We start from the raw sequence: 57671 nt of genomic DNA on the forward strand, positions 1-57671 counted from the left end.
GCGGGCCGTTGCCGTTGCGGCTGGTGTCGACGACGAAGTGTTTTCCGCCCAGTCGGGACGACAGGTCGAGGCCGTAGCGCTTGACCGCGTCGTCCGGCTGGAAGTTGGAGACGTTCAGCGCGAAGCCGTCGGCCGCGTCGACGCCGGACCGCTTCAGCGGCTCGACCAGTTTCCAGGGTTCGCGGATCCAGGAGGGGTTGCCGGCGTCCAAGTACACCGTCGTACCGGGCTGTTGCTTCAGCCGCGTGATCGCCGCCGCCAGCAACCGCTCGCGCTCGCCGTGGTACTCACCCGGCGTACACCCGTCCACGATGTGCGCGACCGCGTCCGGCTCCAGGACCACCAGCGCCTTCGCGTCCCCGATCGCCGACGCGAACTTGCCGATCCACGCGAGGTAGGCGTCGCCGTCCGCCGCGCCGCCCGCCGAGTGCTGGCCGCAGTCGCGGTGGGGGATGTCGTACGCGACGAACAGCGCCGTACGGCTGTCGCGGGTCGCGGCCGTCGTCGCCGCGGTCACCGCCGGGCCGGGGTCGATCTCGCCCGCCGGCCACAGGGCCATGGGCTGGTCGGCGATCCTGCGCAGCAGCTCCGCGTCCGAGTCGCGGCCCTCGCGCTTCCACAGCTGGATCTGCCGGGCGGCGTTGCTGTCGGGGTCCACCCAGAAAGCCTGGGTGGCGGCCCGCTTCTTCCCAGGTGCCGCGACCGACGCCTCCTCGGTCGCGGGGGAGGAGGAGCAGGCGGCGGTGAGAGACAGGACGACGAAGGCGACGAGTGCGTGGGCTGGACGGGACATGCCGCTCCCTGCGAACGAAGATGGGGACCATCGTTGCATAACGCGTAAAAAGTGACGTACCAAGTCACATCGCCGCCCGGTCCGGGAACTTCGCTCAGGAAGCCGTTTCCGGACCGGTGCGTGAGACGCGGCTGACCGGAATGTGACCGGCGGGTAGGGTCTGGTGCCGTGCCGAAGCCCCTCAGTCTCCCCTTCGATCCCATCGCCCGCGCGGACGAGCTCTGGAAGCAGCGGTGGGGGAGCGTGCCGTCCATGGCCGCGATCACGTCGATCATGCGGGCCCAGCAGATCCTGCTGGCCGAGGTCGACGCGGTGGTGAAGCCGTACGGGTTGACGTTCGCGCGCTACGAGGCCCTCGTCCTGCTGAACTTCTCCAGAGCCGGCGAACTCCCCATGTCCAAGATCGGCGAACGCCTGATGGTCCACCCGACGTCGGTCACCAACACGGTCGACCGCCTGGTGAAGTCCGGCCTGGTCGCCAAACGCCCCAACCCCAACGACGGCCGCGGCACCCTCGCGTCCATCACGGACAAGGGCCGCGAGGTGGTGGAGTCCGCCACCCGCGACCTCATGACGATGGACTTCGGCCTCGGCGTCTACGACGCGGAGGAGTGCGCGGAGATCTTCGCGATGCTGAGACCGCTGCGGGTGGCGTCGGGGGACTTCGAGGAGGAGTAGGTTGCCCTGTGGGTCAGCACGCGCTTCTCTGCCGACGCGGAGGTGTACCGAGCGTGCTGACGCGCTACCGGGTGATGGCATCGTCTCCGCTGCTGCGGGGGTGTTCCGCGTGCCGACCCGCTACCGCGTGACGGCCTGCGTTGGTCCCCGCCGCTGCGGGGGTTGGTGGCCCGGTTAGGCTCGTTCGCATGAAAAAATCTGTGCTGGTCCGCTACCGCGTCATGGCCTACGTCACCGGCGTCCTGCTGGTCCTGCTGACCCTCGGTGTGATCGGCAAGTACCTGCTCGACATGAACGGCGCCGACGGTTTCACGTCGGTCGTCGGCATCGCGCACGGCTGGCTCTACATCGTCTACCTCGTCTTCGCCTTCGACCTCGGCTCCAAGGCGAAGTGGCCGGTCAAGAAGCAGCTGTGGGTCCTGCTCGCCGGCACCATCCCCACGGCGGCCTTCTTCGTCGAACGCAAGGTCAGCCACGAGCTGGAGTCCAGGCTGACCGAGGGGACGCCGGTCGCCGCGAAGGCGTGACCGTGCCGGCTACCCTCCCGCCGCCGCGGGCAGCCCGCCCAGCAGCAGGCGGGCGAAGCTCTGGACCCACGCCTCGTCCACCGGTTCCGCGCTGACGAGGGTGCGGTGGACGACCGCCCCGGCGACGACGTCGAAGATGAGGTCGGCCGTGTCCGTGGCCTGCCCGCCGTCCGGTTCGCGGGGGATCTCGCCGCGATCCTGGGCGCGGGCGCGGCCCTCCAGGACGAGGCGTTTCTGGCGGTCGACGATGGACCCGCGGATCCGGGCGCGCAGGGCCTCGTCCCGGGTGGATTCCGCGACGACGGCCATCAGCCCGCTCTTGGCCTCCGGCCGCGCCAGGATCGCCGCGAACTGGAGTACCACCCCTTCGATGTCCGCCGTGAGGCTGCCCCGGTCCGGCAGGCGGAGTTCGTCGAAGAGTTCGGCGACCGCGTCGACGACGAGTTCGTTCTTGCCGGTCCAGCGGCGGTAGAGGGTCGTCTTCGCGACGCCCGCGCGGGTGGCCACGTCCCCCAGCGTGAGTTTGGACCAGCCCAGTTCCACCAACGCCTCCCGCGTCGCGGCCAGGATCGCGGCGTCCGCGGTGGCGCTTCGAGGACGGCCCTGACGGCCCGGACGCGGGGCGGGGCTGCGGCTCTGCATCGGACGACCATAGCGGCCGTGCCCGAGCACCCGACCCCGCGCGCCGTTAATTCGGTGGAGCCCTGTGAACGGGTGCGGTGAAGATGGTGGAGTCGTGAGGGAGATCACCGGGAAGGACTCCCGCGAGGCACACGGCGCGCATTACGCTACGGGTCGTAGCGAAAGCTCGGCAGGGACCCGGCACAGCCCGCGACAGACGTACGCGAGCGGTGCGGGGACCGGAGGCCCGGACGGCACGCGGGGTGGGGACCCCGCGTCGTACGGCGGGCCGCTCGGGTTTTCGGACACGTACGGCGGTTTCGAGGCCGGTGGACGCGTGCCCGCGAACCCGTCGGGGCAAACGCGGCCCCGGCGTAACGAGGTTCACGGACCGCTTTTCGCACAGGCGCCGGATCGGGGGAGGATAGGCGTATGCAGCCACGGAACATGTCCATGAGCGGAGTCGTCGACCTCGCCGCGGTGAAGGCGGCCCAGGAGGCCAAGGCGAAGGCGGAGCAGACGCGCGCCGAAACGGCCCGCCAGGGCGGCGCGGGGGCGATCTCCCCGGCCGACCTCGTGATCGACGTCGACGAGGCCGGGTTCGAGAGCCAGGTCATCCAGCGGTCCGCCGAGGTCGCGGTCGTCATCGACTTCTGGGCCGAGTGGTGCCAGCCCTGCAAGCAGCTCAGCCCGGTCCTGGAGCGCCTCGCGGTCGAGTACGACGGCCGCATCCTGCTCGCCAAGATCGACGTCGACGCCAACCAGATGCTGATGCAGCAGTTCGGTATCCAGGGCATCCCGGCCGTCTTCGCCGTGGTGGCCGGCCAGGCGCTCCCGCTCTTCCAGGGCGCCGCCCCCGAGACCCAGATCCGCCAGACCCTGGACCAGCTGGTCCAGGTCGCCGAGGAGCGCTTCGGCATCACGGGCCTGACGGTCGACCCGGACGCGGAGCCCGGCGCGGCCCCCGAGGCGCCGGTCCAGGCCCCGGCGGGGCCGTACGACGCGCTGCTCGCCGCCGCCGTCGAGGCGCTGGACGCCGGGGACCTGGGCGGCGCGGTGCGGGCGTACCAGAACGTGCTGGCCGACTCCCCGGGCAACGAGGAGGCGAAACTCGGGCTCGCGCAGGCCGAGTTGCTCCAGCGTATCCAGGGCCTCGACCCGCAGGCCGTACGCCGGGACGCGGCCGAGAAGCCGGGCGACGCGGCGGCCCAACTCGCCGCCGCCGACCTGGATCTGGTGGGCGGTCATGTCGAGGACGCGTTCGGGCGGCTCATCGAGACGGTCCGGCGCACGGTCGGTGACGACCGGGACGCCGTACGGGTCCGGCTGCTCGAACTCTTCGAGGTGATCGGTCCCGACGACCCCCGGGTCGCGGGGGCGCGGCGTGCGCTGGCCCGCGCGCTGTTCTGACCAGTCGCTAAACCTGCCGGTACCGAGGTACCGGAGGGAAAGTTCGGTCGGCTGGACGCTTTTGCGGCCACGCTTTGCCAAATCTTGGTAAACGTGGCCGCTGTTACTTCCAGTAAGTCGAGGCCGTTGGTCTGCCGGATTCTGTCCCCCTGTCGCGTGATTTGTCCTGGGCAGGGATGTCGCGCTCGGTCGCCGGTCGAGACCTGTGGGTCGTCGGACGGTTATCCGGCCGTTACTAGCCAGTAACGAACCCCCTTGTGCGGGCGGCGAGAATGCACCACGATCGGCGACGCTCGGTCCATTCCCCGTTCCCCGGCAGCCGGTCGGGACACGGGCCTGATGGGTCCCCACCGGGCAGAGCCGACGACGACGTCGACGGTTCTTCAGGGCAGGGGGGTCTTCGCCCGCGGGTGGAGCCTGTCCGGCAAGGTTGCGCATGATGCGTGTCAGGCGCGACCGAGTGGTAGTCGCTCGGGGGTGATCGCCGGTGATCTCAGGCGCGGTTCGCGCTTTCGAGCACAGGCGCTCCCCTTCCCGAGGACGTAGCACTTCTCCCATCCCTGCCTGGCCGAGTCGCCGTTCCACGGGGCTCGCCGGAGCGGGATGTACGTCCGAGAAGGAGGAAATGATGGAGTCCCAGGTGCGTGGCGGGACCAGATGGAAGCGGTTCGCTGTGGTGATGGTGCCCAGCGTCGCCGCTGCGGCATGTGTGGGTGTCGGACTGGCGCAGGGTGCCCTCGCGGCGTCGTTCAGCGTGTCCGGCCAGGAGTTCAAGGTCAAGGCCGACCACCTGGAAGGCTGGGGCTTCGCTCAGTACGGTGGGATCGACTCCGGATACACCAACACAGAGGGCAAGGACAAGACTGTCCGCCCTGTCGCGATCTCGTCGTTCGACCGTGCCGAGATCACGAAGATGTGTCAGTCGGTCAAGACTGTCATCCCCCTCATAAACAAGACGATCTACCTGAGGCTGGATGCCGGTCCTGACGACAAGCACAAGGTCGAGGCCACCAACCTCTACATCGACGTCGCCCAGCTCAACGCCGATGCGACGTTCACGAACATCGACATCGGTGTGGCGGTCAAGGACAAGACCCGCGGTCCCGCCATCAGGCAAGGCGACAGTGTGCTGCCGGGAGGCTTCTCCCAGCAGGCGGAGAAGGCCGACCTGACCGGCGTCGAGCAGACGGCGTGGGCGACCACTGCCGGCACGTTCAAGCTCAGCGGTCTGTCGATGAAGCTCGGCACCGACCCCGACATGGAGTGCTTCTAGGAGCATTCCGGGGCGGCTGAGCCGTCCTGAGGGCGGGGGAGTCCAGGCTTCCCCGCCCTATGGTTCCCGGCCGCGCGCTGGGTTCCGCCACAGACTTGTTCCGGCTTCACCACGCCCTAGGGCCGAGCCGGTACGTACCTCCACCGGACCCAGGGAGCTGTTTTCCATGAGTGCCGAGACTTCGGTCCAGCGCGTCGGGACCTTCACCCGGCTGCGTCTGCGATTCCGCGCCTGGCGGGGCAGTCGGCCGTTCTGGGCGGGTCTGTTCACCCTGCTCGGCGGGGTACCGATCGCCTACTTCCCGTACGCGACGCTCAAGCTGGGCACCATGTCGATCGCCATGTCGACGACAGCCGGTGCCGGCTCGCTGATAATCGGGATCCTGCTGTTCACCCTCGGCCTCACGATGTGGTTCCAGCAGGCCACCCGCGTCTTCGCCGGGGTCGCCTCGATCCTGCTCGCGCTGGTGTCTCTGGTCGTCTCCAACATCGGCGGCTTCATCATGGGTTTCGTGCTCGCGCTGCTCGGCGGCGCGCTCGCGCTCTCGTGGATGCCGGGTCAGCCCGCCGAGCCCGTCTCGGACAGCGCGGAGCCGCGTTTCACGGGACCCACCGGGGGCGGCAGCACACCCGATTCCGGTTCGGACTTCCCCGTGTCCCCGCAGCCGCCGTACGACACGGCCGACGATGCGGCCGGCTCCGCGGACGGCGCGCGGGCCGAGGATCCCAAGGGAGTTCACCATGTCGGATGACGAGGCCCGCAGCGACATTCCTGCGGCCCTCAGAGCCGGGACGGGGCCGCGGCACGCGGCTCCCAGGAAGCCCTTGCTGACCAGGCTCCACGTGCCCGCGGGCAAGGCGATAGCCCTCGCGGCCATGCCGACGGCGGTGCTCATGGGGATGGGCTTCACGCCCACGCTGGCGCGTGCGGAGGACCACACTGCCGCGTCCAACAGCCAGCAGGCCGAGGAGTACAAGGAGTGCGTCGCGGCCCTGGAGGGGGACGACGCGTCCGCCTCGCCGTCGCCCACGCCGTCCGCCTCCGCTTCGGCCTCGCCGGGCGAAGACTCCGGCAAGGAGCCGAAGGACGACTCGGCGGGCAAGGGCGACTCCGCGTCGTCGGGTTCAGGTTCCGACGACAAGGGCGAGCCGAGACCCTCGCCGTCCGCTTCCGCTTCCGCTTCTGCGGGGGACGCCGCTTCCGGTAAGTCCTCGCCGTCTCCTTCACCGTCCGCCTCCGCGAGCTCCGGCAGCGAGAAGGCCGACGGGGGCGGGCTGCTGGAGTCCATCGGGGACACCATCGGCGACCTCTTCACGGGAGGGGCGAGTTCGGACGACGTGCCCGCCTCGCCGTCTCCTTCGCCGTCCGCGTCCGCTTCGACGAGTGGATCCTCCGAGACCGGTTCCGGTTCGGACTCCGCCGCCGGAAAGAAGTCCCCCGAAGCGTCGAACTCTCCGAAGGCTTCCTCCGACGAGCCGTCCGCCGGGGCCGGTGACGAGAAGGCCGCCGAGGACACGGAGAAGGCCGACGACTCCGCCTCGCCGAGCCCGTCGCCGAGCGCCAGTACGGACGCCGGCGACTGCAAGGCGTCCACGGACGCCGTCGTCGACGGCCGAGACAACAAGATCCTCCTGCCGGAGGACCCCTGGATCCTTGAGGCCAGCGGGCTGACGCTGGACGGCGCCGACTACCAGGGCGTCGTCGAGGTGACCACGTCCAGCGGTGCGAAGAAGAAGGTGCTCAAGTACGTCATCTCCAAGAGCACCAAGATCGTCGATCTGCACCAGATCGTGAAGGACAAGAACTCCGGCAAGACCTACCACGTCCGGAGCGCCAAGGGTAAGGAATCCACGATCACCGGCGGCGACACGATCATGTACACCGAGAGCATCTCCGGCAACCTCTTCGGCCTGCTCCCGGTCACCTTCAGCCCCAAGAGCCCGCCCCCGCTGAACATCCCCTGGATCTACTTCAGCAACGTCAAGGTCGTCCAGGCCGGCCAGTTCGGCGGGACCTTGACCATCCCCGGGATGTCGCAGTCGATCACCTGAGCCCCTCCGGGAGCCGCACACGAGTGATGGCCCGGTTCTCCTCGAATTCGCCGGGGGAGCCGGGCCATCACTCTTTGTCAAGCTCATGATCATTTTGTAGAGGGCTGTTCACCTTTTGGACGACGACTGAGGGCGCCCCCTGTCCAACAGGGAGCGCCCTCAGTGTCGTTCAGGCCGGACTCACTCCGTCGAGCCGCCCGCGATGTGGTGGACGCGGAGCATGTTCGTCGTGCCGGGGACGCCGGGAGGGGAGCCCGCCGTGATGATGACCGTGTCGCCGGGGGTGAAGCGGTTGATCTTGGCGATCTCCTGGTCGACCATCTCGACCATCTCGTCGGTGGAGTTGACGAAGGGGACCACGTGGGACTCCACGCCCCAGCTCAGCGTGAGCTGGTTGCGGGTGTTCTCGTCCGTGGTGAAGGCGATGATCGGCTGCTGGGCGCGGTAGCGGGACAGGCGGCGCGCTGTGTCTCCGGACTGCGTGAAGGCGACCAGGCCACGGCCACCGAGGAAGTCGGCGATCTCGCAGGCCGCACGGGCGATCGAACCGCCCTGCGTACGCGGCTTCTTGCCGGGGACGAGCGGCTGGAGACCCTTGGAGAGCAACTCCTGCTCGGCCGCCGTGACGATCTTCGACATCGTCTTGACGGTCTCGATCGGGTACGCGCCGACGGAGGACTCGGCGGACAGCATGACCGCGTCCGCCCCGTCGAGGATCGCGTTGGCGACGTCGGACGCCTCCGCGCGCGTCGGACGGGAGTTGGTGATCATCGACTCCATCATCTGGGTCGCCACGATCACCGGCTTGGCGTTGCGGCGGCACAGCTCGATGAGCCGCTTCTGCACCATCGGGACCTTTTCGAGCGGGTACTCGACGGCCAGGTCGCCGCGGGCCACCATGACGGCGTCGAACGCCATCACGACGTCCTCCATGTTCTCCACCGCCTGCGGCTTCTCCACCTTGGCGATGACGGGGACCCGGCGGCCCTCCTCGTCCATCACGCGGTGGACGTCGGCGACGTCCTTCGCGTCCCGGACGAAGGACAGCGCGACCATGTCGCAGCCCATGCGCAGCGCGAACCGCAGGTCCTCGATGTCCTTCTCGGACAGCGCGGGCACGTTCACCGCGGCGCCCGGCAGGTTGATGCCCTTGTGGTCGGAGATGACGCCGCCCTCGACGACGGTCGTGCGGACCCGGGGCCCGTCCACCGCGAGGACCCTCAGCTCGACGTTGCCGTCGTTGATGAGGATCTGGTCGCCCGGCGCCACGTCACCCGGCAGGCCCTTGTACGTCGTACCGCAGATCGTCTTGTCGCCCGGGACGTCCTCGGCGGTGATGGTGAACTCGTCACCGCGCACCAGCTCGACGGGGCCCTCGGCGAAGGTCTCCAGGCGGATCTTGGGGCCCTGGAGGTCGGCGAGGACGCCGATCGCCCGGCCGGCCTCCTTGGAGGCGGCGCGGACCCGGTCGTACCGGCCCTGGTGCTCGGCGTGGGAGCCGTGGCTGAAGTTGAAACGGGCCACGTTCATGCCGGCCTCGATCAGCGACACCAGCTGGTCGTGGGAGTCGACCGCGGGGCCGAGAGTACAGACGATTTTCGAACGGCGCATGAGTCGATCCTATCGGTTTGTTTCGCTACGGAATATTCCGTCTGGCGGAATGTACAAATGGGCGGGTTCGCGCTCAGTTGTCAGACGCCGGATTTCTCGAACCGGCCCCGACCAGTGCGTACGTCTGGCTCGCTATCTCCAGTTCCTCGTCCGTCGGCACGACGGCCACCGCCACCCGCGCGCCCTCCGGCGAGATCAGCCGCGCCGCACCGCTCCGTACGGCGTTGCGCGCCGGGTCCACCGCGAGGCCGAGCCCCTCCAGGCCCGCCAGCGCGGCGGACCGCACCTCCGCCGCGTTCTCTCCGACCCCGGCCGTGAACGCGACCGCGTCGACCTTTCCGAGCACCGCGTAATACGCCCCGATGTATTTCCTCAGCCGGTGGACGTAGATCTCGAAGGCGAGTTCCGCCGCCTTGTCGCCCTCGTCGACCCGCCGCCGGATCTCCCGCATGTCGTTGTCGCCGCAGAGCCCGACGAGCCCGCTCCTCTTGTTGAGGAGAGTGTCGATGTCGTCCGTGGACATTCCGCCAACCCGCGCCAAATGGAAGATGACGGCGGGGTCCAGGTCACCGGAACGCGTACCCATCACGAGCCCCTCCAAAGGCGTCAGCCCCATCGAGGTGTCCACGCACCGGCCGCCGCGCACGGCGGACGCCGACGCCCCGTTGCCCAGGTGCAGCACGATGACGTTCACCTCCTCGGGCGCCTTCCCCAGCAGCTCCGCCGTCGCCCGGGACACGTACGCGTGCGACGTGCCGTGGAAGCCGTACCGGCGGATGCGGTACTCGTCCGCCGTCGCCACGTCGATCGCGTACCGGGCCGCCGACTCCGGCATCGTCGTGTGGAACGCCGTGTCGAACACGGCGACCTGCGGGAGGTCGGGGCGCAGCGCCTGGGCCGTGCGGATGCCCGTCAGGTTCGCCGGGTTGTGCAGCGGGGCGACCGGGACGAGGCGCTCGATCTCCGCGAGGACGGCGTCGTCGATGACGGTCGGCTCCGTGAACGTCTGGCCGCCGTGCACCACCCGGTGGCCGATCGCCGCCAGCTCGGGGGAGTCGAGGCCCAGACCGTCCGCCGCCAGCTCCTCGGCGACGGACTTCAGCGCCGCCCCGTGGTCGGGGATCGGGCCCGTGCGCTCACGCGTGACGTCGCTCGTCAGGTCCGTGTGCTTCAGGCGGGACGTCTCCTCGCCGATCCGCTCGACCAGGCCCGTCGCGAGACGGCTGCCGTCGGCCATGTCGAGGAGCTGGTACTTGACCGACGAGGAGCCGGAGTTGAGGACGAGGACGCGGGTCGCGGTCACTGGGCTGCCTTCTCTGCGAGCGGGGTCTGGGCCTGGATGGCCGTGATGGCGACGGTGTTGACGATGTCCTGGACCAGCGCGCCCCGGGACAGGTCGTTGACCGGCTTGCGCAGCCCCTGGAGGACCGGCCCGACCGCGATCGCGCCGGCCGACCGCTGCACCGCCTTGTACGTGTTGTTCCCGGTGTTGAGGTCCGGGAAGATCAGCACCGTCGCCTGCCCCGCCACCTCCGAGCCGGGCAGCTTGGTCGCCGCGACCGACGGCTCCACCGCCGCGTCGTACTGGATCGGTCCCTCGATCTTCAGGTCCGGCCGGCGCGAGCGCACCAGCTCGGTCGCCGCGCGGACCTTGTCGACGTCCGCGCCCGAACCCGACGTACCCGTCGAGTACGACAGCATCGCGATCCGCGGCTCCACCCCGAACTGGCCCGCCGTCGCCGCCGCCTGGATCGCGATGTCCGCGAGCTGCTCCGCGTCCGGGTCGGGGTTGACCGCGCAGTCGCCGTACACCAGGACCTTGTCGGCGAGGCACATGAAGAACACCGACGACACGATCGACGCGTCGGGCTTGGTCTTGATGATCTCGAAGGACGGGCGGATCGTCGCCGCCGTGGAGTGGACCGAGCCGGAGACCATGCCGTCGGCCAGGCCCTCCTTCACCATCAGGGTGCCGAAGTAGTTGACGTCCGAGACGACGTCGTACGCCAGCTCGACCGTGACGCCCTTGTGTGCGCGCAGGGACGCGTACGTCTCGGCGAAGGCGTCGCGCAGCTCGCTCGACGCCGGGTCGATCAGCTGGGCGTCGCCGAGGTCGATGCCCAGGTCGGCGGCCTTCTTGCGGATCTGGTCGACCGGGCCGAGGAGCGTCAGGTCGCACACCGAGCGGCGCAGCAGGACCTCCGCCGCGTGCAGGACACGCGCCTCCGTGCCCTCCGGGAGGACGACACGGCGGCGGTCCGAGCGGGCCTGCTCCAGGAGCTTGTGCTCGAACATCATCGGCGTGACGCGGTCGCTGCTCGGAGCCGATACGCGGCTGAGCAGGTCGGCGGTGTCGACGTACCGCTCGAACAGGCCCAGCGCCGTCTCCGCCTTGCGCGGGGTCGCCGCGCCCAGCTTGCCCTCCAGGGAGAAGAGCTGCTCGGCGGTCGGGAAGCTGGTGCCCCGCACCGACAGGACCGGCGTACCCGGCGCGAGGCGCGCGGCCAGCGTGAGGATGTGCTCGTCCGGCACCTCGTCCAGCGTCAGCACCACCCCCGCGATCGGCGGGGTCCCGGCGCTGTGCGCGGCCAGCGCGCCGACGACCAGGTCCGCGCGGTCCCCCGGCGTCACCACCAGGCACCCCGGGGTCAGGGCGGCCAGGAAGTTCGGGAGCATCGCGCCGCCGAAGACGAAACCGAGCGCGTCCCGCGCGAGCCCCGAGTCGTCGCCGAGGAGGACCCGCGCGCCCAGCGCGTGCTGCACCTGGGAGACCGTCGGCGCAGAGAGGGCCGGCTCGTCCGGCAGGACGTGACACGGCACCGGGAGCCTGTTCGCGAGGCGGTCCGCTATCTCGTCCCGGTCCTCGCGGGCCACCCGGTTGACGACCATCGCCAGCACGTCGCAGCCCAGGCCGTCGTACGCGCGGAACGCGTTGTGGGTCTCCGCGCGCACCGACTCCGCGGTCTGCCGCCGGCCGCCGACCACCGGGATCACCGACGCCCCGAACTCGTTCGCCAGGCGGGCGTTCAGCGACAGCTCGTCCGGGAACTGGGTGTCCGCGTAGTCCGTGCCGAGGACCAGGACGACGTCGTACTCCCGCGCGACCTTGTGGAAGCGGTCGACCAGCGTCGACACCAGCTCGTCCGCGCCCCGCTCGGCCTGGAGCGTCGACGCCTCGTGGTAGTCCATGCCGTACACCGACGACGCGTCCTGCGCCAGGCGGTAGCGGGCGCGCAGGAGCTCGAAGAGGCGGTCCGGGCCGTCGTGGACCAGCGGGCGGAAGACGCCCACGCGGTCGACCTGGCGGGTCAGCAGCTCCATGACCCCCAACTCGACGACCTGGCGGCCGTCGCCGCGGTCGATCCCGGTCACGTACACGCTGCGCGTCACCCGTCGTCTCCGTTTCCTGTCGATCTCGTGTTGTTGATTCGTGCTGTTGTGAGGGGATCGTTCCGAGCGGCCCGATCGGTTCACGAAGAGTCACCCACACAGGTGAGCAGAACCCTCTTGACAATACCCTCGGGCCTGGATAAGGCGCCCGCCAGTCCCAGGAGGGACACAGCGGCATGAAAGAATCGAAGAAGGCTCACACACCCCGACAGCGAGCAGGAGACACAGCACGATGCGCATCGGAGTTCTCACAGCGGGCGGCGACTGCCCCGGCCTGAACGCAGTGATCCGGTCGGTCGTGCACCGGGCGATCGACAACTACGGCGACGAGGTCATCGGTTTCGAGGACGGCTACTCGGGCCTCCTCGACGGCCGCTACCGCGCCCTCGACCTGGAGTCCGTCAGCGGCATCCTCGCGCTCGGCGGCACCATCCTCGGCTCGTCCCGCCTGGAGCGCGACCGCCTGCGCGAGGCGTGCGAGAACGCCTCCGACATGATCCACGAGTTCGGCATCGACGCGCTCATCCCGATCGGCGGCGAAGGCACCCTCACGGCCGCGCGCATGCTCTCCGACGCCGGCCTGCCCGTCGTCGGCGTACCCAAAACCATCGACAACGACATCTCCGCCACCGACCGCACCTTCGGCTTCGACACGGCCGTCGGCGTCGCCACCGAGGCGATGGACCGGCTCAAGACCACCGCCGAGTCCCACCAGCGCGTCATGGTCGTCGAGGTCATGGGCCGGCACGCCGGGTGGATCGCCCTCGAATCCGGCATGGCCGCCGGCGCGCACGGCATCTGCCTGCCCGAGCGCCCCTTCGACCCCGCCGACCTCGTCAAGCTGGTCGAGGAACGCTTCGCGCGCGGCAAGAAGTTCGCCGTCATCTGCGTCGCCGAGGGCGCGCACCCCGCCGAGGGCTCCATGGACTACGGCAAGGGCGCGATCGACCAGTTCGGCCACGAGCGCTTCCAGGGCATCGGTACGGCGCTCGCGCGCGAGCTGGAGCGGCGGCTCGGCAAGGAGGCGCGGCCGGTGATCCTCGGCCACGTCCAGCGCGGGGGCACCCCCACCGCGTACGACCGCGTCCTCGCCACCCGCTTCGGCTGGCACGCCGTCGAGGCCGCCCACCGGGGGGAGTTCGGCCACATGACCGCTCTGCGCGGCACCGACGTCGTCATGGTCCCGCTCGCCGAGGCCGTCACCGAGCTGAAGCGCGTCCCCGTCGACCGGATGGACGAGGCCGAGTCGGTCTTCTAGGCGCCGCTTTCGGGCAGGCTTCCGTCATGGACGCTCTGTACGAAGCCGGCGGCACCCTCGACGAACACGCCCGCGCGCGCCTTCTGGCCCCCAACTTCTGGCATCTCGCCACGGTCGGACCCGATGGCGCGCCCCAAGTCTCGCCCATGTGGGCGGACTTGGTGGACGACCATGTGGTCGTCAACACGTCCATCGGACGGGTGAAGGAGCGCAACCTCCGCCGCAATCCGTGGGTTTCGCTGTCCCACCACGATCCGCGGAATCCGTACGACCGGGTCGAGATCCGGGGGCGGGTGGTGCGGTTCGTGGAGGGGGAGGAGGCGGAGCGGGGGATGGACCGGCTCACTCAGAAGTATCTGGGGGTGGAGCGGTATCCGTGGCTGATGGAGGGGGAGCGGCGGGTGGTGCTGGTGATCGAGCCGGTGCGGGTGCGGCATGTGGTGGGGGTGGAGCCGTTTTCGGTGGGGGTGCTGTGACCGTCGGCGGGGACCATCTCGACTTCGGCGGCGCCGAGTTCCACGGGATCGTCGTCGCCAAGGGCGAGGTCCACCAGCACGCCGTACTCCCCGAGGCTCTCGACGCACTCCCTGCGCGGACACCCGGATTCACCGGACGGGAAACCGAACTCGCCGCGCTCCTCGCCGTGTTGGAGCCGTCCTCCCGGATTCCGGCCGCCGCCGTGTCGGGACTCGGCGGAGCCGGGAAGACGGCGCTCGCCGTCGAGGCGGCCCACGAGGCCTGCGCGCGGGGGTGGTTCCCTGGCGGAGCGCTGTTCCTGGACCTGCACGGGTACGACGACGAATCCGTCTCCGGTGCCCTCGCCCTCGGCGCGTTGCTCCGGGCGATGGGAATCCGGCCTGAGGGCATCCCTGCGCGCGCCGAGGAACGCGCCTCCCTCTACCGCTCGTTGCTCGTCAGGCGCGGCAGGGAACGGGGTGCCGTGCTGGTGCTGGCCGACAATGCCTCCTCGCCGGACCAGGTACGGCCCTTGCTGCCGGGGGACGCCCGGCATCGGCTGCTCGTCACGTCCCGCACCGTGATTCCTCAACTCGGTGCCCGGCTCGTGGTGTTGGGGGAGCTGAGTGCCGAGGAGTCGCGCGTGCTGCTGGACCGGGTGCTGCGGGTCGCCGACCCTGGGGACGAGCGGGTCGAGGCTGAACCCCGACAGGCCGCGATTCTCGCGGAGTTGTGCGGGCGCCTGCCGTTGGCTCTGCAGATCGCGGCGGCCTTGCTGGCGGTTGAACGGGGGCTGTCGGTGGGGGAGTTTGTCGTCGAGTTCGGCGGGGTTCGGGACCGGCTCGAACGGTTCGACGACGGGGAACGGAGCGTTCGGGCCGCGTTCGATCTGTCGTACCGTCAACTGTCCTCGGAGCAGGCGCAGTTGCTGAGGTTGCTCGCGGTGGCTCCGGGGGCCGAGGTCGGGGATGAGGTGGTCGCGGTTCTGGCGGGGGCCACGGAACCGCCGGTCCGGGATCTGGGGATGCTGGCTCGGGCGCACCTTGTGGCGAGGGTGCGGGGGCGGTGGCGGTTGCACGATCTCGTGCGGGCGTACGGGGCGGGGATGGCGGGGGAGAGCGAAGAGGCCGCCCGGGTAAGGATGTTGGGGTATTACGGGGAGCGAGCCGAGGCGGCCGATGAGTGGTTGCGGTGGCTGCCCGGGAGGCCTGAGCCTGGAGGCTTCGGGAGTCAGGCCGAGGCGTTGGCCTGGCTGGATGCCGAGCGGGAGGGGCTCGTCGCCGCCACGGCGTGGGTCCGCCATGAGGACGCGGTCGCTCGGCTTGCCGCCGCTCTCCCCGGCTATCTGTCCTGGCGTCGTTGTTTCGAGGACGGGATCGCCGTGGGACGCGCCGAGTTGGCGGCGGTCCGGCGGCTGGGGGACCGCAGGCGCGAGGCGTTGGCCTGGAGTCATCTCGGCGGTGCGCTGCGACAGTTCGGCCGGATGGACGAGGCGATCGCGGCGCATGTCGAGGCGCGGGGGCTGTGCTCTCTGCTCGGTGACCGGGTTGGCGAGGCGTACGAGTGGGACTGGCTCGGACTCGCCCTGCGGGAGTCCGGGAGAGCGGAGGAGGCGGTCGAGGCGCACACCGTCGCGCGGGACATGTTCGGCGCGGTCGGCGACTCGCATCAGGCGGCGCACGCCGGGGACTGCCTTGGGCGTGCCCTGCGTGAAGTCGGGCGGCTGGAGGAGGCCATTGCCGCGCATCTGGGGGCACTTGAAGTGTTCGTCGAACTTGGTGACCGGCACCGGGAGGCGCGGTCCCGGGACAACCTCGGGCTGGCATTGCGGGATGCGGGGCGTGTGGGGGAAGCGGTGGAAGGGCACCGGCAGGCGGTGGGGATCTATGAGGAGTTGGGAGACTGGTTCTGCCTGGGGAGGTCGTTGCGGTATCTGGCGGAAGGGTGCGGGGAGTTGGGATGGGTGGAGGAGGCTCGGGGGTATGAGGAGCGGGCGGAGGAGGCGGAGGGTCGGGTGGGGGCGGGTGGGTAGGCGTGCGCTTGGAGGCAGGCGACGTGGGAGCGGCTGTACGGGCTCCTCGTCGAGGTCCGTACGGGGTGGGGCCCGTGTCTACGGGGTGCCGGTCTGTTTTCCGGTGACCGGGCCGTAGAAGGTGCCGTTGCTGAAGTCGATGTGGTCGCCGGAGTAGGCGGTGTTTTCGGGGCCCTCCTGGGTCGTACGCGGCTGGTGTTTGCGCAGGACCGCGATCGCCACCTTCGCCGCCTGTTCCGCCGCGCGTTCCTGGGAGCCCGAGGCGTCCGCCGCGTGCTTGTCCGGGTTCGCGAAGTCGCTGATGCCGCGGATCACCAGGGCGTCCAACTGGCCGCTCAGGTGGGCCGCGTGGGAGGCGCCGGAGCCCTCCATCTCGATGGCGTAGGCGTCGCTGTAGGAGCGGCGGATGCGGGCCGCGAAGTCGGAGCGCTGGTCCGCGAGGACCACGTCGCCGCAGGCTATCGGCTTGCGGTGGCCCCGTACGTCCGGGCGCAGGTCCCGCAGCGCCGAGCGGGCCGCCTGGATCAGGGCGTGGGAGCCGTGCCAGCTCTCCGGGCGTTCCAGGTGGCCCTCGGGGGTGAGTTTGCCGCCCTGGACGGCGTACACCTTCGTCCCCACGACCACGTCGCCGAGTTCCAGGTCGTCCTTCAGGCCGCCCGCCACGCCCACGAACAGGAGCGCCTCGGGGTGGAGTTCGTTGATGATCTGCTTCGCGAGGATCGCCGTCGTGAGGGCGCCCTCGCCGAGTTCCGCGACGGCGAGGGTCCAGTCGGTGCCCTCAAGTCGGCCTTGTTCCAGGCGAGTTCCATCGGGCAACGTGATTTCCGTCGGCTCCCCGAGGTACGGGTGCACGGCGTCGTACTCGGCGGGCAGGGCGGTGAGGATCACGGCTGTGTGCGGCACACCTTTAAGGTACTGCCAAGTCGCCGGGGGAAGAGGCAGGACGGACATGCCGGAACAAGACGTCAGCGCGGGGCAGTTGCTGCTCGCGGAGTACGAGAACATCAAGGACGAGCAGAAGGCCCGGATCGGGTTCCGGGACAATCTGCTGTACGTGACCCTGACCGTCGTCGCGGCGGTCATCGCCGCCGCCGCTCAGGCCAAGCGGGGGGAGATGCTGCTCGCGCTGCCGCCGGTGTGCGTGGTGCTGGGGTGGACGTACCTCGTCAACGACGAGAAGATCTCGGCGATCGGGCGGTATGTGCGGGAGGAGTTGGCGCCCCGGCTCTCCGAACTCGCGGTGCCCGGTGGGGGGTTCACCGCGTTCGGGTGGGAGGTCGCGCACCGGGGGGACACGCGGCGGAAGTCCCGTAAGCGGGTCCAACTGGCCGTGGATCTGCTGGCGTTCTGCGTCGTGCCGCTCGCCGCGCTGGTGGTGTTCTGGGTGGGGGCCGGTGGGCAGCCGATGCTGGTGGTGCTGTCGGGGGTGGAGGCGTTGACCGTGCTGGGGCTGGGGGCTCAGGTCGTGGCGTACGCGCGGTGACGAGGGGGCCTCACCGCCGGTCCCCCCGAACCCACCGGTAGACCAGCTCCGGCCGCCCCACCTGCCCGTACAGCGGCTGCCGCTCCGCCCTCCCCGCCTCCACCAGATGCTCCAGATACCGCCGAGCGGTGATCCGCGAGATCCCCACCGCCTCGGCCACCCCCGCCGCGGTCAGCCCCTCCCCGGCCTCCCGCACCGCCCCCGTGACCCGCTCCAGCGTCGGCCCGCTCAACCCCTTGGGCAACGCCGCAGGACTCGGCGCCCGCAGCGCGGCCAGCGCCCGGTCCACCTCGTCCTGGCCGCTGGCCTCACCGGCGGCGCCACGGAACTCCGCGTACCGCACCAGACGGTCCCGTAGCGTCGCGAAGGTAAACGGTTTCAGTACGTATTGCACGACCCCCAGCGACACCCCCTCCCGCACGACCGTCAGATCCCGGGCCGACGTCACCGCGATCACGTCCGCGTGGTACCCGGCCGCGCGCAACGACCGAGCGAGCTGCAAACCGTGGCCGTCCGGCAGGTGGAGGTCCAGCAGCAGCAGATCCACCGGCGTACGGTCGAGCTGCCTCCGCGCCTCCGCCCCCGTGTGCGCCTTCCCCACCGCGACGAACCCCGGCACCCGCCCCACGTACAGCACATGCGCGTCCGCCGCCACAGGGTCGTCCTCGACGACGAGGACACGGATCGGCTCCGCTCCCGTACTCATGCTCCGCCTCCAGAAACCGGCACGCGCAAGGGCAGGCGCGCCACGAACTCCGCGCCACCCCCCTCGGCGGCGGACACCGTCAGCGTCCCGTCATGGCGGTGTACGGCCTGTCGTACCAGAGCGAGGCCGAGTCCGCGCCCCCCGGGACCGGAGGGTTTCGTGGTGAAGCCGCGTTCGAAGACCTTCTCCGTGTCGCCGGGGGAGACGCCGGTGCCGGTGTCGGAGACCGACAGGACCAGTTCCGCGTCCGTTGTGTAAGCGGTTACGGAAACGCGCGCACCGACACTCCCCTGAGCCGCGTCCACCGCGTTGTCGATGAGGTTGCCGAGGATCGTGACGAGGTCGCGCGCGGACAGGGAGGCGGGCAGGACCCCGTCGTCGAGGCGGCTGGACTGCGAGACCTCCAACTCGACGCCCCGCTCGTTGGCCTGGGCGGTCTTGCCCAACAGCAGTGCGGCGAGGACGGGTTCGCTCACGGCGGCGACGACCTGGTCCGTCAGCGCCTGCGCCAACTCCAGTTCGGCGGTGGCGAATTCGACGGCCTCGTCGGCCCTGCCGAGTTCGATCAGCGACACCACCGTATGGAGCCGGTTCGCCGCCTCGTGCGCCTGTGAGCGCAGCGCCTGCGTGAAGCCGCGCTCGGAGTTCAACTCGCCCATGAGGGACTGGAGTTCGGTGACGTCGCGCAGCGTCACGACCGTACCGCGCCGCTCGCCGCCGGAGACCGGGGACGTGTTGACGACGAGGACCCGCTCGGCCGTGAGGTGGACCTCGTCGACGCGCGGCTCGGAGGCGAGGAGGGCGCCGGTCAGCGGTGCGGGCAGGCCGAGTTCGGCGACGGAGTCGCCCACGACGCCGGTGGGGCCGACGCCGAGCAGTTCGCGTGCGCCGTCGTTCATGAGGGCGACGCGGTACTGGCCGTCGAGCATGAGCAGCCCTTCGCGGACGGCGTGCAGGGCGGCCTGGTGATAGTCGTGCATGGCGCTCAGCTCGCCGGCGTTCATGCCGTGGGTGTGGCGGCGCAGGCGCGCGTTGATGACGTACGTACCGATGCCGCCCAGTGCGAGGGCGCCGCCGGCCACGCCGAGGAGGGCGGTGACCTGTTCCTGTACGCGCTTGCTGATGACCTCGATCTTGATGCCGGCGCTCACCAGGCCGATGATCTGATCGTCGGACCGCGAGCTCTCGGCGGAGTCGCTGGCCCAGATCGGCGTCACCGCCCGGACCGACTCCCCCAGCGTCCCCGTGTACTTCTCCGTGAACGACTGCCCCTTCAGCGCCCGCTCGATGTGCCCCAGGAACTTCTGCCCGATCTGCGTCCGGTCCGGGTGCGTCCACCGGATCCCCCGCGGGTTCATGATCGTGACGAAGTCGACCTCGGTGTCCTTCATGACCTTGAGCGCGTACGGCTGGAGCCGGGCCGAGGGATCCCCCGCCGTGATCGCCTCCCGCACCGACGGTGAATCGGCCACCGACCGCGCGACGGCCATCGCCTGCCGGCGCGCCGCGTCCTCCGCCTGCCGCTCGTCGCTGATGTAGCTGAACAGCGCGTACCCGGCCACGACCACCGCTATCAGCACCGCCTGCATACCGAAGAGCTGGCCTGCGAGGCTGCGGGGGCGGGGGACGCGGAGGTGCATGTGGCCAGTCTGCCTTCCGTCCGTGGCGTGAACTAAATGAACGGAAGGGTGACCGCCCTCACAGGGCGGGAGATAGTCACCGCATTCCCTTATCTCCCCGGGCCGTGAGCCGCACGCCGGTGTGATGCCGACGAAGACGTCAAGGAGGGCAGCCGTGGCCGCCAGCACCCCCGATACGGCACCTGCCGCTCCCGCTGTGAAGCGGGACCGCACCCACTATCTCTACATCGCCGTGATCGCGGCGGTGGCCCTCGGTATCGCCGTCGGTCTGATCGCCCCCGACTTCGCCGTCGAGCTGAAGCCGATCGGGACCGGATTCGTCAACCTGATCAAGATGATGATCTCGCCGATCATCTTCTGCACGATCGTGCTCGGCATCGGGTCCGTCCGCAAGGCCGCCAAGGTCGGCGCGGTCGGCGGGATCGCGCTCGGCTACTTCGTGGTCATGTCGTTCGCCGCGCTGGCCATCGGCCTGGTCGTCGGGAACATCCTGGAGCCCGGCAGCGGTCTGCACATCACCGAGGCGGTCCGGGAGTCCGGTCAGTCGCAGGTGGCCGCGGAGTCCAAGGACACCACCGAGTTCCTCCTCGGGATCATCCCCAAGACGATCGTCTCCGCGTTCACCGAGGGCGAGGTCCTCCAGACCCTGTTCGTCGCCCTTCTGTGCGGTTTCGCGCTCCAGGCGATGGGGAAGGCCGGTCAGCCGGTCCTGCGCGGTGTCGAGCACATCCAGCGCCTCGTCTTCCGCGTCCTCGCGATGATCATGTGGGCCGCCCCGGTCGGCGCGTTCGGCGCGATGGCCGCCGTCACCGGTTCGGCCGGCGTGGACGCGCTGAAGAGCCTCGCCGTCCTGATGGTCGGCTTCTACATCACCTGCTTCCTCTTCGTCTTCGTGGTCCTCGGTACGATCCTGAAGATCGTCACCGGCCTGAACATCTTCACCCTGTTCAAGTACCTGGGCCGCGAGTTCCTGCTGATCCTGTCCACCTCCTCCTCCGAGTCGGCGCTGCCGCGGCTCATCGCGAAGATGGAGCACCTGGGTGTCAGCAAGCCGGTCGTCGGCATCACCGTTCCGACCGGTTACTCCTTCAACCTCGACGGCACCATGATCTACATGACCATGGCGTCCCTGTTCATCGCCGACGCCATGGGTACGCCGATGGCCGTCAGCGAGCAGATCCCGCTGCTGCTCTTCCTGTTCGTCGCCTCCAAGGGCGCGGCGGGTGTCACCGGCGCCGGTCTCGCGACCCTCGCGGGCGGTCTCCAGTCCCACAAGCCGGCGCTGGTCGACGGCATGGGCCTGATCGTCGGCATCGACCGCTTCATGAGCGAGGCCCGCGCCCTCACGAACTTCGCGGGCAACGCCGTCGCCACGGTCCTGATCGGCACCTGGACCAAGGAGATCGACAAGGAGCGCGTCCAGCAGGTCCTCGCGGGCGAGCTTCCCTTCGACGAGAAGACGCTCCTCGACGAGCACGCCTCGGTCGTCCCGGACGACGACGAGACGGACGAGCAGCCGGCGTCCGGCGAGAAGGAACTCGCCAAGGCGTGAACGCCCGCTCCTGAGGCAGGGGCATGAACCCCGCCTCCGAGAACTCCGGGTGTCCGGCCCCGCCTGAACCGGGGCCGGACACCCGGTAGCTGGAACACAGAAACCCCGGACCACTCAGGTCCGGGGTTTCTGTATGCGGTTGCTGTCCCGTTACTGCGCCTGTGCGGCCTTCTGCCGGGTTCACCCGAGTGGAAGACGTAGAGCGACGGGCACCTCGACGCGGGCGAGGTCACGCAGGCCGCCGCCCGCGCGTCGCGTTCGTTCTCACGTCAAGTTCTCACCTCGTACCGCTACCGTGCCGCTCCGTAATCAATCGGAGCGTATGGAGGCACGGGGGATGAAGGTCGACTGGGACAGGCGGACGTGTGCGCGGAAGGGGCATGTGACGTATGCGCCTAGCGAGGGGCTGTTCGCGGAGCGGTTGCATGCGGTGACCGCGCTCGGGGACGCGTGGCGGTGTCTGCGGTGCGGGGACTTCGCGTTGGGGGAGCCGCAGGGGCGGGGGCCGGCGGTGGAGGCGCCGCTCGTGGCGCGGGGGAAGGTGCTGCGGGATCTGTTCATTCTGCGGTTTCTCGCCGTGGAGCGGGCCGTGCGGGGGGTGTTCATCGTGCTGGTCGCCGTCGCCGTGTGGAAGTTCAGCAACAGCCAGGACTCCGTGCGGCGGCTGTTCGACGAGTATCTCGACGTCTTCCGGCCCGTCTTCCGGCACTTCCACTACGACCTCGACCACTCCCCGGTCGTCGGCTCCGTCCAGAAGGTGTTCGGGTACAAGCACGGCACCCTCGTCCTCGTCGCCGTTCTTCTGCTCGTCTACGCGCTGATCGAACTCGTCGAGGCGGTCGGGCTCTGGTACGCGAAGCGGTGGGCGGAGTACCTGACGGTGGTGGCGACGGCCGCGTTCCTGCCGCTGGAGATCTATGAACTCACCGAGCGCGTCAGTGGGTTGAAGATCGCGACGCTGGTGCTGAACCTGCTGGCGGTGCTGTACATCGCCGTCGCGAAGAGGCTGTTCGGGCTGCGCGGCGGGCGCAAGGCGTTCGAGGAGGAGCGGCAGAGCGCGTCGCTGCTGGAGGTGGAGGAGTCGGCGGGGGTGGTGGCGTAGGAGGGGACCGCGTACGGCGCCGTGGGTCGTGTGATCGTGCGCGACAAACCCGGCGACGCGGGCGATCATCCCCGGAATACTGGTCGCCCGTGACTCCTCCGCCCCGTGAACGGGGTGGCTTCTCGCTATGCCGGTTGGGCGTTGCGACGGACCAGCCCGGCCCGTAGAACGTTCAGGGCGCCCACTGTGTCCGCGTGCGCGGTGTGGCCGCACGCCTGGCAGTGGAACTTCTCCTGTGTGGGCCGGTTCTCCTTGGCGGTGTGCCCGCATTCGGGGCACTGCCGTGAGGTGTTGCGGGGGTCCACGGCGATCACTTCCCGTCCGGCGCTTTCAGCCTTGGCGTGCAGGATCGTCAGGAACACCCCCCATCCGGCATCGTTGATCGACTTGTTGAGCCCGGCTTTTGCGGCGGCCCCGTTGGGCAGGAAGCTTCCCGGCTTGTCGGGGTCGGGTTTCGGCGCGGGGGCCCGGCTCATGTTGCGGATCTTGAGGTCTTCGTGCGCGATGAAGTCGTGTGCGCGGACCAGGCCGAGCGCGGTCTTGTGCGCGTGGTCGAGCCGCTGGCGGCGGACTTTGCCGTGTAGCTGGGCGACCTTCTCCACGGCGCGCTGATGGTTGGCAGTGCGGTCCTTCGGCTTGCGGCGGGGAAACCGGGACAGTGCCTGCTGCGCTGCTTCGAGTTTCGCGGCGGCTCTACGCCCGTGGCGCGGGTTGGGCACGAAGGCGCCGTTCGAGTCGGCGAGGAAGTTCGCCAGGCCCATGTCGATGCCAATCACACTGCCGGTCGTGGGCAGAGGCTCGGGCTGTTCCCGCTCGGCGGTCAGCACGACGAACCACTTACGTCCCTCACGTTTGACGCTGACGGTCTTGACTTTGCCGGCCATGGCGCGGTGCTGGTTGACCTTCACGTGGCCAACGCCCTGGAAACGAACGCGGGTCACGGGGTCGTGCGGGGTGGAGTCCCACCGGCAGCCGTCCCCGTCCTTGGGGAACTCCACCGTGTCGAACCAGCTCCCCCCGCGAAAGCGCGGATAGCCGGGCGTCTCGCCGGCCTTGATCCGGCGGAAGAACGCGGCGAACGCCTTGTCGAGACGCCGCAAGGTGGCCTGCTGGGAGGAGAACGACCAGCGGCCCTGACGCTCCGGGTCGAACGCCCGGATCTCCTTGAGCTGTGCGGACTGCATCCCGTACTTGATGCTCGTCTTCGAGCTGTGCCGGTAGGCGTCGCGGCGTTCCTGTAACGCCCCGTTGTAGAGCGAGCAGTGATCGGCCAGCATCGCGGTCAGCGCGGCGGCCTGGCCCACTGTGGGCCGCATGAGGAACTTGTACGCACGGATCATCCGGCCCACCCCCTTCCGGTCGAGTTCGCTTGATCATACTACGCTTGGTCTATGTCACCACGCTGGGAATCAGACCCCGATATCCGCCGGGGCCGTCACGTCATCTACCATCTCCACGCGCATCTGGTCTTCGTCACCAAATACCGGCGCGGTGTCTTCACCGACGACATGCTGACCCGCTGCGAAGAGGTCATGCGCGACGTATGCGCGGGCTTCGAGGCAGAGCTTCGGGAGTTCAACGGCGAGGCCGACCACGTACACCTGCTGGTGCACTACCCGCCGAAGGTCGCCCTGTCCAAGCTGGTCAACAGCTTGAAGGGCGTCAGCTCCCGCTACCTGCGGCAGGAGTACACGGACACGATGAACCAGGCGATCACTCACGGCCACCTGTGGGCCCCCTCGTACTTCGCCGGTTCCTGCGGCGGCGCGCCGATCCAGATCGTCAAGGACTACATCGAGAACCAGAAGCGACCCAACTGACCGTCACCACAGAAACGCAGAGAACTCCGGCGCTCCGCGCCTCCGGGCCAGGGATCGCATTCCCTCCCGGCGTAAACGCCGGGATTCCCTGCGAAGATCAAAGGATGGATGAGGTCGAAGTCGTCGTCGCCCATTCCGAGCGCGTGACGCTGCGCGTCGGCGACGTGTTCCTGAAGGTGGACGCCGATCCGGCGCGCATCGACGCCGAGGCCGAGGCGATGGCCCGGGCGCCGGTCCCGACCCCGGAGGTCCTGTGGCGCAAGCCGTCCGTGCTCGCGCTCGCGGCGCTTCCGGGGGCGACGCTCGGGCGCCTCGGCGGGCCGTCGACCGGCTCGCCGGCGGCGTGGGCCGCGGCGGGCGCAGCCATCCGCAAGCTGCACGACGCGCCGCTGCCGCCCCGGACGGGCCAGGCCGGCCGGAGCATCCCCGCGCTGACGGCGGAACTCGACGGCGAGTGCGAGCGGCTCGTGGCGGACGGCGTCCTGCCCGCGGACCTGGTCGCCCGCAACCGCCAGGTCGCCGAGGCCGCGCTGAGGCCGTGGACCGAGGCGTTCACGCACGGCGACCTCCAGATCGCGCACGTCTTCCTCGACGGCGACGAGGTCACGGGCATCATCGACTGGTCCGAGGCGGGCCGGGGCGATGCCCTGTACGACCTCGCTACCTTCACCCTCGGGCACGAGGAGCGCCTCGGCGACGTCCTCGCCGGTTACGGCGCCGACGTCGACCTCGACGTGATCCGCGCGTGGTGGTCGCTGCGGAGCCTGCTGGTGGTCCGCTGGCTGGCCGGGCACGGCTTCGACCCGTTCGCGCCGGGCTGCGAGGTCGACGTGCTGAGATCCCGGATGTGAGGCGGCCCGGCTGTCAGGAGTCGTGCGGGGCGAGGACGCAGAACTCGTGGCCGTCCGGGTCGGTCAGCACGACCCACGGGACGTCGTCGCCCTGGTCGATGCCGACGGGCTTCGCGCCGAGTTGCTTGAGGTGGGACACCGACTCCGCCTGGTGGCCGGGGGAGTCGGTGGCGAGGTCGAGGTGAAGCCGGTTCTTCACCGGCGTCCTGGCGTCCGGCACGGGGACGACGTCGATACCGACGAGGACCGGGTCCGGCCACCGGAGTCCGCCGGAGGGCCCGGCGTACGTGGTCACACCGGGGCTGTACGCACTCCACCCCAGCGCCTCCGCCCAGAACCGCCCGACCGCCGGGGCGTCGAGGGCCTTGACGGTCACGTGAACGGGTCGCAGAGCCATACGGACGATCCTAGGCGGGCCCTCTTCAACGCCCTTCTCCCAGCGCTTCGCCCCCCGCCCCTCAACCCCCTTGCCTTGACGCCCACGTCAACCTCTACGTTCGTGGACATGCGCATCGGCGAGCTGGCCGCCCGCACGGGCACCACGACACGGACACTCCGCTACTACGAGGCACGCGGGCTGCTCTTTGCGCGCCGCGACCCCCACGGCCACCGCGCCTACGACGAGAACGACGTACGCCTGCTCGAACAGATCCGCACGCTGCGGGACTTCGGGTTCGGGCTGGAGGAGACGCGGCCGTTCGTCGAGTGCCTGCGGGCGGGACACCCGGAGGGGGACGCGTGTCCGGCGTCGCTGGCCGTCTACCGGCGGAAGCTGGACGAACTCGACGGGCTCATCGAGGAGTTGACGGCGGTCCGGAAGAAGGTCGCCGGACAGCTCGCGCGCGCCGAGGAGGCGAAGAACGCGCTGGCCGCCGGAGAAAGGGATCCAGAATGCGAACTGGGAGGCACACCATGGTGACCGACGTGACGGACGGGAATTTCGAGGACGAGGTGATCCGGTCCGAGCTGCCGGTGCTGGTGGAGTTCACGGCCGGCTGGTGTCCGCCGTGCCACCAGATGAAACCGGTACTGAAGGCGCTGGCGGAGGAGGAGGGCGAGCGCCTCAAGGTCGTACAGCTCGACGTGGATTCCAACCCGCTGACGACGCAGGCGTACCGAGTCCTCTCCATGCCCACATTCATCGTCTTCCGGGACGGTGAACCGGTGAAGGCGATGGTCGGGGCACGGGCCAAGAGGAAGCTGCTCGCGGAGCTGGCGGAGGTCCTTCCGCTCAGGAACGCATAAAGACCGAACGCGGAAACCCCCGAGCGATTGCGCTCGGGGGTTTCCGCTGCGTATATTCAATGATTCGTGACTTCCTTCACGGAAATCACAGAAGAAGCTCGATGAGCACAGTATATCCGGCCGGGAGTGGAATTGTCAAACACCGACTTTCAAGACGGTGAAATGCGTGCGGAACAGGAATTCATCGACGAGATGTACGTACGGGTCGACGCCCTGCGCGGCGACACCGAGACCTCCGTCACGGCGGCCCTCGCCCAGGGCAACACCCCGATGCAGGCGAGGCTGGAGCGGGACATCCTGGTCGCCGAGCGCTCGGGCCTGCTCGCCGCGCTGAACGCGGTCGACGGCTCGCTGTGCTTCGGCCGGATCGACCTCTCCCGGGGCGACGTCCACCACATCGGCCGGATCGGGCTGCGCCTGGACGACGCCGAACGCACCCCCGTCCTCGTCGACTGGCGCGCCGACGTCGCCCGCCCCTTCTACCTCGCCACCGGCCACACCCCGATGGGCCTGCGCCGACGGCGGCACATCACCACCGACGGCCGTACGGTGACCGCGCTGCACGACGAGATCCTCGACCTCGGCGACCACGAGCGCACCGGCCACGAGGACCCGACCGGCGACGCCGTCCTCCTCGCGGCGCTCGGCGCGGCCCGCACCGGCCGCATGAACGACATCGTGCAGACCATCCAGGCCGAACAGGACGAGATCATCCGCGCCCCGCACAAGGGCGTCCTGGTCGTCGAGGGCGGCCCCGGCACCGGCAAGACCGCCGTCGCCCTGCACCGCGCGGCCTATCTCCTGTACGAGCACCGGGAGTTGCTCGCCAAGCGGGCCGTCCTCATCGTCGGCCCCAACCCCGCCTTCCTCGGCTACATCGGCGAGGTCCTGCCCGCCCTCGGCGAGACCGGCGTACTCCTCGCGACGGTCGGCGAGCTGTACCCCGGCGTGAGGGCGACGGCCACGGACACCCCCGAAGCGGCTGCGGTGAAGGGGAGTGCGGCCATGGCCGACGTCCTCGCCGCCGTCGTCCGCGACCGGCAGGCGCTCCCCGACCCGGTGATCGCCGTCGTCCACGACCGCGAAGTCCTCATGCTGGACGACGGGTTGGTGAAGGTCGCCCGCGAACGCACCCGCGCCGCACGGCTGCCGCACAACATGGCCCGCGAGCACTTCGAGGGCCACATCCTCAACACGCTGACCGAGATGTACGCCGAACGCGTCGGCACCGACCCGTACGACGGGAGCAGCCTCCTCGACGCCAGCGACGTCACGCAGATCCGCGACGAACTCGCCGAGAACCCCGAAGTCTGGTCCGCCATCGAGCGGTTGTGGCCCCTGCTCACCCCGCGCCGGGTCCTGGCCGACTTCCTCGCCGAACCCGACGCGTACGTCACCGACGAGGAGGCCGACGCCGTACGCCGCCCCGTCACCCGGGCGTGGTCGGTCGCGGACGTCCCCCTGCTCGACGAACTCGCCGAGCTCCTCGGCGTGGACGAACGCCGGGCGCGGCAGCTGGCCGAGAAGGAGCGGGCGGAGCAAGTCACGTACGCACAAGGCGTGCTGGACGTCTCGTACGCGTCCCGGACCTACGAGTTCGAGGACAAGGACGAGGAGGACTCCGAGGTGCTGTCGGCGCACGACATCATCGACGCCGAGCGGTTCGCCGAGCGGCAGGAGGAGGAGGACTTCCGCAGCGCCGCCGAGCGCGCGGCGGCCGACCGGACCTGGGCGTTCGGGCACATCATCGTCGACGAGGCGCAGGAACTCTCCCCGATGGCCTGGCGGTTGCTCATGCGGCGCAGCCCGACCCGGTCGATGACCCTGGTCGGCGACCCCGCGCAGACCGCCGAGGCGGCCGGCGTCGGCTCCTGGCAGGGCATCCTCGGACCGTACGTCGAGGACCGCTGGGAACACGCCCGGCTCGGCGTCAACTACCGTACGCCCGCCGAGATCATGGACGTCGCCGCAGCCGTCGTGCGCGCCGAACGCCCCGGCTTCGAACCGCCGAAGTCCGTACGGGCGACGGGAGTTCGGCCCTGGTCGTGGCGCGCGGACGACCTGCCGGCGGTGGTGGACAAGGCCGTTGCCGAACTCACCCCGGAAGAAGGCAGGCTGGCGGTGATCGCGCCGCGCGCCCTGCACCCGGCGATCGCCGCACGGCTCGACGGGGTGAGCGCCGGAGAGGAGCCCGGCCTCACCCGGACCGTCGTCCTGCTCGACCCCCGGCAGTCCAAGGGCCTCGAATTCGACTCCGTCCTCGTCGTCGAACCCGGCGCGTACGGCACGAGCGACCTGTACGTGGCCCTCACCCGGGCCACCCAACGGCTCGGCGTGGTCCATACCGAAGAGCTGTCGGGGGCGCTCGCGCAGACGCTCGCGCCGCGAAGGATCACGCCGGCGTAACAGTTCCTGCGAGCGTCACTGCGCGTGCATGGCCGGTGCGGTAAGCGTGTGCACTATGAACACCCCTGCGCACCCCACCCCACCGGCCGACCGCCCCACCCTCGACTCCCTGCCCGTCGAGCCGCTGCTCACCGCCGAGTTCGACGCCGACCCCGGCGCCGTCTACACCCGGCTGCGCGGCACGTACGGCTCCGTCGCGCCCGTCGGACTGATGGGGGTGCCGGTGTGGCTCGTCCTGGACTACCGGGACGTCCTGGAGGTGCTGCGCAACGAGAACCAGTGGCGGCGCGACGTCCGCTACTGGCGCGCCCGCGCGCACGGTGAACTCCCGCCGGACTGGCCCCTGTTGGCCGGGTACGAGGTGCGGCAGACCATGTTCGTGGACGACGAGGAGCATCAGACGGCCCGCCGTGTCCTGCACACCGCCCTCGGCCCCTTCCACAACGCGCGCAGCCCCGAGGGCTGGGAACTGCGCTCGGCGGTCGCCAAGTACGCCGACGAACTCGTCGCGACCCTCGCCGCCGAGTCCGGCCCCGCCGGGCACGTCGACCTCGGGGCGCAGTACACCCGGCCGCTGCTCCTCATGGTCACCACCAAGCTGTTCGGCTGCCCCGTCGACCTCGGCGACGAACTCGTCATGGACCTCTGGCGGATGCTCGACGGCGGACCCGACGCCGGGGTCGCCACCGCGCGGGCACTCGGCGCGTTCACCCGGCTCGCCGCGCACCGCAGGGCCCGGCCGGGGGACGATCTGACCTCCTATCTCCTGCTCGCCGACCCGGAGTTGAGCGACGAGCAGCTCGGGCGGGAGCTGTTCATGCACGCGGTGTACCTGAACGACATCACCGGGAACATGGTCCTCAACACGCTCCTTGAGGTGCTGCGCGGCAACGCGACCGTCCGACGGAGCCTGTCCGCCGGGCAGTTGGGGGAGACCGTGAACCGGGCGGCCCTCGCCAATCCGCCGGTCGCCAACATGTGCTTCCGGTTCGCGGCGCGGGACATGGGACTCGGGAGCTACCTGATCAGGGCCGGGGACGTGGTGTGTCCCTCGGCCGCCGCCGCGCACCAGGATCTGCTGGAGATCGGGGCCTCGCACATGGTGGGGTCGACCGTCTCCACCCGGGCGCACCTCGGGTGGGGGGCCGGGTCCCACCAATGCCCCACCGCCGCGCGGGAGTTGGGGATGCTGATCGTCACCACGGCCGTCGGCAAGCTCTTCGACCACTTCGCCACGGTCGAACTCGCCCTCCCGCACGACCAGTTGCCCTGGCGCTCGGGCGCGGTCGTGCGGGGGCTGCGGGTGCTGCCGGTGCGGTACGAGTTGGCGCCGGGGACGCTGCCTCGGCGGGTGGAGCCGGTACGGGAGGCCGGGGGCGAGGGGAAGGGGCTGCTGGGGGCGTTGCGGCGGATGATGTCCGGGGCGAAGAAGGAGGGGTAGGGGTAGGGGGAGGGGAGTTGGGGGCGCCGGCCCTTCAGAACCGGCCCTTCAGCACCGGCCCTTTATGCCGGGCGCAGCCAGATCGTCGCCAGCGGGGGCAGGGTCAGCGTGAGAGACGCCTCGCGGCCGTGCCACGGTGTCGACTCCGGCTTCAGGGCATCCGGATGCGTGATCCCGCTGCCGCCGTACAACACCGCGTCCGTGTTGAGGAGTTCGTGCCAGGCCGGGATCTCGCCGGGGACGCCCACGCGGTAGTCGTGGCGGACCGTGGGGGAGAGGTGGGTGATCGCGAGCAGCGGGGTGCCGTCGGCCGACCTGCGCAGGAACGCGAACACGTTGTCGTCCGCCGCGTCGCCGGCCAGCCACTCGAAGCCGTCCGGCGTCGTGTCGCGCTGCCAGAGCGAAGGGTGGGTACGGTACGCCGAGTTGAGGTCGCGGACCAGGTCCCGGACGCCCCGGTGGTCGGCCTCCGCGCCGTACGCGGGGTCCAGCAGCCACCAGTCCGGGCCGTGCGCCTCCGACCACTCCGCGCCCTGCGCGAACTCCTGGCCCATGAAAAGGAGTTGCTTGCCGGGGTGGGACCACATGAAGGCGAGGTAGGCACGGAGGTTCGCCCGCTGCTGCCACCAGTCGCCCGGCATCTTCGACACCAACGAGCCCTTGCCGTGCACGACTTCGTCGTGGGAGATCGGCAGCACGTAGTTCTCGCTGTACGCGTAGACCATCGAGAACGTCATCTCGCCGTGGTGGTAGGCGCGGTGGACCGGGTCGTGCGCCATGTAGCCCAGCGAGTCGTGCATCCAGCCCATGTTCCACTTCAGGCCGAAGCCGAGGCCCCCGGAGTCCGTCGCCCGGGTCACGCCGTCCCAGGCCGTGGACTCCTCGGCGACCGTCACGACACCCGGACAGCGCCGGTACACCGTCGCGTTCATCTCCTGGAGGAAGGCCACCGCGTCCAGGTTCTCCCGGCCGCCGTACGCGTTCGGCGACCACTGGCCCGGCTCGCGCGAATAGTCCAGGTACAGCATCGAGGCGACCGCGTCCACGCGCAGCCCGTCGATGTGGAACTCCTCGCACCAGTAGACGGCGTTCGCCACCAGGAAGTTGCGCACCTCGCGGCGCCCGTAGTCGAACTCCAGCGTCCCCCAGTCGGGATGCGCGGCGCGCTGCGGGTCCTCGTGCTCGTACAGGGTGCGTCCGTCGAACTCGGCCAACGCCCAGTCGTCGCGCGGGAAATGGGCGGGGACCCAGTCCATCAGGACGCCGATCCCGGCGCGGTGCAGGGCGTCCACGAGGTGCCGGAAGTCGTCCGGGGTGCCCAGCCGGGCGGTGGGGGCGTAGAAGCCGGTGACCTGGTAGCCCCAGGAGCCGCCGAAGGGGTGCTCGGCGACGGGCAGGAACTCCACATGGGTGAAGCCCAAGTCGTTGATGTAAGAGGGGAGTTGGTCAGCGAGTTGACGGTACGTCAGGCCCGGCCGCCAGGACGGGAGGTGGACCTCGTACACCGAGAACGGGGCCTCGTGGACCGGGGTTTCGGCGCGTTGGGCCATCCACTCCGTGTCGCCCCACGCGTAGTGCGAGGCCGTGACGACCGACGCCGTCTCCGGCGGGGTCTGCGTACGGCGGGCCATCGGGTCGGCGCGCAGGGTCTTCGAGCCGTCGGGGCGGGTGACCTCGAACTTGTACAGCTCGCCCTCGCCGATGCCGGGGACGAAGAGCTCCCAGACGCCGGTGGAGCCCAGCGAGCGCATCGGGAAGCCGGTGCCGTCCCAGAAGTTGAAGGTTCCGGCGATGCGGACGCCGCGCGCGTTCGGGGCCCACACCGCGAACCGGGTGCCGAGCACGCCGTCGTGCGTCGTGGGGTGCGCGCCGAGCGCCGTCCAGAGCTGCTCGTGGCGGCCCTCGCCGATCAGGTGCAGGTCGAGGTCGCCGAGGGTGGGCAGGAAGCGGTACGCGTCGTGGGTGTCGTGCGTGGTGCCGTCGTACTCGACCAGCAGGCGGTACGCGGTGGTCGCGGGGCTCGGCAGCAGCACCGAGAAGAAGCCGCTGCCGTCGTCCTCCAGGGGGTGGCGCAGGCCGTCCGCCGTCACGGCGGTGACCGCGCGGGCGTACGGGCGGAAGGCGCGCAGGGCCGTCTCGCCGGTGGGGGTGGGGTGCGGGCCCAGGACCGAGTGGGGGTCGTGGTGGGTGCCGGTGAGGAGACGGTCCTGGTCGGGGCGGGGGACGGCGGGATCGAAGAGGGGGGCGGGTACGGGGGTCGGCTGCGGGGGAGTCTCCGCGCTCCCGCGTGCCGGACGGCCGGACGCCGTCTTCTTCGGCGCCGGCTTTTTCGCAACCGCCTTCTTCGCGGCGGCAGCCGCCTTCTTCTTCGGGTTCGGCGCACCGGACGTCACGGGCGGGGCCTCCTGGGGAGTCGAGGTGGATCAGGTGAGTTCGTGCGCGGCGAGCCGCCGGATCGCGGAGAGGGGTACGGGGAGCCAGTCGGGCCGGTGCCGGGCCTCGTACACGACCTCGTAGATCGCCTTGTCGGTCTCGTACGCCCGCAGTAGTACGGGGTCGGTACGCGGGTCCACCCCCGTTACCTCCGCGTACCCCGAGCAGTACGCCGCCCGGCAGGCCGCCGCCCACTGCGGTACGGGGGGTTCCGCCGAGTGCGCGGCATAGTCGAACGACCGCAGCATCCCGGCGACGTCCCGGACCGCCGGCTGCGGCATCCGCCGCTCGGCGAGGGGACGAGAGGGCTCCCCCTCGAAGTCGATGAGCAGCCATGTCCCGGCGGGCGTCCGCAGACACTGCCCCAGGTGCAGGTCACCGTGTATCCGCTGGGCCACCCAGGTGTGCCCCTCGGCGGCCAGCTCCGCGAGCGCCCCGAACGCCGTCCGCAACCCCGTCTCGTACGGCCGCAGCGACGGCACCGCCCGCACGGCGGCCTCCAGCCGCGTGACCATCCCGGCGACGAGCGGCTCCAGTTGGGCGTGCCCGAGGGTGACGGTGGGCAGCGCGCGGGCGAGGGCCTGGTGGACCTCGGCGGTGGCACGCCCGAGGGCGCGGGCGTCTTCGACGAAGGGGACGGGACGGGACCTGTGGGGGACGGGTACGACGTCGGCGAGCGAACCGGCGTCCGCCTCGCCCCCGTCGTACCCCCCGCCGTCATACCCCCCTGCCTCGAACTCCCCCGGTTCCTTCCCCACCCCCTGCAACGCCAGCTCCCACCCGTCCACCGCACCGGCGACATACTTCTGAGCCACTCCGAGCAGCCACGCCTCTCCACCCACCTCGGCCCCGATCCATCCGACAGGGTCAGGCACCCGGTCGCAGCCCTCCCGGGTGAGGGCGAGGGGGAGTTCCAGGTCGGGGTTGACGCCGGGGAGGACCCGGCGCAGGAGTTTCAGGATGAACGTATCTCCATAGGTCACCGAGGAGTTGGACTGTTCGGCGGTGATCAGGCGGGGGACCAGGTCGGGCTGGATCTCGGTGCCGGGGGCGCGGGAGAAGCGCAGGGCGCCCACCCGGGCCTCCGAACGGATCGCTTCGAGGAGGACCTCGGCGGGCCAGGGGTCGTGGAGGGCGTCGTAGTACGTGCGGCCGTCGAGTTCGCCGATGCGGGCGCCCGCCAGGTGGGGCGGGAGGGTCTCGCGTCCGGCGATGAGGAGCTGGTAGCAGTCGCCGGGGTCCGCGCCCTGCTCGGCGTGGGTGAGGACGTGGTGGAGGGACAGCCGTCCCCCGGGCGGCAGGAGCTCTGTCACGGCAACCGGGGTGAAACCGGTTACCGGGAGCCCCTTCCCGGCGAACCACCGCTGCCGGGGCAGCCATTCGCGCAGCAGGGGGGCCAGCGACGTGAGCAGGTCGGGGCCGGGACGCAGAGCCGTGTCCGCCATGACGTCGTCCTTTCCCCGGGGACCTGAACGGGCCGTGAGGGGTAGGGGTTTAGTGATGCGTGCCCCGGGCGGGGCGGGGGAAACCGCCCCGCCCGGACCTTCTATGCCGGGTTCGCCCGCAGCCGGAACCAGTAGAAGCCGTGCCCCGCCAGGGTGAGCAGGTACGGGAGTTCACCGACCGCCGGGAAGCGGACCCCGCCGAACAGCTCCACCGGATGGCGTCCGTTGAAGCGGCTGAGGTCCAGCTCGGTGGGCTGGGCGAAGCGGGAGAAGTTGTGGACGCACAGGACGAGGTCGTCCTCGTACTCCCGCAGGAAGGCCAGCACCGCCGCGTTGCTGGACGGGAGTTCGGTGAACGAGCCCAGTCCGAACGCCGGGTTCTGCTTGCGGATCTCGATCATCCGGCGCGTCCAGTGCAGCAGCGACGACGGCGACGACATCGACGCCTCGACGTTGGTGACCTGGTAGCCGTAGACCGGGTCCATGATCGTGGGGAGGTAGAGCCGCCCCGGATCGCAGGACGAGAAACCGGCGTTGCGGTCCGGCGTCCACTGCATCGGCGTCCGCACCGCGTCCCGGTCGCCGAGCCAGATGTTGTCGCCCATGCCGATCTCGTCGCCGTAGTAGAGGATCGGCGAGCCGGGCAGGGACAGCAACAGGGCGGTGAACAGCTCGATCTGGTTGCGGTCGTTGTCGAGCAGCGGTGAAAGCCTGCGCCGGATACCGATGTTGGCGCGCATCCGCGGATCTTTCGCGTACTCCGCGTACATGTAGTCGCGTTCCTCGTCGGTGACCATCTCCAGCGTCAACTCGTCGTGGTTGCGCAGGAAGATGCCCCACTGGCAGTTCGACGGGATCGCCGGTGTCTTGGAGAGGATCTCGGAGACGGGGTAGCGCGACTCGCGCCGTACGGCCATGAAGATGCGCGGCATGACCGGGAAGTGGAACGCCATGTGGCACTCGTCGCCGCCGGAGGAGTAGTCGCCGAAGTAGTCGACGACGTCCTCCGGCCACTGGTTGGCCTCGGCGAGCAGGACCGTGTCCGGGTACTGCGCGTCGATCTCCTTGCGGACCCGCTTGAGGAACTCGTGGGTTGCAGGAAGGTTTTCGCAGTTCGTTCCTTCGGCCGCGTACAGATACGGCACGGCGTCGAGGCGGAAGCCGTCGATGCCGAGGTCCAGCCAGAACTTCAGCGCCGAGATCATCTCGTCCTGCACGGCCGGGTTCTCGTAGTTGAGGTCCGGCTGGTGGGAGAAGAACCGGTGGAAGAAGTACTGCTTGCGGACGGGGTCGAAGGTCCAGTTGGAGACCTCGGTGTCGACGAAGATGATCCGCGCCTCGTCGTACTGCTTGTCGTCGTCGGCCCACATGTAGTAGTCGCCGTACGGGCCTTCGGGGTCCTTGCGGGACTCCTGGAACCACGGGTGCTGGTCGCTCGTGTGGTTCATGACGAAGTCGATGACACAGCGCATCCCGCGCTGGTGGGCGGCGTCCACGAACTCCACGAAGTCGGCGAGGTCACCGAACTCCGGGAGCACCGACGTGTAGTCGGCGACGTCGTAACCGCCGTCCTTCAGCGGCGACTTGAAGAAGGGCGGCAGCCAGAGGCAGTCGACCCCCAGCCACTGGAGGTAGTCGAGTCTGGCCGTCAGACCCTTCAGGTCGCCGACGCCGTCGCCGTTGGAGTCCTGGAAGGAGCGCACCAGCACTTCGTAGAACACGGCGCGTTTGAACCACTCGGGGTCGCGGTCCTTGGCCGGGGTGTCCTCGAAGGTGTCCTGTACGGGCTCGTTGACCATCATCGTGTGGCTGACCCTCCGATCTGCGGGTGGGACGGTCGCAGGACCGTCAGCACGTGCGCGGGACGCGAACCCGGTTCCAGCCGCACGTAGTTGGCCCTGCCCCAGTCATAGGTCTCGCCGGTCAGCTCGTCGCGCACCGGCACCGACTCGTGCCAGTCCAGGCCGAGTTGCGGCATGTCCAACGAGACCGTGGCCTCCTGGGTGTGGTGGGGGTCGAGATTGACGATCGTCACGACCGTGTTCGACCCGGACGTCTTCGAGTAGGCGATCACCGCGTCCTTGTCCGCGTGATGGAAGTGCAGGTTCCTGAGCTGCCGCAGCGCCGGACTGGACCGGCGCACCTCGTTCAGGCGCGTGATCAGCGGCGCGATACCGGGCGCCGACGCCCAGTCCCTGGCCCGGAGCTGGTACTTCTCCGAGTCGTGGTACTCCTCGCTGCCCGCGCGCAGCGGCGTGTTCTCGCACAGTTCGTACCCGCTGTAGATCCCCCACGACGGCGACAGCGTCGCGGCCAGCACCGCGCGTACCTCGAACGCCGGACGGCCGCCGTGCTGGAGGTACTCGTGCAGGATGTCCGGGGTGTTCGCGAAGAAGTTCGGCCGCATCGAGGCGGCCGTCTCCTTGGACAACTCCGTGAGGTACTCGGTGAGTTCGTCCTTCGTGGTGCGCCAGGTGAAGTACGTGTACGACTGCTGGAAGCCGATCTCGCCGAGCGTGCGCATCATCGCGGGACGCGTGAACGCCTCCGCGAGGAAGACGACGTCCGGATCGGTGCGGCCGATCTCGCCGAGGACCCGCTCCCAGAACACGACCGGTTTCGTGTGCGGGTTGTCGACGCGGAAGATCCGGACGCCGACCGCCATCCAGTGCCGCAGCACCCGCAGCGTCTCCGCGACCAGCCCTTCCATGTCGGCGTCGAACGCGATGGGATAGATGTCCTGGTACTTCTTCGGCGGGTTCTCCGCGTACGCGATCGTCCCGTCCGGCCGGTGGTGGAACCACTCCGGGTGCTTGTGCACCCACGGATGGTCGGGCGAGCACTGCAACGCGAAGTCCAGCGCGACCTCAAGTCCCAGCTCACCGGCGCGACTCACGAACCACGCGAAGTCGTCGAGCGTCCCCAGCGCCGGGTGCACCGCGTCGTGGCCGCCCGCCGGGGAACCGATCGCCCACGGCACGCCGACGTCGTCCGCCGTGGGGGTGAGGGAGTTGTTGCGGCCCTTGCGGAACGTCGTCCCGATGGGGTGGATCGGCGGCAGATAGACGACGTCGAAGCCCATCGCGGCGATCTCCGGCAGCCGCCGGGCCGCCGTGCGGAACGTGCCGTGCGGTACTTCCGGCGTCCCCTCCGAACGCGGGAAGAACTCGTACCACGAACCGAACAGCGCGCGTTCCCGCTCCACCAGCAGCGGCAACTCCTCGGAGGAGGTGACCAGTTCACGCAGCGGGTGGGCGGCGAGCACCGCGTCGACCTCGGGGGTGAGGGCGGCGCGCAGGCGTTCGGCGGGGGGCAGGGAACCGTCGCGGAGTGCGGATACGGCGGCTGCGAGGACGCCGGACGCGACGGGGACCCGCTCGTACAGCCGCGCCCCCTCCTCCAGGACCAGTTCGGTGTCGATCCCCGCCGGGATCTTGATCCGCGCGTGGTGGCGCCAGGTCGAGACGGGGTCGCTCCACGCCTCCACGGCGTACGTCCACAGGCCGGGCGCGTCCGGGGTGACGTCCGCGCCCCACCGGTCGGTGCCGGGGGCGAGTTCACGCATGGGGGTCCAGGGGCCGGGGTTACCCCGGTAGTCCTTGAGTACGACATTGGCGGCGACGGCGTCGTGGCCCTCGCGGAAGACGGTGGCCGAGACCTCGAAGGTCTCGCCGGTGACCGCCTTGGCGGGCCTGAGGCCCCGCTGGACGACCGGGCGGACGTCCAGCACGGGTATCCGGCCGGTCACCGGGGTCACCGGGGCCGGTGGGGTCACCGGGGTCGATGGAGTCACCGGAGCCGCTTGCGGACCTGTTCGGGAACCGGAGGGTCGCTCCGGCGCGGGACGGGGTGTCGGGGGTGCCGACGGGCGTTGTGTGGCGGGCATGACCGCTCCTGTCCGCGTCAACGAGGGGTGGGCGCAGGGTGTGGGGAGGTGGGCCTGCGGGGGTGCTGCGAGTCGGATACCTGAGATGTAGCGGGGTAGTACCGCAGGAGCCTTCCCACAGTATTCGGGTGGGCAACCCGGCGCGCAGCTAACTACTCGCGCGTAGTCCCGTACCCGGGTATGCCGCCATTCGGGTGAACGGCGACCGTCGCGCTATTCCTTTGTCATGGAGCCGGAATCTGGAGGAGCTTGTCCGGCGAACCGGTCCCGCGACCGGAAACCTTCCCGTTCACGGCGTCCCGGACGAGTTCTCCGGCGACCTGGGCGGGCGTGGCTTTCGGGTGATCCGCCAGAAACAGCGCCGCCGCCCCCGCCGCGTGCGGCGCCGCCATCGACGTACCCGAGTACACCGCCCGCCCGGTGTCGTTCGCATTCGACGCGGACACGATCGACCCGCCCGGCGCGAACAGGTCCACGGACGAACCGTAGTTCGAGTAGCTCAGCCGCGCGTCCTGCCGGTCGGTCGCCCCGACCGTGACCGCCTCCCGCACCCGCCCCGGCGAGTACCCGTCCGCCGGCCGCCCCTCGTTCCCCGCCGCGACCGTGTACGTCACCCCGGCCCGGATCGAGGTGCGTACGGCGGCGTCGAGCGCCGCGTTGGCGGGGCCGCCCAGGCTGAGGTTGGCGACCGCGGGCTTTCGCGCGTGCCGGGTGACCCAGTCGATCCCGGCGACCGTCCGAGCGATGGTCCCGGCGCCGGAGTCGTCCAGGACCCGCACCGACACGACCCGCGCCTTTCGCGCGACGCCCAGCGTCGACCCGGCGACCGTCGCCGCGACGTGCGTGCCGTGCCCGTTGCCGTCCCCAGCGTACTGGTCGCCGCCGACGAAGTCCCAGCCGTAACTGCCCCGCCCCGCCAGCTCCTTGTGCGTGATCCGGACCCCGGTGTCGATGACGTACACCGTGACACCCGCCCCCTGGGAAGCGGGCGCGCGATACGCGCCGTCCAGCGGCAGCGACGGCTGGTCGACCCGGTCGAGCCCCCAGCTCGCCGGACCCGCCTCGACGTTCACCCGCGTGTCCTGGACGACCGACGCCACCCGGGGGTCGGCGGCCAGACGCCGGGCCGAGCGCGGATCGGCGTGCACGGCACAGCCGTTGAGGACGGTGCCGTAGGTGTGGGTCACCCTCGCGCCGTACGCGGCGGCCACCCGGCGGCCCTCCCGCGGGGGCGTCCCCGCTCTCAGCGTGACCAGATAACTGCCCTCCACCGCACCGGACTCACCGGCTCCGACGACGACCCCCTCGGGTACGGCGTGCGCGGCCGTCGAGAACAGCACGGCCAGGACGACCGCGACCAGACCCGAACTCCCCACCCGTGTCCACCCCATGGTTCCCCTCCCTGCCCGGCGGCCCGGTCGCCGCCCCGGGCGCACCCCTCCCCGGCACCCTCTCGTGCGCCGGGAGGAGTCACAAGGTGGCCTGCACGGAGGGAATCGGCCATATCGACCGGAGCCGGAGGAGCAAAGGGTTGCGGTGTTTTTCGGACGTGACCGCGGGGAGCCATTACCGTCGAAGGGACGACGAGACGCACATCGCGGTGTGTCCCCCCCTCTGCACGCGCGACGAGGTGGAAATTGAAGGCGATACGTCGGTTCACCGTCCGGCCCGTACTCCCCGAACCCTTGCGCCCCTTGACCGAGCTGGCCAGAAACCTCAGGTGGTCGTGGCACGAGGAGACCCGTGAACTGTTCCGGTCCGTCGACCCCGAACGCTGGGCCGCGACCGGCGACCCCGTCCGCCTCCTCGGCGGCGTCGGCACCGAGCGGCTCGCCGAACTGGCCGACGACCGGAGTTTCCTCAGGAGGCTCGACTCCGCCGCCGGGGACCTCGACGAGTATGTGAGCAGCGGGCGTTGGTACCAGGAACAGCGCGAGGCGGGCGAACTCCCGGCCGCCGTCGCCTACTTCTCGCCCGAGTTCGGCATCACCGCCGCCCTGCCGCAGTACTCCGGCGGGCTCGGCATCCTCGCCGGCGACCACCTCAAGACCGCCAGCGACCTCGGGGTCCCGATCGTCGGCGTCGGACTCCTGTACCGGCACGGCTACTTCAGGCAGACCCTGTCCCGGGACGGCTGGCAGCAGGAGCACTACCCCGTCCTCGACCCGCACGAACTCCCCCTCGCCCCCCTCCAGGAGACCGACGGCACCCCGGCCCACGTCAGCCTCGCCCTCCCCGGCGGACGCCGCCTGCTCGCCCGCGTCTGGGTGGCGCAGGTCGGCCGCGTACCGCTGCTGCTGCTCGACTCGGACGTCGAGGAGAACGACCCCGGCGAGCGCGGCGTCACCGACCGGCTGTACGGCGGCGGCAGTGAACACCGGCTGCTCCAGGAGATGTTGCTCGGCATCGGGGGCGTGCGTGCCGTGCGCGCCTACTGCCGGATCACCGGGCACCCGGCGCCCGAGGTGTTCCACACCAACGAGGGCCACGCCGGGTTCCTCGGCCTGGAGCGGATCGCCGAACTCCGCGCCGAGGGGCTGGACTTCGCGGCGGGGCTCGAAGCCGTCCGCGCGGGCACCGTGTTCACCACCCACACCCCGGTCCCCGCCGGCATCGACCGGTTCGACCGGGAGCTGGTCGCCCACCACTTCGGCACCGACGCCGAACTCCCCGCCATCGACGTACAGGACGTGCTGAGCCTCGGCATGGAGACGTACCCGGGCGGGGAGCCCAACCTCTTCAACATGGCCGTGATGGGGCTCAGGCTGGCCGGGCGCGCCAACGGGGTCTCGCTGCTGCACGGCAGTGTGAGCCGCGAGATGTTCTCGGGGCTGTGGCCCGGATTCGACGCGGACGAGGTGCCGATCACCTCCGTCACCAACGGAGTTCACGCGCCGACGTGGGTGGCGCCCGAAGTGCTGCGGATCGGGGACGTGTCCGGGGTGCCGGACGGTGAACTGTGGGCGCTGCGCCGGGAGTTGCGCGGCCAGTTGGTGACGGAGGTACGGGAGCGGCTGCGCGCGTCCTGGCGGCAGCGCGGCGCCGGGACCGCCGAACTCGGCTGGATCGACGGGGTGCTTGACCCCGACGTCCTGACCATCGGGTTCGCGCGGCGCGTCCCCTCGTACAAGCGCCTCACGCTGATGCTGCGCGACCGCGACCGGCTGATGGAACTCCTGCTGCACCCCGAGCGGCCCGTACAGATCGTCGTCGCCGGGAAGGCGCACCCCGCCGACGACGGAGGCAAGCGGCTGGTCCAGGAGCTGGTGCGGTTCGCCGACGATCCCCGGGTGCGCCACCGGATCGTGTTCCTGCCGGACTACGGCATGGCGATGGCCCGCAAGCTCTACCCCGGCTGCGACATCTGGCTCAACAACCCGCTGCGGCCCCTGGAGGCGTGCGGCACCAGCGGGATGAAGGCCGCGCTCAACGGCTGCCTCAACCTGTCGGTGCTGGACGGCTGGTGGGACGAATGGTTCCAGCCCGACTTCGGCTGGTCGATCCCCACGGCCGACGGGGACGCCATGGACACGGACCGGCGTGACGACATCGAGGCAGCCGCGCTGTACGACCTCCTGGAGCAGCGCATCGCCCCCCGCTTCTACGAGCGCGGACCCGCCGGACTCCCCGACCGCTGGACCGAGATGGTCCGCCAGACCCTGACCCGGCTCGGCCCGAAGGTGCTCGCCGACCGGATGGTCCGCGAGTACGTCGACCGCCTCTACACCCCGGCCGCGCTCGCCCACCGCGCGATGACCCCCGACCGCTCCCGCGAACTCGCCGACTGGAAGGGCCGGTTGCGCGCGGGCTGGCACCGGGTCGCCGTCGGCCACGTCGAGACGTCCACCACGACCTCCACCCCCGAACTCGGCTCCACCCTCGTGCTGCGCGTCCGCGTCCGGCTCGGCGACCTCGGCCCCGAGGACGTCCAGGTGCAGGCCCTCTCCGGCCGCGTCGACCCGGACGACCGCATCACGGACGCCACCCCCGTCGCCCTCAAGCCTGTCAACGGGCCGGACGGCGAAGGGGGCTGGACGTACGAGGGACCGCTCGCGCTGGACCGGACGGGGCCGTTCGGATACACGGTCCGTGTCCTGCCGTCGCACCGACTGCTGGCGTCGGACGCGGAGTTGGGGCTGGTGGCGGTGCCGTCGGAGGAACTGGTGGAAGGGGGCGGGGTGTTGATGCGGTGACCACCTACAGTTCTTCGGAGCCCGAACACAAGCCCTTCAGCACCTTCCCGCACCTGCGTGCGTACGCCAGCTGAAGTCCCCGGACCGCCGGACCCCCCGCCTTGGCGTACCACTTGGCCGCCCTGCTGAACGCCGTCACCGTCAGCCACACCGTCCCGTCCCCCGTGCGGTCCACGAGGAACGACTCCTCGCCGCACTCGGGATGGCCGGTGAGCGTGCCGTACGCCCACCCGGCGCGGCGCGGCTCCTCGACGGTCCACACGATCCGGCAGGGCGCCTTGATGACCCCGGCGAGGGAGACGGTGACGTCCACGTCGAGCGCGGCGCGTTCGGCGGAGGCGTTGACGCCGACGCCCATCGCGCGGTGCATCTCCCAGGTGAGCACCGCCTCCGAGGCCCGCCGGAACACCGCCTCGCCCTCGCCGAGCCGCGTGCGCTCCCGCAGGTGGTGGAAGCCGGGAGGGCAGAAGTGGGGATCGCGGGTCGCGCCCACGTGGTCGTACGAGAAAGGCCGTTCGGACATGGGCGCAAGAGTAGAGCGGCACCCGGGGATGCCTTCGTCCCGGGTGCCGCCCTGTTCACCTGTCCGTGACCACTAGCTGACGTTCACGGCCGACCACGCGGCGGCGACCGTCGCGTACTCGGTGGAGCTGGCGCCGTACAGGGCCGACGCCGCGCTCAGGGTCGCGGTGCGGGCGCCCTTGTAGTTGGTCGTCGAGGTCATGTACGAGGTCAGCGCCTTGTACCAGATCTGGACGGCCTTGGCGCGGCCGATGCCGGTGATCGTGGAGCCGTTGGACGTCGGGGAGTTGTAGGAGACCCCGTTGATGGTCTTCGCGCCGCTGCCCTCGGACAGCAGGTAGAAGAAGTGGTTCGCCGGGCCGGACGAGTAGTGCACGTCCAGGTTGCCGAGGGTCGAGGACCAGCTGTCCTTGGACGAGCCGTCCTTGCTGGGCTTGTCCTGGTAGCGCAGCGGGGTGCCGTCGCCGTTGATGTCGATCTTCTCGCCGATGAGGTAGTCACCGGGGTCCGAGGCGTTGTTGGCGTAGAACTCGACGGCGGTGCCGAAGATGTCCGAGGTCGCCTCGTTCAGCCCGCCGGACTCACCGGAGTAGTTGAGGCCCGCGGTGTTGGAGGTGACACCGTGCGTCATCTCGTGCCCGGCGACGTCGAGCGAGGTCAGCGGGTCGGTGTTGCCCGAGCCGTCGCCGTACGTCATGCAGAAGCAGGAGTCGTCCCAGAACGCGTTGACGTACGCGTTGCCGTAGTGGACGCGGGAGTACGCGGCGACGCCGTCGTTCTTGATGCCGCTGCGGCCGAACGTGTTCTTGTAGAAGTCCCAGGTGACCTGCGCGCCGTAGGCGGCGTCGACGGCGGCCGTCTGGTCCGTGGAGGAGCTGGACGCGGTGCCGGTGCCCCACGTGTCGTCCGCGTCGGTGAACAGCGTGCCGGCCGAGGAGCTGGTCGCACGGGCCTTGTTGTACGTCTTGTGGCCGCCGCGGGTGCCGTCGGTCAGGTTGTACGTCGTACCCGACTTGGTGGTGCCCAGCGTGACCGTGCCGGAGTACAGGCTCTTGCCGGTGCCGGTCTCGATGCCCTGCCACTCGTACAGCTTCTTGCCCGTGGCCGCGTCGGTGACGACGTGCAGCTCGTTGGGGGTGCCGTCGTCCTGGAGGCCGCCGACGACGGTCTCGAAGGCGAGGGTGGGGGCGGAGCCGTTGCCGGCCCAGATCACCTTGCGGGGCGCGTTGTCCGCGGCGGTCTCGGCGGAACCGGCCGCCTTCGCGAGGCCGACGGCCTGCTTCTCGGCGGTGGTCGGCGTGACCTTCGGGGTCAGCGAGGCGACCTTGATGGTGGCCGAGGTGGCCTTGGTGACGCCCTTCTCGGCGCCCGACGGGGTCTGGTGGACGACGAGGTCGCCGCCGAGGACCGGCAGGCCCGCGTAGGTCCGCTCGTAGCGGGTGTGCGTCGTGCCGTCGACGTCCTTGACGACGTCGCGGACGACGAGCGCCTCCTTGGTGCCGAGACCTATCTGCTGCGCGGTCTCGCTCGCGTCGGCCTGCTGGTCCTTGATCAGCGCGGCCCGGTCGGGCGCGGACAGGGACAGCGGGGCGGCGGCGAGGGTCCGGGCGGCCTTGTTGGCGTCGACCTTGGTGTCGGTCGCGTTGGCCGTGGTCAGCCCGGTGGTCAGCAGCGCTCCGGCGGCGACCGCGGTCGCGATGGCCAGCGTGGTGCGCTTGTGACGCGTGTAGACGGGGGTCACACAAGCTCCTTCGTGGGGGAGTCCGGGTGGTCCGGCGATGGGGAGTGCCGGCCGGAGTTGTCGTGAAGTTGTGCGGCGGGTGGGGGAAGAGTGACATCGAGGGCGCGTACATGTCAGGACCCTGAATCGATGTTGGCCGAAAACTGCCTGTCCGGTAAACGTTTCTGGAATGTAAACCGGATCAACTTCGGCAAAGGAGCCACTGGATACCGGTAAGGGACTGGCAAAGAAGGTGCCTGGCCGGGGAGTTGGCCCGCCCTGTATGAGGGGCTCTAGGACGGCCCTTACGCTGCCCTTACGTACACAGAATGCCGGAACGTCGGATTCCGGCCGGTGGCGTGGCGCTCGGACGCGGGGGATGCGCGGTCGGTTCCCACGGGCCCGGAAGTGATGACCGGAAACGATCGGGCGCCGCCCCCGAGGGAACGGCGCCCGGCTTTCAGAGCAGCACCGGCTTACGGGAAGGTGACCTTCCAGCTGTTGATCTGCCCGGTGTCCCGTGCCGCCTGGTCCTGGACGCGCAACTGCCAGGTCCCGTTGGCCGTTTCGGTGGACGCGTTGACCGTGTACGTCGCCACGACGTTGTCCGCCGAGTCCGACGAGCTGAACGCCTTCAGCCGGTACGCCGTCCCGCTCGGCCCCACCAGGTCGATCACCAGGTCGCCCCGGAAGGTGTGCGTGATGTCCACCGACACCGACAGGTTGGACGGCGCGTTGCCGGTCCGCCCGGTCACCGCGATCGACGAGGAGACCGCCGCCCCGTTGTCCGGGATCGCCACGACGGTGCCGCTCTCGTACGAGGTGCCGGTCCCGCCACCGCCGCCGCCCGTCGAGCGCGCGCCGACCGCGATCGCCGCCCACGCGTCCTGCACGGCGCGGTACTCGGCCGACGTCGTGCCGTACAGCTCACCGGCCGCCGCCAGCGTGCCCGTGCGCGCGCCCGCGTAGTTGGTGTTCGACGTGAACTTCGTGGCCAGCGCCCGGAACCAGATCTTCTCCGCCTTGTCCCGGCCGATGCCGGTCACCGGAAGCCCGTCCGAGGTGGCCGAGTTGTAGGTGACACCGTTGATCGTCTTGGTGCCGCTGCCCTCGCTCAGCAGGTAGAAGAAGTGGTTCGCGGGACCCGACGAGTAGTGCACGTCGAGACCGCCGAGCCCGGAGTACCAACTGTCCCTGGACGAACCGTCCTTGCTCGGCTTGTCCATGTAACGCAGCGGCGTGCCGTTGCCGTTGATGTCGATCTTCTCGCCGATGAGGTAGTCACCGACGTCCGAGGCGCTGTTCGCGTAGAACTCCACCGACGTCCCGAAGATGTCGGACGTCGCCTCGTTCAGGCCGCCCGACTCCCCGCTGTACACCAGGCGCGCGGTGTTGGCGGTCACGCCGTGCGACATCTCGTGCCCGGCCACGTCCAGCGACGTCAGCGGCTTGTTGTTGCCCGCGCCGTCGCCGTACGTCATGCAGAAGCAGGAGTCCTGCCAGAACGCGTTGACGTACGCGTTGCCGTAGTGCACCCGCGAGTACGCCCCGACCCCGTCGCCCTTGATGCCGTTGCGGCCGTGGACGTTCTTGTAGTAGTCCCACGTCACCGCCGCCCCGTAGTGCGCGTCGGCGCCCGCGGTCTCCGCGTTGGCCGGCAGCCCGTTGCCCCACGTGTCGCTCGTCTTCGAGAACAGCGTGCCGGTGCCCGAGGAACCCCGGTTCAGGTTGTACGTCTTGTGGCCGCCGCGCGCGGCGTCGGTCAGCGTGTACGACGAACCCGACTGGGTCGTCCCGAGCGTGACCTGGCCGCTGTACATCGTGTTGCCGACGCCGTTCTCGACGGCCTGGTACTCGTACAGCTTCTGGCCCGTGTTCGCGTCCGTGACGACGTGCAGCTCGTTCGGCGTGCCGTCGTGCTGGAGGCCGCCGACGACCGTCTCGTACGCGAGTACCGGGGTGCCGTTCGCCGCCCAGACCACCTTGCGGGGAGCCCGGTTCGTGTCCGCCTTCTCGGCGCCTTCCGCCGTCGCGCGCGACAGGGCCTGCTTCTCGGCCGCGCCCGCCGCGATCTTCGGGGTGAGGGAGGCGACCTTCACGGCCGCGTTCGTCGCCTTGACGACGCCCTGCGTGACACCGGCCGCGTTCTCCTTCACGACCAGGTCGCCGCCGAGCACCGGCAGACCGGCGTACGTCCGCTCGTAGCGGGTGTGCGTCGTGCCGTCGGCGTCCTTCACGACGTCCCGCGCGACCAGGGCCTCCTGGGCGCCCAGGCCCAGGCTCTTCGCCGTCGCCGCCTTGCCCGCGTCCGCGTCGCGCAGCAACTCCGCGCGCTGCGAGGGGGTCAGCCGGATCGACTCGGTCTTCGTCGCCGACCGCTCGGGGGCCGCCGTCGCCGCGCCGGACTGGATCGCCGTCGCGACAAGAGCCGCCACGCCCAACAGGGCCGCGGCGGCTGTCTTGCGATAGGGGGAGGTGCGTCTAGGGGTGGTACTGCTGCTCACCACTGAACTCCTTCGGGGAGACCTGTCGGCCAACTGGTGTGGTGGTGCTGTGGGGTTGCTGTGCAGCGGTTGTGGGAAGGGTGACAGGAGAGCGGGGGTTATGTCAGGAGCACATCAACAAGTTGGCCGGAAACCCTTTGTTGACCGACGCTTGGGGATCTCTGTACGCGGGGGTGCGGGGGGCCGGGGTTCCGGCTCGGGCCTGGGAGAAACCGCAGGTAGTAGGACTATCGGACGAGCGGGTACCAGCCGAAACTCAGTGGGCGTTGTCAGTGCCGGTCCGTAGGCTCGCGAGCGTGACGTCAGTGAAGCCTGCCTCAGAGGAACGGCCCCCGGAACAGCCGGCCGTACGAACGCTGCTGCGGCTGTGGCCGTACGTACGGCCCGCGCGGGCGCGGCTCTTCAGCGCCGCGTTCGTCGCCGTGCTGGCCTCCTGCGTCGGGCTCGTCATCCCCCTCGTCCTGAAGTGGATGGTCGACGGGCCCATCGCCTCCCGCGACACCGGCGGGGTCTGGCTCGGGGCGCTCTGGCTGCTCCTCCTCGGGTTCGCCGAGGCGCTGCTCTTCGGGCTGCGGCGGTGGCTCGTCGCGCGGCCCCTGTCCCACGTCGAGGCGGAGATGCGGGCCGGCCTCTACCGGCACCTCCAGCGGCTGCCCGTCTCCTTCCACGACCGGTGGGCCTCCGGGCAGCTCCTCTCCCGCGCGACCACCGACCTCATGCTCCTGCGCATGTTCCTCGCGTTCCCCCTGACCTTCCTCTTCGTCAACGCCGTCACCATCCTCGTCGGCGTCGTCATCATGCTCCTCCAGGACTGGACCCTCGGGCTCGTCATCCTCGGGCCCGCGATCCCCGTCGTCCTGGTGTGCGTCGTCTTCGAGTCCCGGTACGCGCGCGTGGCGCGCCTCGCCCAGGACCAGGTCGGCGACCTGACGACCGTCGTCGAGGAGAGCGTCCTCGGGGTCCGGATCATCAAGGGGTTCGGGCGGCACCGCAGCCAGGCGCGGGTGTTCCGTGAACTGGCGGAGACCCTGCGGGGCACCGAACTGCGCAAGGGGCGGCTGCTGGCGGCGATCTGGGGCGTCATCGTGACGCTGCCGGAGGTCGCCATCGGGGTGGCGCTGGTGGTGGGGGTGGTGCAGGTGGCCGACGGGGGGCTGTCGGCGGGGACGCTGGTGGCGTTCCTGTCCACGGCGCTGGCTCTGCGGTGGCCGGTGGAGTCGATCGGGTTCCTGCTGGCGATGAGCCAGGAGGCGGCTACCGCTACGGCCCGGTATTTCGAGGTGATGGACGAGGAGGCGGAGGGCGCGGGTGCCTCCGGCGGGGGTGGGGGAGCCGCTGGTGGCGGTCCGGTGGCTTCTGTCGGTGGGGTCCGGCAGCCGGGGGGAGTTCCGGCGCGGCTTTCGGCGGTGGACGGGGGTGCTTCCGGGAGGGCGGTTCGTGCGGAGGCGGCGGTCGTCGACGGCGGGCTGCGGTTCGACGGGGTCTCCTTTCGGTATCCCGACGCCGACCCCGACTCGCCGCCCGTCCTCGCGCGTATCGACCTGCACATCCGGCCCGGTGAGTCCCTCGCGCTCGTCGGGGCGACCGGGAGCGGGAAGACGACGCTCACCGCGCTCGTGCCGCGCATGTACGACGCCACCGGTGGGCGGATCACCCTCGACGGGGACGACATCGAGGGGATGACCCGGGAGGAGCTGCGGTCCCGGGTCGCCGTCGCCTTCGAGGAGCCGACGCTGTTCTCGGCCAGCGTCGGGGAGAACGTACTGATGGGCGGCGCCGACGGCGACCTCGCGCGGGCGCTGGACGTCGCCCAGGCCGGCTTCGTGCACGACCTTCCCGGCGGCGTCGACACGCAGGTCGGCGAGCAGGGGCTCAGCCTCTCCGGGGGCCAGCGGCAGCGCCTCGCGCTCGCGCGCGCGGTCGTCGGACGGCCACCGTTCCTCGTCCTCGACGACCCGCTGTCCGCGCTGGACGTCCACACGGAGGCAGCGGTGGAGGCGGCGCTCCGCCACGTCCTCGCGGACACGACCGCACTGATCGTCGCCCACCGCCCGTCGACGGTCCTGCTCGCGGACCGGGTGGCGCTGCTCTCGGAGGGCCGGATCAAGGCGGTGGGCACGCATCAGGAGCTGTTGCGGACGAATGCGGAGTACGCGCACTTGATGGCGGGGGCGGAGGCGGAACCGGCTGCGGGCGCTGACGACTCGTACGCCGGAGCCGGAGCCGGAGCCGGAGCCGGAGCCGGAGCCGGAGCCGGAGCCGGAGCCGGTGGCGATGCCGGAGCCGGTGCCAATGGCGGGCCGTACGCCCGTGCCGAGCCGTACGCCGGGGCCGGTGCCAATGGCGGGCCGCATGCCGGGGCTGGAGGCAGTGCTGAGCCGCATGCCGGTGCCGCTGCCGAGCCGTACGCCGATGACGGCCGGCCCGCCGGCCCCGCTACCCCCGCCGAACCCCCCACCGCTCCCCTGGACCAGGAGGACGTCCGCCGATGACCGCCCCCACGACGACCCCGGCGCCCCCGGCCCCCGCGCCCGACCCCTTCGACCAGGACGACCTCCCCACCCCGCCCGGTGCCACCGGCGTCCTGCTGCGGTCGCTGCTCGCGCCCATGAAGGCCCGCGCGACCCTCACCGCGCTGCTCCTCCTCGTCCAGCAGGCCGCCGTGCAGATCGGCCCCCTGCTCGTCGCGTACGCGATCGACACGGCCGTACCCGCGTACCGGGACGGCGACAACGGGCCGTTGATCGCGGCCGGGGCCGGGTACCTGGGCGGCGCCCTGCTCTCCGGCGTCCTCCAGTACGCGTTCATCAACGCCTCCGCCCGCGTCAACCAGGACGTCCTGCTGGACCTGCGCGGCAGGATCTTCCGCCACGCGCAGGCGCTGAGCGTCGACTTCCACGAGCGGTACACGTCGGGCCGCCTGATCTCCCGGTCCACGACGGACGTCGAGTCGCTGCGGGAACTCCTCAGCGAGGGCCTCCAGGAACTCGTCACCGTCATCCTCTCGTTCGTCTACATCTCGGCGATGCTGCTCTGGCTGGACCTCGGCCTCGGCGCGGTCGCCGTCGCCTCGTTCGGCCCGCTGTACCTGATGATCCGGATGTACCGCCGCCGGGTGGGCCGCGTGTACGGCAGGCGGTCGACGGCCATCGCCTCGGTGATCGTCAAGTTCGTCGAGACGATGAACGGCATCCGCCCGGTCCGCGCGTTCCGCAGGGAGGCCGTGAACGACGCCGAGTTCGCGGCCCTGAACCGTACGCACGAACGCTCCAACGGCGACGCCCTGCTGGAGATGGCGCGGTACGTCACCGGCTCCCGCCTGATCGCCAACACGGCCGTCGCGGTGATCGTCCTGTGGGGCGCGTACCGCGTCTCGGACGGCTCCCTCGAACTCGGCGTGCTCGCGGCGGCGGTCCTGTACCTGCGCCGCCTGTACGACCCGATCGACCGGCTCGGCATGTTCCTCAACTCGTACCAGTCGGCCGCGGCGTCCCTGGAGAAGATCGCCGGACTCCTCGCCCAGACCCCGTCCGTCCCGGAACCGGCGCAGCCCCGCGAACTGCCCGTACGGCAGGGCGAGATCCCGGGCCGCGCGGTCGAGTTCGACGGCGTCTCCTTCGGCTACCGCACCGGCGGCGAGATCCTGCCCCGCTTCGACCTGACCCTCCCGGCCGGCCAGACCGTCGCGGTCGTCGGCTCGACCGGCGCGGGCAAGTCGACGCTCGCGAAACTCCTCGCCCGCTTCTACGACCCGTCCGCCGGCCGCGTCACCCTCGACGGCGTCGACCTGCGCGACCTCCCCGTACCCGAACTGAGGCGCGGCGTCGTCATGGTGACCCAGGAGGCGTTCCTGTTCTCCGGCACCGTCGCCGAGAACATCGCGATCGGCCACCCCGACGCCGGCCGCGAGGAGATCGAGCGCGCCGCGAAGGCCATCGGCGCCCACGAGTTCATCAGCGCCCTGCCCGACGGCTACGACACGGACGTCCGCAAGCGCGGCGGCCGGATCTCCGCCGGTCAGCGCCAACTCGTCGCGTTCGCGCGGGCGTTGCTCGCCGACCCGGCCGTCCTCATCCTCGACGAGGCCACCAGCTCCCTCGACATCCCCGGCGAACAGGCCGTCCAGCGCGCGATGTCGACGGTCCTGCGCGGCCGTACCGCCGTCGTCATCGCGCACCGGCTGTCCACCGTCGAGATCGCCGACCGGGTGCTCGTCATGGAGCGGGGAAGGATCGTCGAGGACGGCGCCCCGGCCGAACTGATCGCCGGTACCGGCAGGTTCGCGGGCCTGCACCGCGCCTGGCGCGACAGCCTGGTGGCCGGCGCGGGGGAGGGGCCGTGATCGACGCGTACGCCGATCCGGGGACGCCGGACTGCAAGGGCGGCGCCGGGTATCTGTGGTGGCTGACCCGATGCCAGCTCGGACGCGCCCTCGCCGGGGCGGCACTGTCGTCCCTGTGGATGGTCCTGCTCGCCGCGACTCCCTGGATGATCTCCCGGGCCGTGGACGAAGGGCTCGAACCCGGCGACATGGGCGCGCTCGCCTGGTGGAGCACCGCGCTCTTCGTCGTCGGCGCGTTCAACGCGTGGCTCAGCATCATGCGGCACCGCACGATGACGCGACTGCGGATGGACGCCAACTACCGCACGGTGAAGGTCGTGGTGCGCCAGGCCGTACGGCTCGGCGCCGCGCTGCCCCGGCGGACGGTCGCGGGAGAGGTCGTCACCATCGGGGTGGGCGACGTCCAGACGATCGCGTTCTCCCTGACCCCCATCGGGCCCGGGATCGGGGCGATCGTCATGTACGTCGTCGTCGCGGCCCTCCTGCTGGACGTCTCGCCGCTGCTCGCCGCCGTCGTCCTGACCGGGATGCCCGTACTCGCCCTGCTCGTCGGGCCGTTGATGGCCCGGCTCCAGGGCGCGGAGACCGAGTACCGCGAACGCCAGCGGCTGCTCACCGCGCGCATCGGGGACCTCGCGGGCGGGCTGCGCGTCCTCAACGGCCTCGGCGGCAAAGGGCTGTTCGCGGACGGGTTCCGGCGGGACTCCGCGCACCTGCGCGAACAGGGGTACCGGGTCGGCGCGGTGACGAGCTGGATCCAGGCGCTCGGGGTCGGGCTGCCGACCCTGTTCCTGTCCGTGGTGACCTGGCTCGCGGCGCGCCTGGCCGCGCAGGGGGAGATCACGGTCGGCCAACTCGTCTCCGTGTACGGGTTCGTGGCCGTCCTCGTCATGCCCGTGTCCTTCCTCGTCGAGCTGGGGTACCAGCTGAGCCGGGGGGTCGTCGCGGCGCGGCGGGTCGTACGGCTGCTGGAGCTGGAACCCGATCCGGACGTGCCGTCCGCCGAAGCGCCCTCCGGCGCCGCGGAGTTGCACGACCCCGTGTCCGGAGTGCGGGCCCGTCCCGGCGAGTTGACCGCCGTCGTCTGTGCGCGGCCCGCCGACAGTGCCGTGATCGTCGACCGGCTCGGGCGGTATCTGCCGTCCGACGTCATGTGGGGCGGAGTCCGGCTGGACTCGGTGCCGTTGGCGTCCGTGCGGGCGCGGATCCTCGTCGCCGACAACGAGGCCGACCTCTTCGCCGAGACACTGCGCGAGATGGTGTCGGGGCGGGAGGCGCGTGATGCCGGGGAGATCACGCGGGCCGTGTGGGGTGCCGCGTCCGAGGACATCGTGCGCGGGCTGCCGGACGGGCTCGACTCCGCCGTCTCCGCGCGGGGGCGCAGCCTCTCCGGGGGCCAGCGCCAACGCGTGCGCCTGGTACGGGCGTTGCTCGCCGACCCCGAGGTACTGCTCGCCGTCGAACCGACGTCGGCACTCGACGCCCACACGGAGGCGGCGATCGCCGCGCGGCTGCGGGAGGGGAGGGCGGGGCGGACGACGGTGGTGACCTCCACGTCGCCGTTGCTGCTGGACCGGGTGGACCGGGTGCAGTACGTGGTGGAGGGGCGGGTGGCCGCGGTGGGGACGCATCGGGAGCTGCTCGAAGGGGAGGCGGGGTACCGGGAGTTGGTGGCCCGGGACGCGGGGGCGGACGAGGTGGTTCACGTCGGTTCGGTGGAAAGGGGCGTTCTGTGAGCGGCGGTGGAGACTCCGGGCGGCTGCCCATCGCCGGGGCCCGTGAAGTCCGGCGCGCCGTCGGGCGGTTGGTGCGTGCCGACCGCCGTGCGCTCGGGATCGTCGTCGGCGTCAATGTGCTCGCCGCCCTCGTGGGGCTCGTCGGGCCCTGGCTGCTCGGGCGGATCGTCGACGAGGTGCGCGGCGGGGCCGGGGTCGAGGCGGTCGACCGGCTCGCGTTCGGGATCCTTGTCGCCGCCGTCGCCCAACTGCTGCTCGCGCGCTGGGGGCGGTACGTCGCGCACCGGTTCGGGGAGCGGACGCTCGCCCGCGTGCGCGAGGAGTTCGTGGACCGGGCGCTCGCGCTGCCCGCGTCCGTCGTCGAGCGCGCCGGGACCGGCGACCTCACCACGCGCGGCACCGCCGACGTGGCGAGCGTCGGCACGACCCTGCGCGACGCCTGGCCCGAGATCATGGTCGGCGGCGCGCAGGCCCTGTTCCTGCTGGCCGCCGTCTTCTTCGTCGACCCGCTCCTCGGCCTCGTCGCCGCGCTCGGGCTCGCGCCGATCTGGGCCGGCGTGCGCTGGTACCTGCGGCGCGCCCGCACCGCCTACCTCGCCGAGGGTGCGGCGACCTCCGAGGTCTCCGAGATCCTCGCCGAGACCGCCGGCGGCGCCCGCACGGTCGAGGCGTTCCGCCTCGGCGAACGGCGAACGGCGGCCAGCCGTACGGCACTTCACGAGTCCAAGCGCACCCGCTTCCACACCCTCTACCTGCGCACCGTCTTCTTCCCGGTCGTCGAGGTGTCGTACGCCCTGCCCCTGTCGGCGATCCTGGTCCTCGGCGGTGTCCTGCACGCGCACGGGGCGATGAGTGTCGGCGCGGTCGTCACCGCGACCCTCTACACCCGCCAGTTCTTCGAACCCATCGACCAGATCATCATCAAGGTCGAGCAACTCCAGTCCAGCGGAGCCTCGTTCGCCCGCGTCGAGGGGATCGCGCAGGCGCCGGGGGCGCCGAAGGGGGACGAGCCGACGCCGGTGGACGACCGTATCGACGTGACCGGCGTGCGGTTCGCGTACGAGCGGGGCGGCGAGGTCCTGCGCGGCGTCGACCTCACGGTCCGCCCCGGTGAACGCCTCGCCGTGGTCGGCCCGTCCGGCGCGGGCAAGACGACGCTCAGCCGCCTGCTCGCGGGCGTGGACGCGCCCACTGCGGGAACGGTCACCGTCGGCGGCGTGCCCGTCGCCGCCCTCGGCCCCGAACAGCTCCGCCGCCAGGTCGTCCTCGTCACGCAGGAACACCACGTCTTCCTCGGCACGGTCCGCGACAACCTCCGCATCGCCGAACCCGGCGCGAGCGACGAGGAGTTGTGGGCGGCGCTGCACGCGGTGGGCGCGGGGGACTGGGTACACGGCCTCCCGGGCGCCCTGGACGCCGAACTGGGCACGGGCGCCCGCACGCTGGACGGCTCCCAGGCCCAACAGCTCGCGCTGGCCCGGGTGGTGCTGGCCGACCCGCACACGCTGATCCTCGACGAGGCGACAGCTCTGCTGGACCCCACGACGGCCCGCCACACCGAACGCGCCCTCGCCGCCGTCCTCCAGAACCGCACGGTCATCGCCATCGCCCACCGCCTGCACACGGCCCACGACGCGGACCGGGTGGCGGTCATGGAAGGCGGCCGGCTGACGGAGTTGGGGACGCACGAGGAACTGGTGAACGCCGGGGGAGCGTACGCGGACCTGTGGGGGACGTGGCACGGGGAGCGGGCGGGAGTGGACTGAGGACCCCGCACGCGGGTCGGCCGAGGATCTTCCGCTCGTACGCCACCGCGACCGCCGCCGCCCGGTCATCGAGCGCCGTGTTCCAGATGCTGGTGAAAGCGGCGTCATAGCGCGCCACTTCCTTCGGCTTGTCCAAAAAACGCCGTAAGCGCCTCGAATCGGTCACCTTCACGGCGGCCCTCATGACCGTGTGGGCGGTCGTCGTCCTCGCGTTCGTGGCCCGGGTCCTACGACCGTAGGGTCCGCCGGTTCGCTCGTCCGGCATCAGCCGATCGGTTGATGCCGAACGAGCGAACGGATGAGACGGGGTCTGGCTTTTCGGCCGATGTGGCTGGTGGGGGTGGTCCGGGACGCTGGACGCATGCCCGTCATCGAAGTCACGGATCTGCGTAAGACGTACGGCGCCCACAGGGCGGTGGACGGAGTCTCCTTCGCCGTCGAGGAGGGGGAGATCTTCGGAGTGCTCGGTCCGAACGGGGCCGGGAAGACGACCACGGTGGAGTGTGTGGAGGGACTGCGCGTGCCGGACGCCGGGAGGGTCCGGGTCGCCGGGCTCGATCCGGTCGCCGAGCACGAGAAGGTGGCACAGGTGCTCGGCGCGCAGCTCCAGGAGAGCGAGTTGCAGGCGAAGCTGACCGTACGGGAGGCGCTGGAGCTGTACGCGTCCTTCTACACGCGCCCGGCGGACTGGCGCCCCCTCGCCGAACGGCTCGGGCTGACCGGCAAGCTGACGACCCGGTTCGGGAAGCTGTCCGGGGGACAGAAGCAGCGCCTGTTCATCGCGCTGGCGCTGATCGGGAACCCCCAGGTCGTCGTCCTCGACGAACTCACCACCGGCCTGGACCCCCGCGCCCGCCGCGACACGTGGGAGCTGATCGAGGACATCCGGGCGAACGGCGTGACCGTCCTGCTCGTCACGCACTTCATGGAGGAGGCCCAGCGCCTCTGCGACCGTATCGCCGTGATCGACAAGGGCAGGGTCGCCGCCCTCGACACCCCGGCCGGTCTGATCCGCCGCTCGGCGGGCGCGACGGTCATCAGCTTCACCCCCTCCGTGCCCCTCGACGAGGCCGACCTCGCCGCGCTCCCCGCGCTCGCCTCCGTCGAGCACAAGGACGGCCGCCTCACCCTCTCCGGCACCGACGAGACCGTCAACGCCGTGATCACCCTCCTCGCCCGCCGCCACATCACAGCGCACCAGCTCCGCGTCACCGACGCGACGCTGGACGACGCGTTCCTCGACCTCACGAAGGGGGTGCCGGCATGAGCACCGGACTCTCGAACCCCGCGCCGTCGCAGCACCCCGCCTCCCGGAAGCCGGCTCCCATGCTCTCCGCCACCTCCCTCGCCCCCACCTTCAACGCCGCCGTCGTCAAGTCCGAACTCCGCCTCTTCCGCCGCGAACCCGGCGCCCACTTCTGGATCCTCCTCTTCCCCACGCTCCTCCTCGTGATCCTCGGCTCGATCCCCTCGTTCCGGCAGCCGGACGACGCCTTCGGCGGCCTGCGGCCCGTGGACGCGTACGTGCCGGTGGCCGTCCTGCTCGGGCTGATCGTCGGCGGCCTCCAGTCGATGCCGCAGACCCTCACCGGCTACCGCGAGCGCGGCATCCTGCGCCGGATGTCGACGACCCCCGTACGGCCGTCCGCGCTGCTCGCCGCGCAGATGGTGATGTACGGCACCGCCGCGCTCGCCTCGTCCGTGCTGGCGCTCACGGTCGGCCGCCTCGCGTTCGACGTCACCCTGCCGAGGCAGCCGTTCGGCTACGCGCTCGCCCTCCTGCTGACCCTGTTCGCCGCGCTCGGCCTCGGCGCCGTGATCTCCGCGCTGTCCAGGACGACGAAGATCGCGGGGGCCATAGGCTCCGCCGTGTTCTTCCCGTCGATGTTCTGCGCGGGTGTGTGGATGCCGGTCCAGACGATGCCGCACGGCCTCGCGACGGCCGTCGGCTACACCCCGTTCGGTGCGGCGGCCGAGGCCCTGAACCAGGCGGCGGCCGGGGACTGGCCCGGCTGGGGCCACCTCGGTGTGCTGGTCGCGTGGATCGTGCTGCTGACCGGGGCCGCCGCGCGCTGGTTCCGCTGGGAATAGGAAACTGGGCCCATGAGCACGCAGGACACGCAGATCGACAGGCGATGGGAGCAACTCCACGTCTGGGGCCCGTACGGGATGCTCGGCATCAGCGTCGTCCTCTCGGTGATCGCCGCCGAGCTGATGGCGGGCCCCGCCGCGCGGTACGCCGCGGCGGGCCTGGTCGTCGTCGCGCTCCTGCTCCAACTGTGGTGGCACACCACACGCCACCACCGTCCGAACCGGGGCCGGACCCCCACCCCGGCCGGGACGGCGTACTACGTCCTGCGCTGGGCGCTCGCCTTCGCGCTCACGCTGCTCAACCCGTTCTTCGCGTTCTACGCGGCCACCGGCTACATGGACTCCGACGAACTGCTCCCCGGCAGATGGCGCAGGGCCGGCCTGTTCGCCAGCGCGGTCCCGGTGGCGGGCGCGCAGGCCGGCGGGCTGCCGCCGAAGAACATCGGCCAGTGGGCCGTGTTCATGGCGCTGCTGCTCTTCCAGTTCGCGCTCCAGGCGGTGATCGCCCACCTCACCGAGCAGGACGCGCGCCGCGCCGTCGAACGCTCCGCCACCATCTCCGAACTCGAACGCACCAACGCCGCCCTCCAGCAGGCCCTCGACGAGAACGCCGCCCTCCACGCCCAACTCCTCGTCCAGGCGCGGGAGGCCGGAGTCGCCGACGAGCGCAGGCGCCTCGCCGCCGAG

General features: G+C 70.6%; 43 protein-coding genes and 1 pseudogene (2 of these 44 cut by a window edge). 26 read left to right on the forward strand and 18 right to left on the reverse strand.

Annotation, left to right across the window (positions count from 1 at the left end):
• Nucleotides 1-793 carry the 5' portion of a glycoside hydrolase family 6 protein gene (locus ACQCO7_RS29830; RefSeq protein WP_464074708.1) on the reverse strand. It extends 194 nt beyond the left edge of the window, so only the first 793 of its 987 coding nucleotides appear in the window; it begins with the start codon at nt 791-793; its stop codon lies off the left edge, out of view.
• A gap of 168 nt (nt 794-961) precedes the next feature.
• Here ACQCO7_RS29830 and ACQCO7_RS29835 point away from each other — a divergent pair, with 168 nt between their 5' ends.
• Nucleotides 962-1471 carry a MarR family winged helix-turn-helix transcriptional regulator gene (locus ACQCO7_RS29835; protein ID WP_464074709.1) on the forward strand — a complete coding sequence of 170 codons (510 nt, stop codon included), beginning with the start codon at nt 962-964 and terminating at the stop codon, nt 1469-1471.
• A gap of 188 nt (nt 1472-1659) precedes the next feature.
• Nucleotides 1660-1998, forward strand: a complete 339-nt coding sequence (locus ACQCO7_RS29840) for a DUF3817 domain-containing protein (RefSeq protein ID WP_464074710.1) — start codon at nt 1660-1662, stop codon at nt 1996-1998.
• A gap of 9 nt (nt 1999-2007) precedes the next feature.
• On the opposite strand, the gene ACQCO7_RS29845 is transcribed toward ACQCO7_RS29840, so the two are convergent.
• Nucleotides 2008-2640, reverse strand: a complete 633-nt coding sequence (locus ACQCO7_RS29845; RefSeq protein WP_464074711.1) for a TetR/AcrR family transcriptional regulator — start codon at nt 2638-2640, stop codon at nt 2008-2010.
• 411 nt (nt 2641-3051) lie between these two features.
• On the opposite strand from ACQCO7_RS29845, the gene ACQCO7_RS29850 reads away from it, so the two are divergent.
• From ACQCO7_RS29850 to ACQCO7_RS29865, 4 genes are all read left to right on the forward strand, one after another.
• Nucleotides 3052-4029, forward strand: a complete 978-nt coding sequence (locus tag ACQCO7_RS29850) for a tetratricopeptide repeat protein (RefSeq protein ID WP_464074712.1) — start codon at nt 3052-3054, stop codon at nt 4027-4029.
• A gap of 628 nt (nt 4030-4657) precedes the next feature.
• A complete protein-coding gene (locus ACQCO7_RS29855) occupies nt 4658-5302 on the forward strand; it encodes a DUF6230 family protein (RefSeq protein ID WP_464074713.1) in 645 nt (214 codons plus the stop codon).
• Between the two features lie 166 nt (nt 5303-5468).
• Nucleotides 5469-6053, forward strand: coding sequence for a DUF6114 domain-containing protein (locus ACQCO7_RS29860; RefSeq protein WP_464074714.1), 585 nt, complete (start codon nt 5469-5471; stop codon nt 6051-6053).
• Nucleotides 6043-7353: a hypothetical protein gene (locus ACQCO7_RS29865; protein ID WP_464074715.1), complete on the forward strand. Its 1311-nt coding sequence runs from the start codon at nt 6043-6045 to the stop codon at nt 7351-7353. Before ACQCO7_RS29860 ends, ACQCO7_RS29865 begins: the two co-directional genes overlap by 11 nt.
• Nucleotides 7354-7533: 180 nt before the next feature.
• Here ACQCO7_RS29865 and pyk read toward each other — a convergent pair whose 3' ends face one another.
• The 3 genes from pyk to pta all read right to left on the reverse strand — a co-directional run bounded on the left by pyk (nt 7534) and on the right by pta (nt 12354).
• Nucleotides 7534-8964, reverse strand: a complete 1431-nt coding sequence (gene pyk / locus ACQCO7_RS29870) for a pyruvate kinase (RefSeq protein ID WP_464074716.1) — start codon at nt 8962-8964, stop codon at nt 7534-7536.
• A gap of 73 nt (nt 8965-9037) precedes the next feature.
• The gene (locus tag ACQCO7_RS29875; RefSeq protein WP_464074717.1) at nt 9038-10267 is read right to left on the reverse strand and encodes an acetate kinase; all 1230 of its coding nucleotides are present in this window, start codon (nt 10265-10267) and stop codon (nt 9038-9040) included.
• Nucleotides 10264-12354, reverse strand: coding sequence for a phosphate acetyltransferase (gene pta, locus ACQCO7_RS29880; protein ID WP_464074718.1), 2091 nt, complete (start codon nt 12352-12354; stop codon nt 10264-10266). The genes ACQCO7_RS29875 and pta overlap by 4 nt, the downstream gene beginning before the upstream one ends.
• Before the next feature lie 232 nt (nt 12355-12586).
• Between pta and ACQCO7_RS29885 the strand changes: the two genes are divergently transcribed.
• The 3 genes from ACQCO7_RS29885 to ACQCO7_RS29895 are packed head-to-tail and all read left to right on the forward strand — an operon-like array spanning nt 12587 to nt 16100.
• Nucleotides 12587-13612 (forward strand): ATP-dependent 6-phosphofructokinase, encoded by a 1026-nt coding sequence (locus ACQCO7_RS29885; protein ID WP_464074719.1) that lies wholly within the window; start codon nt 12587-12589, stop codon nt 13610-13612.
• A 26-nt stretch (nt 13613-13638) separates the two neighbouring features.
• Entirely contained in the window at nt 13639-14088 is a 450-nt protein-coding gene (locus ACQCO7_RS29890) for a PPOX class F420-dependent oxidoreductase (protein ID WP_464074720.1), read from the forward strand.
• Nucleotides 14085-16100: a tetratricopeptide repeat protein gene (locus tag ACQCO7_RS29895; RefSeq protein WP_464074721.1), complete on the forward strand. Its 2016-nt coding sequence runs from the start codon at nt 14085-14087 to the stop codon at nt 16098-16100. The genes ACQCO7_RS29890 and ACQCO7_RS29895 overlap by 4 nt, the downstream gene beginning before the upstream one ends.
• Nucleotides 16101-16178: 78 nt before the next feature.
• On the opposite strand, the gene ACQCO7_RS29900 is transcribed toward ACQCO7_RS29895, so the two are convergent.
• Entirely contained in the window at nt 16179-17003 is an 825-nt protein-coding gene (locus tag ACQCO7_RS29900) for a 5'-methylthioadenosine/S-adenosylhomocysteine nucleosidase family protein (protein ID WP_464074722.1), read from the reverse strand.
• Nucleotides 17004-17049: 46 nt separating this feature from the next.
• Between ACQCO7_RS29900 and ACQCO7_RS29905 the strand changes: the two genes are divergently transcribed.
• Nucleotides 17050-17583, forward strand: a complete 534-nt coding sequence (locus ACQCO7_RS29905; protein WP_464074723.1) for a hypothetical protein — start codon at nt 17050-17052, stop codon at nt 17581-17583.
• A 10-nt stretch (nt 17584-17593) separates the two neighbouring features.
• Here ACQCO7_RS29905 and ACQCO7_RS29910 read toward each other — a convergent pair whose 3' ends face one another.
• Together ACQCO7_RS29910 and ACQCO7_RS29915 are read right to left on the reverse strand one after the other, a co-directional pair.
• Nucleotides 17594-18289, reverse strand: a complete 696-nt coding sequence (locus tag ACQCO7_RS29910; RefSeq protein ID WP_050369153.1) for a response regulator — start codon at nt 18287-18289, stop codon at nt 17594-17596.
• Complete coding sequence (locus ACQCO7_RS29915; protein ID WP_464074724.1) at nt 18286-19929, reverse strand: sensor histidine kinase; 1644 nt, start codon at nt 19927-19929, stop codon at nt 18286-18288. The genes ACQCO7_RS29910 and ACQCO7_RS29915 overlap by 4 nt, the downstream gene beginning before the upstream one ends.
• A 124-nt stretch (nt 19930-20053) precedes the next feature.
• Here ACQCO7_RS29915 and ACQCO7_RS29920 point away from each other — a divergent pair, with 124 nt between their 5' ends.
• Both ACQCO7_RS29920 and ACQCO7_RS29925 read left to right on the forward strand, forming a co-directional pair.
• Nucleotides 20054-21481: a cation:dicarboxylate symporter family transporter gene (locus ACQCO7_RS29920; RefSeq protein WP_464074725.1), complete on the forward strand. Its 1428-nt coding sequence runs from the start codon at nt 20054-20056 to the stop codon at nt 21479-21481.
• A gap of 337 nt (nt 21482-21818) precedes the next feature.
• Nucleotides 21819-22583: a DUF2127 domain-containing protein gene (locus tag ACQCO7_RS29925; protein WP_464074726.1), complete on the forward strand. Its 765-nt coding sequence runs from the start codon at nt 21819-21821 to the stop codon at nt 22581-22583.
• Between the two features lie 125 nt (nt 22584-22708).
• On the opposite strand, the gene ACQCO7_RS29930 is transcribed toward ACQCO7_RS29925, so the two are convergent.
• Nucleotides 22709-23923, reverse strand: a complete 1215-nt coding sequence (locus ACQCO7_RS29930) for an RNA-guided endonuclease InsQ/TnpB family protein (protein ID WP_464074727.1) — start codon at nt 23921-23923, stop codon at nt 22709-22711.
• Nucleotides 23924-23974: 51 nt separating this feature from the next.
• On the opposite strand from ACQCO7_RS29930, the gene tnpA reads away from it, so the two are divergent.
• Together tnpA and ACQCO7_RS29940 are read left to right on the forward strand one after the other, a co-directional pair.
• Nucleotides 23975-24403 (forward strand): IS200/IS605 family transposase, encoded by a 429-nt coding sequence (tnpA, locus tag ACQCO7_RS29935; RefSeq protein ID WP_464074728.1) that lies wholly within the window; start codon nt 23975-23977, stop codon nt 24401-24403.
• A 104-nt stretch (nt 24404-24507) separates the two neighbouring features.
• A complete protein-coding gene (locus tag ACQCO7_RS29940; protein ID WP_464074729.1) occupies nt 24508-25254 on the forward strand; it encodes a phosphotransferase family protein in 747 nt (248 codons plus the stop codon).
• Nucleotides 25255-25273: 19 nt separating this feature from the next.
• Here ACQCO7_RS29940 and ACQCO7_RS29945 read toward each other — a convergent pair.
• Nucleotides 25274-25651: pseudogene (locus tag ACQCO7_RS29945) on the reverse strand (VOC family protein); the annotation flags it as partial.
• Nucleotides 25652-25759: 108 nt separating this feature from the next.
• Between ACQCO7_RS29945 and ACQCO7_RS29950 the strand changes: the two are divergent.
• The 4 genes from ACQCO7_RS29950 (at nt 25760) to ACQCO7_RS29965 (ending at nt 30346) form a co-directional block, all read left to right on the forward strand.
• Nucleotides 25760-26173: a MerR family transcriptional regulator gene (locus ACQCO7_RS29950; protein WP_464074730.1), complete on the forward strand. Its 414-nt coding sequence runs from the start codon at nt 25760-25762 to the stop codon at nt 26171-26173.
• Complete coding sequence (locus tag ACQCO7_RS29955) at nt 26167-26499, forward strand: thioredoxin family protein (protein WP_464074731.1); 333 nt, start codon at nt 26167-26169, stop codon at nt 26497-26499. Before ACQCO7_RS29950 ends, ACQCO7_RS29955 begins: the two co-directional genes overlap by 7 nt.
• A 162-nt stretch (nt 26500-26661) precedes the next feature.
• On the forward strand, nt 26662-28905 hold the full coding sequence (locus tag ACQCO7_RS29960; RefSeq protein ID WP_464074732.1) for a HelD family protein: 2244 nt from the start codon (nt 26662-26664) through the stop codon (nt 28903-28905).
• Between the two features lie 55 nt (nt 28906-28960).
• Nucleotides 28961-30346 (forward strand): cytochrome P450 family protein, encoded by a 1386-nt coding sequence (locus ACQCO7_RS29965; protein ID WP_464074733.1) that lies wholly within the window; start codon nt 28961-28963, stop codon nt 30344-30346.
• A 62-nt stretch (nt 30347-30408) separates the two neighbouring features.
• Here ACQCO7_RS29965 and glgB read toward each other — a convergent pair whose 3' ends face one another.
• The 5 genes from glgB to ACQCO7_RS29990 form a co-directional block, all read right to left on the reverse strand.
• Nucleotides 30409-32739 (reverse strand): 1,4-alpha-glucan branching enzyme, encoded by a 2331-nt coding sequence (glgB, locus tag ACQCO7_RS29970; protein WP_464074734.1) that lies wholly within the window; start codon nt 32737-32739, stop codon nt 30409-30411.
• 30 nt (nt 32740-32769) lie between these two features.
• On the reverse strand, nt 32770-34224 hold the full coding sequence (locus tag ACQCO7_RS29975) for a maltokinase N-terminal cap-like domain-containing protein (RefSeq protein WP_464074735.1): 1455 nt from the start codon (nt 34222-34224) through the stop codon (nt 32770-32772).
• 101 nt (nt 34225-34325) lie between these two features.
• Entirely contained in the window at nt 34326-36026 is a 1701-nt protein-coding gene (gene treS, locus ACQCO7_RS29980; protein ID WP_464074736.1) for a maltose alpha-D-glucosyltransferase, read from the reverse strand.
• Complete coding sequence (locus ACQCO7_RS29985; RefSeq protein ID WP_464074737.1) at nt 36023-38110, reverse strand: alpha-1,4-glucan--maltose-1-phosphate maltosyltransferase; 2088 nt, start codon at nt 38108-38110, stop codon at nt 36023-36025. The genes treS and ACQCO7_RS29985 overlap by 4 nt, the downstream gene beginning before the upstream one ends.
• 224 nt (nt 38111-38334) lie before the next feature.
• Entirely contained in the window at nt 38335-39501 is a 1167-nt protein-coding gene (locus ACQCO7_RS29990; protein ID WP_464074738.1) for a S8 family peptidase, read from the reverse strand.
• Nucleotides 39502-39747: 246 nt separating this feature from the next.
• Here ACQCO7_RS29990 and glgP point away from each other — a divergent pair, with 246 nt between their 5' ends.
• Nucleotides 39748-42303 (forward strand): alpha-glucan family phosphorylase, encoded by a 2556-nt coding sequence (glgP, locus tag ACQCO7_RS29995; protein ID WP_464074739.1) that lies wholly within the window; start codon nt 39748-39750, stop codon nt 42301-42303.
• A 4-nt stretch (nt 42304-42307) separates the two neighbouring features.
• On the opposite strand, the gene ACQCO7_RS30000 is transcribed toward glgP, so the two are convergent.
• The 3 genes from ACQCO7_RS30000 to ACQCO7_RS30010 all read right to left on the reverse strand — a co-directional run bounded on the left by ACQCO7_RS30000 (nt 42308) and on the right by ACQCO7_RS30010 (nt 47049).
• The gene (locus tag ACQCO7_RS30000) at nt 42308-42826 is read right to left on the reverse strand and encodes a DUF1990 domain-containing protein (RefSeq protein WP_464074740.1); all 519 of its coding nucleotides are present in this window, start codon (nt 42824-42826) and stop codon (nt 42308-42310) included.
• A gap of 72 nt (nt 42827-42898) precedes the next feature.
• A complete protein-coding gene (locus ACQCO7_RS30005) occupies nt 42899-44566 on the reverse strand; it encodes a M4 family metallopeptidase (RefSeq protein WP_464074741.1) in 1668 nt (555 codons plus the stop codon).
• A 455-nt stretch (nt 44567-45021) separates the two neighbouring features.
• Nucleotides 45022-47049 (reverse strand): M4 family metallopeptidase, encoded by a 2028-nt coding sequence (locus ACQCO7_RS30010; RefSeq protein ID WP_464074742.1) that lies wholly within the window; start codon nt 47047-47049, stop codon nt 45022-45024.
• Between the two features lie 305 nt (nt 47050-47354).
• Here ACQCO7_RS30010 and ACQCO7_RS30015 point away from each other — a divergent pair, with 305 nt between their 5' ends.
• The 7 genes from ACQCO7_RS30015 to ACQCO7_RS30045 all read left to right on the forward strand — a co-directional run.
• Nucleotides 47355-49541 (forward strand): ABC transporter ATP-binding protein, encoded by a 2187-nt coding sequence (locus ACQCO7_RS30015; RefSeq protein WP_464077319.1) that lies wholly within the window; start codon nt 47355-47357, stop codon nt 49539-49541.
• Nucleotides 49538-51391 (forward strand): ABC transporter ATP-binding protein, encoded by a 1854-nt coding sequence (locus ACQCO7_RS30020; RefSeq protein ID WP_464074743.1) that lies wholly within the window; start codon nt 49538-49540, stop codon nt 51389-51391. The genes ACQCO7_RS30015 and ACQCO7_RS30020 overlap by 4 nt, the downstream gene beginning before the upstream one ends.
• Complete coding sequence (locus tag ACQCO7_RS30025) at nt 51388-53127, forward strand: ABC transporter ATP-binding protein (RefSeq protein ID WP_464074744.1); 1740 nt, start codon at nt 51388-51390, stop codon at nt 53125-53127. The genes ACQCO7_RS30020 and ACQCO7_RS30025 overlap by 4 nt, the downstream gene beginning before the upstream one ends.
• Nucleotides 53124-54893 carry an ABC transporter ATP-binding protein gene (locus tag ACQCO7_RS30030; protein ID WP_464074745.1) on the forward strand — a complete coding sequence of 590 codons (1770 nt, stop codon included), beginning with the start codon at nt 53124-53126 and terminating at the stop codon, nt 54891-54893. Before ACQCO7_RS30025 ends, ACQCO7_RS30030 begins: the two co-directional genes overlap by 4 nt.
• Nucleotides 54894-55254: 361 nt before the next feature.
• Nucleotides 55255-56160 carry an ABC transporter ATP-binding protein gene (locus ACQCO7_RS30035; protein ID WP_464074746.1) on the forward strand — a complete coding sequence of 302 codons (906 nt, stop codon included), beginning with the start codon at nt 55255-55257 and terminating at the stop codon, nt 56158-56160.
• A 59-nt stretch (nt 56161-56219) separates the two neighbouring features.
• Nucleotides 56220-56984, forward strand: coding sequence for an ABC transporter permease (locus tag ACQCO7_RS30040; RefSeq protein ID WP_464077320.1), 765 nt, complete (start codon nt 56220-56222; stop codon nt 56982-56984).
• Nucleotides 56985-56996: 12 nt separating this feature from the next.
• Nucleotides 56997-57671, forward strand: partial view of a sensor histidine kinase gene (locus ACQCO7_RS30045; protein ID WP_464074747.1) — the 5' portion only. 591 nt of this gene lie beyond the right edge of the window; 675 of the gene's 1266 nt are visible here — the first part of the coding sequence; it begins with the start codon at nt 56997-56999; its stop codon lies off the right edge, out of view.

This window comes from Streptomyces saintjeani (assembly GCF_055409605.1).

What these genes read in the sequence shown, in the direction of transcription:
- ACQCO7_RS29840 (WP_464074710.1), top strand. Translation starts at nt 1,660, where the DNA reads ATGAAAAAATCTGTGCTGGTCCGCTACCGCGTCATGGCCTACGTCACC.
- ACQCO7_RS29845 (WP_464074711.1), bottom strand. Translation starts at nt 2,640, where the DNA reads ATGCAGAGCCGCAGCCCCGCCCCGCGTCCGGGCCGTCAGGGCCGTCCT.
- ACQCO7_RS29850 (WP_464074712.1), top strand. Translation starts at nt 3,052, where the DNA reads ATGCAGCCACGGAACATGTCCATGAGCGGAGTCGTCGACCTCGCCGCG.
- ACQCO7_RS29855 (WP_464074713.1), top strand. Translation starts at nt 4,658, where the DNA reads ATGGAGTCCCAGGTGCGTGGCGGGACCAGATGGAAGCGGTTCGCTGTG.
- ACQCO7_RS29860 (WP_464074714.1), top strand. Translation starts at nt 5,469, where the DNA reads ATGAGTGCCGAGACTTCGGTCCAGCGCGTCGGGACCTTCACCCGGCTG.
- ACQCO7_RS29865 (WP_464074715.1), top strand. Translation starts at nt 6,043, where the DNA reads ATGTCGGATGACGAGGCCCGCAGCGACATTCCTGCGGCCCTCAGAGCC.
- pyk (WP_464074716.1), bottom strand. Translation starts at nt 8,964, where the DNA reads ATGCGCCGTTCGAAAATCGTCTGTACTCTCGGCCCCGCGGTCGACTCC.
- ACQCO7_RS29885 (WP_464074719.1), top strand. Translation starts at nt 12,587, where the DNA reads ATGCGCATCGGAGTTCTCACAGCGGGCGGCGACTGCCCCGGCCTGAAC.
- ACQCO7_RS29890 (WP_464074720.1), top strand. Translation starts at nt 13,639, where the DNA reads ATGGACGCTCTGTACGAAGCCGGCGGCACCCTCGACGAACACGCCCGC.
- ACQCO7_RS29905 (WP_464074723.1), top strand. Translation starts at nt 17,050, where the DNA reads ATGCCGGAACAAGACGTCAGCGCGGGGCAGTTGCTGCTCGCGGAGTAC.
- ACQCO7_RS29910 (WP_050369153.1), bottom strand. Translation starts at nt 18,289, where the DNA reads ATGAGTACGGGAGCGGAGCCGATCCGTGTCCTCGTCGTCGAGGACGAC.
- ACQCO7_RS29915 (WP_464074724.1), bottom strand. Translation starts at nt 19,929, where the DNA reads ATGCACCTCCGCGTCCCCCGCCCCCGCAGCCTCGCAGGCCAGCTCTTC.
- ACQCO7_RS29920 (WP_464074725.1), top strand. Translation starts at nt 20,054, where the DNA reads ATGCCGACGAAGACGTCAAGGAGGGCAGCCGTGGCCGCCAGCACCCCC.
- ACQCO7_RS29925 (WP_464074726.1), top strand. Translation starts at nt 21,819, where the DNA reads ATGAAGGTCGACTGGGACAGGCGGACGTGTGCGCGGAAGGGGCATGTG.
- ACQCO7_RS29930 (WP_464074727.1), bottom strand. Translation starts at nt 23,923, where the DNA reads ATGATCCGTGCGTACAAGTTCCTCATGCGGCCCACAGTGGGCCAGGCC.
- tnpA (WP_464074728.1), top strand. Translation starts at nt 23,975, where the DNA reads ATGTCACCACGCTGGGAATCAGACCCCGATATCCGCCGGGGCCGTCAC.
- ACQCO7_RS29940 (WP_464074729.1), top strand. Translation starts at nt 24,508, where the DNA reads ATGGATGAGGTCGAAGTCGTCGTCGCCCATTCCGAGCGCGTGACGCTG.
- ACQCO7_RS29950 (WP_464074730.1), top strand. Translation starts at nt 25,760, where the DNA reads ATGCGCATCGGCGAGCTGGCCGCCCGCACGGGCACCACGACACGGACA.
- ACQCO7_RS29955 (WP_464074731.1), top strand. Translation starts at nt 26,167, where the DNA reads ATGGTGACCGACGTGACGGACGGGAATTTCGAGGACGAGGTGATCCGG.
- ACQCO7_RS29960 (WP_464074732.1), top strand. Translation starts at nt 26,662, where the DNA reads ATGCGTGCGGAACAGGAATTCATCGACGAGATGTACGTACGGGTCGAC.
- ACQCO7_RS29965 (WP_464074733.1), top strand. Translation starts at nt 28,961, where the DNA reads ATGAACACCCCTGCGCACCCCACCCCACCGGCCGACCGCCCCACCCTC.
- ACQCO7_RS29975 (WP_464074735.1), bottom strand. Translation starts at nt 34,224, where the DNA reads ATGGCGGACACGGCTCTGCGTCCCGGCCCCGACCTGCTCACGTCGCTG.
- treS (WP_464074736.1), bottom strand. Translation starts at nt 36,026, where the DNA reads ATGATGGTCAACGAGCCCGTACAGGACACCTTCGAGGACACCCCGGCC.
- ACQCO7_RS29985 (WP_464074737.1), bottom strand. Translation starts at nt 38,110, where the DNA reads ATGCCCGCCACACAACGCCCGTCGGCACCCCCGACACCCCGTCCCGCG.
- ACQCO7_RS29990 (WP_464074738.1), bottom strand. Translation starts at nt 39,501, where the DNA reads ATGGGGTGGACACGGGTGGGGAGTTCGGGTCTGGTCGCGGTCGTCCTG.
- ACQCO7_RS30000 (WP_464074740.1), bottom strand. Translation starts at nt 42,826, where the DNA reads ATGTCCGAACGGCCTTTCTCGTACGACCACGTGGGCGCGACCCGCGAT.
- ACQCO7_RS30020 (WP_464074743.1), top strand. Translation starts at nt 49,538, where the DNA reads ATGACCGCCCCCACGACGACCCCGGCGCCCCCGGCCCCCGCGCCCGAC.
- ACQCO7_RS30035 (WP_464074746.1), top strand. Translation starts at nt 55,255, where the DNA reads ATGCCCGTCATCGAAGTCACGGATCTGCGTAAGACGTACGGCGCCCAC.
- ACQCO7_RS30040 (WP_464077320.1), top strand. Translation starts at nt 56,220, where the DNA reads ATGCTCTCCGCCACCTCCCTCGCCCCCACCTTCAACGCCGCCGTCGTC.